At 68.4% G+C, this 55398-nt stretch carries 56 protein-coding genes (2 of these 56 only partly in view); 24 read left to right on the top strand and 32 right to left on the bottom strand.

Annotation, left to right across the window (positions count from 1 at the left end):
• From MAA8898_RS07790 to ribA, 4 genes are all read right to left on the bottom strand, one after another.
• On the bottom strand, positions 1–412 hold the beginning of the coding sequence (locus MAA8898_RS07790) for an ABC transporter ATP-binding protein (protein WP_094020416.1). Its footprint begins 692 nt before the window's first position; 412 of the gene's 1104 nt are visible here — the first part of the coding sequence; its start codon is at positions 410–412; its stop codon lies beyond the left edge, outside the window.
• Between the two features lie 278 nt (positions 413–690).
• Entirely contained in the window at positions 691–1203 is a 513-nt protein-coding gene (locus MAA8898_RS07785; RefSeq protein WP_094020415.1) for a L,D-transpeptidase family protein, read from the bottom strand.
• The gene (locus tag MAA8898_RS07780) at positions 1200–2216 is read right to left on the bottom strand and encodes an LLM class flavin-dependent oxidoreductase (protein WP_094020414.1); all 1017 of its coding nucleotides are present in this window, start codon (positions 2214–2216) and stop codon (positions 1200–1202) included. Before MAA8898_RS07780 ends, MAA8898_RS07785 begins: the two co-directional genes overlap by 4 nt.
• A gap of 150 nt (positions 2217–2366) precedes the next feature.
• Positions 2367–3449: a GTP cyclohydrolase II gene (gene ribA / locus MAA8898_RS07775; RefSeq protein WP_094020413.1), complete on the bottom strand. Its 1083-nt coding sequence runs from the start codon at positions 3447–3449 to the stop codon at positions 2367–2369.
• Positions 3450–3596: 147 nt separating this feature from the next.
• On the opposite strand from ribA, the gene MAA8898_RS07770 reads away from it, so the two are divergent.
• On the top strand, positions 3597–4283 hold the full coding sequence (locus MAA8898_RS07770; protein WP_094020412.1) for a response regulator transcription factor: 687 nt from the start codon (positions 3597–3599) through the stop codon (positions 4281–4283).
• Positions 4284–4605: 322 nt separating this feature from the next.
• Here the strand turns inward: MAA8898_RS07770 and MAA8898_RS07765 are convergent, their stop codons facing one another.
• Positions 4606–5073, bottom strand: a complete 468-nt coding sequence (locus MAA8898_RS07765) for a MarR family winged helix-turn-helix transcriptional regulator (protein ID WP_245853282.1) — start codon at positions 5071–5073, stop codon at positions 4606–4608.
• Between the two features lie 103 nt (positions 5074–5176).
• Between MAA8898_RS07765 and MAA8898_RS07760 the strand changes: the two genes are divergently transcribed.
• A complete protein-coding gene (locus MAA8898_RS07760; RefSeq protein ID WP_094020410.1) occupies positions 5177–5605 on the top strand; it encodes an organic hydroperoxide resistance protein in 429 nt (142 codons plus the stop codon).
• Between the two features lie 156 nt (positions 5606–5761).
• Here MAA8898_RS07760 and MAA8898_RS07755 read toward each other — a convergent pair whose 3' ends face one another.
• The 3 genes from MAA8898_RS07755 to pnp all read right to left on the bottom strand — a co-directional run bounded on the left by MAA8898_RS07755 (position 5762) and on the right by pnp (position 8782).
• On the bottom strand, positions 5762–6115 hold the full coding sequence (locus tag MAA8898_RS07755) for a YigZ family protein (protein ID WP_094020409.1): 354 nt from the start codon (positions 6113–6115) through the stop codon (positions 5762–5764).
• 49 nt (positions 6116–6164) lie between these two features.
• A complete protein-coding gene (locus MAA8898_RS07750) occupies positions 6165–6524 on the bottom strand; it encodes a YybH family protein (protein WP_094020408.1) in 360 nt (119 codons plus the stop codon).
• A 119-nt stretch (positions 6525–6643) separates the two neighbouring features.
• The gene (gene pnp / locus MAA8898_RS07745; RefSeq protein ID WP_094020407.1) at positions 6644–8782 is read right to left on the bottom strand and encodes a polyribonucleotide nucleotidyltransferase; all 2139 of its coding nucleotides are present in this window, start codon (positions 8780–8782) and stop codon (positions 6644–6646) included.
• 367 nt (positions 8783–9149) lie between these two features.
• On the opposite strand from pnp, the gene MAA8898_RS07740 reads away from it, so the two are divergent.
• The gene (locus MAA8898_RS07740) at positions 9150–9773 is read left to right on the top strand and encodes a TetR/AcrR family transcriptional regulator (protein ID WP_094020406.1); all 624 of its coding nucleotides are present in this window, start codon (positions 9150–9152) and stop codon (positions 9771–9773) included.
• Positions 9774–9985: 212 nt separating this feature from the next.
• Positions 9986–10657 (top strand): VPLPA-CTERM sorting domain-containing protein, encoded by a 672-nt coding sequence (locus MAA8898_RS07735; protein WP_176445093.1) that lies wholly within the window; start codon positions 9986–9988, stop codon positions 10655–10657.
• A gap of 140 nt (positions 10658–10797) precedes the next feature.
• Here MAA8898_RS07735 and rpsO read toward each other — a convergent pair whose 3' ends face one another.
• The 4 genes from rpsO to MAA8898_RS07715 form a co-directional block, all read right to left on the bottom strand.
• Positions 10798–11067 (bottom strand): 30S ribosomal protein S15, encoded by a 270-nt coding sequence (rpsO, locus tag MAA8898_RS07730; protein WP_094020404.1) that lies wholly within the window; start codon positions 11065–11067, stop codon positions 10798–10800.
• A 94-nt stretch (positions 11068–11161) separates the two neighbouring features.
• Positions 11162–11659 (bottom strand): hypothetical protein, encoded by a 498-nt coding sequence (locus MAA8898_RS07725; RefSeq protein ID WP_094020403.1) that lies wholly within the window; start codon positions 11657–11659, stop codon positions 11162–11164.
• A gap of 101 nt (positions 11660–11760) precedes the next feature.
• The gene (locus MAA8898_RS07720; protein ID WP_094020402.1) at positions 11761–12033 is read right to left on the bottom strand and encodes a DUF5665 domain-containing protein; all 273 of its coding nucleotides are present in this window, start codon (positions 12031–12033) and stop codon (positions 11761–11763) included.
• On the bottom strand, positions 12023–12541 hold the full coding sequence (locus tag MAA8898_RS07715) for a DUF1643 domain-containing protein (RefSeq protein WP_094020401.1): 519 nt from the start codon (positions 12539–12541) through the stop codon (positions 12023–12025). The genes MAA8898_RS07720 and MAA8898_RS07715 overlap by 11 nt, the downstream gene beginning before the upstream one ends.
• A 94-nt stretch (positions 12542–12635) precedes the next feature.
• On the opposite strand from MAA8898_RS07715, the gene MAA8898_RS07710 reads away from it, so the two are divergent.
• The 3 genes from MAA8898_RS07710 (at position 12636) to MAA8898_RS07700 (ending at position 17814) form a co-directional block, all read left to right on the top strand.
• On the top strand, positions 12636–13601 hold the full coding sequence (locus MAA8898_RS07710; protein ID WP_094020400.1) for a threonine ammonia-lyase: 966 nt from the start codon (positions 12636–12638) through the stop codon (positions 13599–13601).
• A gap of 173 nt (positions 13602–13774) precedes the next feature.
• Positions 13775–16114 carry a trypsin-like peptidase domain-containing protein gene (locus MAA8898_RS07705; protein WP_094020399.1) on the top strand — a complete coding sequence of 780 codons (2340 nt, stop codon included), beginning with the start codon at positions 13775–13777 and terminating at the stop codon, positions 16112–16114.
• Between the two features lie 89 nt (positions 16115–16203).
• Entirely contained in the window at positions 16204–17814 is a 1611-nt protein-coding gene (locus MAA8898_RS07700) for a trypsin-like serine peptidase (RefSeq protein WP_094020398.1), read from the top strand.
• Between the two features lie 9 nt (positions 17815–17823).
• On the opposite strand, the gene MAA8898_RS07695 is transcribed toward MAA8898_RS07700, so the two are convergent.
• Genes MAA8898_RS07695 through trxA form a run of 3 tightly spaced genes read right to left on the bottom strand, consistent with a single transcriptional unit; the run spans position 17824 to position 19577 of the window.
• A complete protein-coding gene (locus MAA8898_RS07695; RefSeq protein ID WP_094020397.1) occupies positions 17824–18000 on the bottom strand; it encodes a Trm112 family protein in 177 nt (58 codons plus the stop codon).
• Positions 17997–18638 carry an LON peptidase substrate-binding domain-containing protein gene (locus tag MAA8898_RS07690; protein WP_094020396.1) on the bottom strand — a complete coding sequence of 214 codons (642 nt, stop codon included), beginning with the start codon at positions 18636–18638 and terminating at the stop codon, positions 17997–17999. The genes MAA8898_RS07695 and MAA8898_RS07690 overlap by 4 nt, the downstream gene beginning before the upstream one ends.
• Positions 18639–18665: 27 nt before the next feature.
• Entirely contained in the window at positions 18666–19577 is a 912-nt protein-coding gene (gene trxA / locus MAA8898_RS07685) for a thioredoxin (protein ID WP_094020395.1), read from the bottom strand.
• A gap of 248 nt (positions 19578–19825) precedes the next feature.
• Here trxA and MAA8898_RS07680 point away from each other — a divergent pair, with 248 nt between their 5' ends.
• On the top strand, positions 19826–20428 hold the full coding sequence (locus tag MAA8898_RS07680) for an MT-A70 family methyltransferase (RefSeq protein ID WP_245853280.1): 603 nt from the start codon (positions 19826–19828) through the stop codon (positions 20426–20428).
• Between the two features lie 66 nt (positions 20429–20494).
• Positions 20495–21166, top strand: a complete 672-nt coding sequence (locus MAA8898_RS07675) for a BglII/BstYI family type II restriction endonuclease (protein WP_094020393.1) — start codon at positions 20495–20497, stop codon at positions 21164–21166.
• Between the two features lie 110 nt (positions 21167–21276).
• Here MAA8898_RS07675 and MAA8898_RS07670 read toward each other — a convergent pair whose 3' ends face one another.
• From MAA8898_RS07670 to MAA8898_RS07660, 3 genes are all read right to left on the bottom strand, one after another.
• Positions 21277–22065 carry an exodeoxyribonuclease III gene (locus tag MAA8898_RS07670; RefSeq protein WP_094020392.1) on the bottom strand — a complete coding sequence of 263 codons (789 nt, stop codon included), beginning with the start codon at positions 22063–22065 and terminating at the stop codon, positions 21277–21279.
• Between the two features lie 84 nt (positions 22066–22149).
• Positions 22150–23187 carry a succinylglutamate desuccinylase/aspartoacylase family protein gene (locus MAA8898_RS07665; protein WP_094020391.1) on the bottom strand — a complete coding sequence of 346 codons (1038 nt, stop codon included), beginning with the start codon at positions 23185–23187 and terminating at the stop codon, positions 22150–22152.
• A gap of 145 nt (positions 23188–23332) precedes the next feature.
• Positions 23333–23986: a peroxiredoxin gene (locus MAA8898_RS07660; protein WP_094020390.1), complete on the bottom strand. Its 654-nt coding sequence runs from the start codon at positions 23984–23986 to the stop codon at positions 23333–23335.
• Between the two features lie 192 nt (positions 23987–24178).
• Here MAA8898_RS07660 and MAA8898_RS07655 point away from each other — a divergent pair, with 192 nt between their 5' ends.
• Positions 24179–25618, top strand: coding sequence for an aldehyde dehydrogenase family protein (locus MAA8898_RS07655; protein ID WP_094020389.1), 1440 nt, complete (start codon positions 24179–24181; stop codon positions 25616–25618).
• Positions 25619–25701: 83 nt separating this feature from the next.
• On the opposite strand, the gene MAA8898_RS07650 is transcribed toward MAA8898_RS07655, so the two are convergent.
• The 8 genes from MAA8898_RS07650 to MAA8898_RS07615 all read right to left on the bottom strand — a co-directional run bounded on the left by MAA8898_RS07650 (position 25702) and on the right by MAA8898_RS07615 (position 35489).
• Positions 25702–26346, bottom strand: a complete 645-nt coding sequence (locus MAA8898_RS07650; protein WP_094020388.1) for an RluA family pseudouridine synthase — start codon at positions 26344–26346, stop codon at positions 25702–25704.
• Positions 26347–26592: 246 nt separating this feature from the next.
• Positions 26593–29037, bottom strand: coding sequence for a GcvT family protein (locus MAA8898_RS07645; protein ID WP_094020387.1), 2445 nt, complete (start codon positions 29035–29037; stop codon positions 26593–26595).
• Between the two features lie 90 nt (positions 29038–29127).
• Entirely contained in the window at positions 29128–30054 is a 927-nt protein-coding gene (locus tag MAA8898_RS07640) for a homocysteine S-methyltransferase family protein (protein WP_094020386.1), read from the bottom strand.
• Positions 30051–30686 (bottom strand): LysE family translocator, encoded by a 636-nt coding sequence (locus tag MAA8898_RS07635; RefSeq protein ID WP_094020385.1) that lies wholly within the window; start codon positions 30684–30686, stop codon positions 30051–30053. Before MAA8898_RS07635 ends, MAA8898_RS07640 begins: the two co-directional genes overlap by 4 nt.
• Positions 30683–33139 carry a GcvT family protein gene (locus MAA8898_RS07630; protein ID WP_094020384.1) on the bottom strand — a complete coding sequence of 819 codons (2457 nt, stop codon included), beginning with the start codon at positions 33137–33139 and terminating at the stop codon, positions 30683–30685. Before MAA8898_RS07630 ends, MAA8898_RS07635 begins: the two co-directional genes overlap by 4 nt.
• 14 nt (positions 33140–33153) lie before the next feature.
• Positions 33154–33525 (bottom strand): GFA family protein, encoded by a 372-nt coding sequence (locus tag MAA8898_RS07625; protein ID WP_094020383.1) that lies wholly within the window; start codon positions 33523–33525, stop codon positions 33154–33156.
• 100 nt (positions 33526–33625) lie between these two features.
• The gene (locus MAA8898_RS07620; protein WP_094020382.1) at positions 33626–34192 is read right to left on the bottom strand and encodes a helix-turn-helix domain-containing protein; all 567 of its coding nucleotides are present in this window, start codon (positions 34190–34192) and stop codon (positions 33626–33628) included.
• Positions 34193–34316: 124 nt separating this feature from the next.
• Positions 34317–35489 carry an acetyl-CoA C-acyltransferase gene (locus MAA8898_RS07615; protein ID WP_094020381.1) on the bottom strand — a complete coding sequence of 391 codons (1173 nt, stop codon included), beginning with the start codon at positions 35487–35489 and terminating at the stop codon, positions 34317–34319.
• An 89-nt stretch (positions 35490–35578) separates the two neighbouring features.
• Here MAA8898_RS07615 and MAA8898_RS07610 point away from each other — a divergent pair, with 89 nt between their 5' ends.
• The 3 genes from MAA8898_RS07610 to MAA8898_RS07600 all read left to right on the top strand — a co-directional run bounded on the left by MAA8898_RS07610 (position 35579) and on the right by MAA8898_RS07600 (position 38862).
• A complete protein-coding gene (locus MAA8898_RS07610) occupies positions 35579–35914 on the top strand; it encodes an STAS domain-containing protein (RefSeq protein WP_094020380.1) in 336 nt (111 codons plus the stop codon).
• 20 nt (positions 35915–35934) lie between these two features.
• Positions 35935–36399, top strand: a complete 465-nt coding sequence (locus tag MAA8898_RS07605) for an ATP-binding protein (protein ID WP_094020379.1) — start codon at positions 35935–35937, stop codon at positions 36397–36399.
• 882 nt (positions 36400–37281) lie between these two features.
• Positions 37282–38862, top strand: a complete 1581-nt coding sequence (locus MAA8898_RS07600) for a gamma-glutamyltransferase family protein (RefSeq protein ID WP_094020378.1) — start codon at positions 37282–37284, stop codon at positions 38860–38862.
• 108 nt (positions 38863–38970) lie between these two features.
• On the opposite strand, the gene MAA8898_RS07595 is transcribed toward MAA8898_RS07600, so the two are convergent.
• The 3 genes from MAA8898_RS07595 to MAA8898_RS07585 all read right to left on the bottom strand — a co-directional run bounded on the left by MAA8898_RS07595 (position 38971) and on the right by MAA8898_RS07585 (position 41643).
• Positions 38971–40341, bottom strand: a complete 1371-nt coding sequence (locus MAA8898_RS07595) for a glutamate--cysteine ligase (RefSeq protein ID WP_094020377.1) — start codon at positions 40339–40341, stop codon at positions 38971–38973.
• Positions 40342–40402: 61 nt separating this feature from the next.
• Positions 40403–40927: a hypothetical protein gene (locus tag MAA8898_RS07590; protein ID WP_094020376.1), complete on the bottom strand. Its 525-nt coding sequence runs from the start codon at positions 40925–40927 to the stop codon at positions 40403–40405.
• A complete protein-coding gene (locus MAA8898_RS07585) occupies positions 40924–41643 on the bottom strand; it encodes a 16S rRNA (uracil(1498)-N(3))-methyltransferase (RefSeq protein WP_094020459.1) in 720 nt (239 codons plus the stop codon). The genes MAA8898_RS07590 and MAA8898_RS07585 overlap by 4 nt, the downstream gene beginning before the upstream one ends.
• Before the next feature lie 12 nt (positions 41644–41655).
• Between MAA8898_RS07585 and ubiA the strand changes: the two genes are divergently transcribed.
• From ubiA to MAA8898_RS07560, 5 genes are all read left to right on the top strand, one after another.
• Positions 41656–42621 (top strand): 4-hydroxybenzoate octaprenyltransferase, encoded by a 966-nt coding sequence (ubiA, locus tag MAA8898_RS07580; RefSeq protein ID WP_094020375.1) that lies wholly within the window; start codon positions 41656–41658, stop codon positions 42619–42621.
• A 59-nt stretch (positions 42622–42680) separates the two neighbouring features.
• Entirely contained in the window at positions 42681–44720 is a 2040-nt protein-coding gene (locus MAA8898_RS07575; RefSeq protein ID WP_094020374.1) for an OmpA family protein, read from the top strand.
• A complete protein-coding gene (locus MAA8898_RS07570; RefSeq protein WP_094020373.1) occupies positions 44717–45043 on the top strand; it encodes a hypothetical protein in 327 nt (108 codons plus the stop codon). Before MAA8898_RS07575 ends, MAA8898_RS07570 begins: the two co-directional genes overlap by 4 nt.
• An 82-nt stretch (positions 45044–45125) precedes the next feature.
• Entirely contained in the window at positions 45126–45998 is an 873-nt protein-coding gene (locus MAA8898_RS07565; RefSeq protein ID WP_094020372.1) for a TIGR01459 family HAD-type hydrolase, read from the top strand.
• A 103-nt stretch (positions 45999–46101) separates the two neighbouring features.
• Positions 46102–46545, top strand: a complete 444-nt coding sequence (locus MAA8898_RS07560) for a MaoC family dehydratase (RefSeq protein WP_094020458.1) — start codon at positions 46102–46104, stop codon at positions 46543–46545.
• 220 nt (positions 46546–46765) lie between these two features.
• Here MAA8898_RS07560 and MAA8898_RS07555 read toward each other — a convergent pair whose 3' ends face one another.
• Positions 46766–47656, bottom strand: coding sequence for a dihydrodipicolinate synthase family protein (locus MAA8898_RS07555; RefSeq protein ID WP_094020371.1), 891 nt, complete (start codon positions 47654–47656; stop codon positions 46766–46768).
• Between the two features lie 118 nt (positions 47657–47774).
• Positions 47775–48824: an NAD(P)/FAD-dependent oxidoreductase gene (locus MAA8898_RS07550; protein ID WP_094020370.1), complete on the bottom strand. Its 1050-nt coding sequence runs from the start codon at positions 48822–48824 to the stop codon at positions 47775–47777.
• A 49-nt stretch (positions 48825–48873) separates the two neighbouring features.
• Here MAA8898_RS07550 and mnmC2 point away from each other — a divergent pair, with 49 nt between their 5' ends.
• Positions 48874–49545 carry a tRNA (5-methylaminomethyl-2-thiouridine)(34)-methyltransferase MnmC2 gene (gene mnmC2 / locus MAA8898_RS07545; RefSeq protein WP_094020369.1) on the top strand — a complete coding sequence of 224 codons (672 nt, stop codon included), beginning with the start codon at positions 48874–48876 and terminating at the stop codon, positions 49543–49545.
• Positions 49546–49598: 53 nt separating this feature from the next.
• Positions 49599–50468, top strand: a complete 870-nt coding sequence (locus MAA8898_RS07540; protein ID WP_094020368.1) for a DMT family transporter — start codon at positions 49599–49601, stop codon at positions 50466–50468.
• Between the two features lie 177 nt (positions 50469–50645).
• Here the strand turns inward: MAA8898_RS07540 and MAA8898_RS07535 are convergent, their stop codons facing one another.
• Positions 50646–52607, bottom strand: a complete 1962-nt coding sequence (locus tag MAA8898_RS07535) for a lytic transglycosylase domain-containing protein (RefSeq protein WP_094020367.1) — start codon at positions 52605–52607, stop codon at positions 50646–50648.
• Positions 52608–52754: 147 nt separating this feature from the next.
• On the opposite strand from MAA8898_RS07535, the gene dapA reads away from it, so the two are divergent.
• The 4 genes from dapA to MAA8898_RS07515 form a co-directional block, all read left to right on the top strand.
• Entirely contained in the window at positions 52755–53630 is an 876-nt protein-coding gene (dapA, locus tag MAA8898_RS07530) for a 4-hydroxy-tetrahydrodipicolinate synthase (RefSeq protein ID WP_094020366.1), read from the top strand.
• Positions 53631–53850: 220 nt separating this feature from the next.
• A complete protein-coding gene (lspA, locus tag MAA8898_RS07525) occupies positions 53851–54321 on the top strand; it encodes a signal peptidase II (protein WP_094020365.1) in 471 nt (156 codons plus the stop codon).
• Between the two features lie 51 nt (positions 54322–54372).
• Positions 54373–54894 (top strand): DUF3035 domain-containing protein, encoded by a 522-nt coding sequence (locus MAA8898_RS07520; protein WP_094020457.1) that lies wholly within the window; start codon positions 54373–54375, stop codon positions 54892–54894.
• Between the two features lie 97 nt (positions 54895–54991).
• A protein-coding gene (locus tag MAA8898_RS07515; RefSeq protein ID WP_094020364.1) for a M16 family metallopeptidase crosses the window boundary here: on the top strand, positions 54992–55398 show its beginning. The gene runs 946 nt beyond the window's last position; the window shows 407 of its 1353 coding nt (coding positions 1–407); its start codon is at positions 54992–54994; its stop codon lies off the right edge, out of view.

Here is a 55398-nt window from a genome sequence, read left to right as displayed (position 1 = left end):
GGCGGCCGCCAAAGGCGCCCATCTGCACCATGTCCAGCGCCCGCTTGACCTTGGTCTCGCGGTCGGACTTGCCCATCTTGCGCACTTCCAGCGGGAACGACAGGTTCTCCGCCACCGTCATGTGCGGGAACAGCGCGTAGTTCTGGAACACCATGCCGATGCCGCGCTTGTGCGGCGGGATGTTGTTGATGCTGACCCCGTCCAGCTTGATCTCGCCATAGGTGGCGGTCTCGAAGCCCGCCAGCATCATCAGGCAGGTCGTCTTGCCCGACCCGGACGGCCCGAGCATGGTCAGGAACTCACCCTTGGGCATGCTCAGGTTCAGATCCTTGACGACGAGAGTCTCGCCGTCATAGCTCTTCTGCACGCGCTCGAAGGCGACAAAAGCGTCGCCACTTGATCCATCAGCCACGTCAGGCTCCCCGTCTTGTTCGGCGCGGATGTATCTCCGCTTGTTGACCCCAGACTAAAGCCTGAGAGGCCGTGCGTTGCAAGCATCACACGGGGGTCTATGCAAAAGATGCACGAATCCGGCACATCTGGCCACTATTTCGGCGCCTTGCAGGCCAGACGTCTGGCAGACCGGCGGAATTCGGGCGGTTGGACCACCGCCCCTCGCGGCGAATGCGCCCATGCCATGCAATTTACACGGGAAATCCGGCCTGGGAGCCAACCGTGACCACCGACTCCCTACCGGCCCGCCAGCGGCTCCGGGACGATCAGCCGGGTCGCGTAGGTGATCCGCCGGGCGATCGCGGCCAGGTGATCCGGCCGGAACGCCAGGCACCCCTCGGTCGCAAACCCCGGCCACCGCCAGCGGTGCAGAAAGATCGCCGAACCGCGTCCCCGCTCCGCCCGCGGCCAGTTCCAGTCGGTCAGGATCACGAGGTCGTACAGCCGGTCGCCGCGCCGCAGCCGCTCGTGGCTGCCGGCGTAGGGCGCCCGGACCATCAGGTTGTAGTCCTCGCAGGCCGGGTCGTCCGACCACAGGTCCGACGGCCGGATCGGCAGCGCCCAGTCCACCGGCCGCGCCATCCGGTCCGGCCGGTAGAGCAGCCCGACGATCCGGTGCACCCCCGCCGGTGTCGCGCCGTCGCCCTCGCGCTTGTCCAGCCGCACCCCGCCGCGCCCGACCGAACAGGGCCACATCCGCCCGGCAAAGCGCAGCCCCGTCGGCGTCAGCACCATGTCCTCGGGCGTCATCCGGTCTGCGTCTCCAGCGCCGCACCCTGCCCCAGGCCCGCCATCGCCCCGGCGGCAATCTCGAAGGACCGCAGCCGCGCGCCGTGGTCCCAGATCTGCCCGGTCAGGATCACCTCGTCCGGCTGGTATCGCGCGATCAGGTCGCGCAACTGCGCCGCCACCTGCGCCGGGTCGCCCACCGCGCTCACCTGCAAGGCCGCGTCCAGCGCCGGCATCGCCCCCGCCGGCACCACGGCGGACAGGTCATCGACCGGCGCCGGCAGCTTGCCCGGCATGCCCGTCCGCAGCCGGTAGAACGCCTGCTGCATGGTGGTCCGCAGACGCCGCGCCTCTGCCTCCGTCTCGGCGGCAAAGACGTTGATGGCCATCATCGCATGCGGCCGCTCCAGCGCCTCCGAAGGCCGGAAATAGCGCCGGTAGACCTCAAAGGCCTGCTCCAGCATCTGCGGCGCGAAATGCGAGGCAAAGGCATAGGGCAGCCCCAGCATGGCCGCCACCTGCGCCCCGTGCAATGACGACCCGAGGATCCACAGCGGCACCGCCGTCCCCTCGCCCGGCAAGGCCCGCACCGCCCGCCCCGCGACCTGCGGGCCCAGCAGTTCGCGCAGCTCCGCCACCTCGACGTGAAACTGCTCGCCCCGCTCCGGCAGCACGCCCAGCGCCCGCATTACCGCCCCGTCGCCGCCCGGCGCGCGCCCCAGGCCAAGGTCGATCCGCCCGGGGTACAGCGTCGCCAGCGTGCCAAAGGCCTCCGCCACCGCCAGCGGCGCATGGTTGGGCAGCATGATGCCCCCCGCGCCCACCCGCATCCGCTGCGTCAGCCCCGCGACATGCCCCACCAGCACCGCCGTCGCCGCCGAGGCGATGCCCGGCATGTTGTGATGCTCCGCCAGCCAGTAGCGGTGATAGCCCCAGGCTTCGGCATGGCGCGCCAGGTCGCCGGTGTTGCGCAGGGCGTCCGCCGCCGTGAAACCCTCGGGCACCGGCGCAAGGTCGAGCAGGGAATACCGCATGGTCCGTCTCCTTTACCTGCAAGGGTATGCACGCCCGCCCCCCGTTCAAGGCCCGGCGCCCGCGTTTCTTCTGGCCGGAAATATCCCGGGGGAGTCGCCCGCAGGGCGGCGGGGGCAGAGCCCCCTTTTCTCAGCCCTCCGCCCGCCGACCTACAACAGATGCCCCGACTTCGCCGCCTTCACCGCCAGGTAACGGGCGTTGAACTCGGTCTCGCCCACCTTCAGCGGAACCCGCTCGGCCACCTGCACGCCGCTGGTCTCCATCATCCGCACCTTGGCCGGGTTGTTGGTCATCAGCCGCACCGCCGCAAAGCCCATCTTGCGCAGGATCTGCGCCCCCAGCCGGAAATCGCGCTCGTCGTCCTCGAACCCCAGCCGGTGATTGGCCTCGACCGTGTCGAATCCCTGATCCTGCAAGGCATAGGCGCGCATCTTGTTGGCGAGACCAATGCCGCGCCCCTCCTGTTGCAGGTACAAAAGCACCCCCGCGCCCTCCTGCCCCATCTGCATCAGGGCCGCGTTCAGCTGCGGGCCGCAGTCGCATTTCAGCGACCCCAACAGATCGCCGGTGAAACAGGCCGAATGCAGCCGCGCCAGCACCGGTGCGGCGCGGTCCGGCCGGCCGACCTCGATCGCGTAATGCTCGTCCGACCCGTCCGCCGGCCGCCAGACGTGCAGCCGCGCAGTCTCGGTCGCGCGCAGCGGCACCCGCGCCGACACCACGTGGCCCAGCTCCGGCAGCGCCGCCAGCAGCGGCGCCGCGGCATCGGCGTCGATCACGCCCAGCCCCGCGGCCTCGGCAAATCCCTCCGCCACCGGCACCACCAGCGCCGCCGGCAACAGCCGCGCGCCCTTGCACAGGTCCAGCGCCAGCCGGTGCAGCGCGGCGGACCCCTCGCGCCGGGTCTTCAGCGGCCCCTTCATCGGGTTGGCCAGGTCGTCCGCCGGATCGGCCAGCTCCTGCACCCAGGACAGCCGTGCATCCTCCGGCACCACCACCCGCGCCACGTCGCCGTCGTAGGGCCGCGCCTTCAGCGTCGCCGCGCGCCGCCCGGTCAGCGCCAGGTCCAGCGGCCCCAGCGCCATCAAGGCGCGCAGCCGCGCCGCGCCCACCGTCTCGGCCGAGGCGACCAGCACGTTGCCCGCCGCGCCGCGCAAGCCCACCGGCACGCCCATGCGCAGGTCCGCCCGCGCCCGCGCAAGCCGCTCGTTCAGGTCCGGCCCAAGTCCCAAGAGACACCCTTTCGGCAGACAACACCCCGACATTCTGTAACATTTGCGCCCCCGGCACACGAGGGCGTGAATGCGTTGCAGCAAAACTTGCCGGCGGCGCACATTGTCCACATCTGCCTAGGAACGCAACACAAAGGGGCGACGACCATGGCGCAACTGAAAAACATCCTGCTGGTCGACGACGACGAGGACCTGCGCGAAGCGCTGGCCGAGCAGCTGATCATGACCGAGGACTTCGAGGTCTTCGAAGCCGATGCCGGGGCCACCGCCATGGCGCGGATCAAGGAACAGATCTACGACCTGGTGATCCTCGACGTCGGCCTGCCCGACACCGACGGCCGCGAGTTGTGCCGCCTGATGCGCAAGCAGGGGGTCAAGTCGCCGATCATCATGCTGACCGGGCATGATTCGGACGCCGACACGATCCTCGGGCTGGACGCCGGCGCCAACGACTACGTGACCAAGCCGTTCAAGTTCCCCGTCCTGCTGGCCCGCATCCGCGCCCAGCTGCGCCAACACGAACAGTCCGAGGACGCGGTGTTCACCGTCGGCCCCTACACCTTCAAGCCGGCGATGAAGATGCTGGTCACCGAGGACGAGAAAAAGATCCGCCTGACGGAAAAGGAAACCAACATCCTGAAATTTCTCTACCGCTCGGCCGAAGGTGTCGTCCCGCGCGACACCCTGCTGCACGAGGTCTGGGGCTACAACGCCGGGGTCACCACCCACACGCTGGAAACCCACATCTACCGCCTGCGGCAAAAGATCGAGCCGGATCCCTCGAACGCCCGCCTTCTGGTCACCGAATCCGGGGGCTACCGGCTGGTCAGCTGATCCCCGGACACCCCCTGCTTATGTCGCATTGTTCGGAAATCCCGCCCGATGCTACACAACAAGGGTAAGAAATCTTGACGCAGATCAAAGTCGCATGGCGCGAACACCTTTAGCGTCGGTTCCATGAGTTCCCGTCGCATGTGCGGGTCATCGCATGCACCTCCCTGTTGGACCTGACCGGGCCTCGTGCCCGGTCTTTTTTTGCCTGCGCCTCAGCACATGGGGTGTGACCCGCGCGCCCGGCGCCCCCTTGGTGGGCAACGGGCGTTGAGCCGTCCGGCCCGCTGCCGTTCGCGGGGCCAACACCCGGCGGGATCCGCAATCAGCAGGCCTGTCCTTCGGGGTCGTCAGGATCGTCAGGATCGTCGCGCAGCCGGTCGCGCAAGGCCAGCACCTCGTCACGCAGGCGCACGGCCTCGGGCATATCCAGGCCGGTCATGTCCAGAAAACAGCGCGCGACCTCGGCGCTTTTGTCCTGCAAGGCGCGGCCCGCGTCGGTCAGCCGGATGCGCAGCTGGCGTTCGTCCTGCGGGTCGCGCTGGCGCGTGACCAGCCGCTTGGCCTCCAGCCGCTTGACCAGCGGCGTCAGCGTGTTGGAGGCCAGCTGCATCTGGATCGCCAGCGCCCCCAGCGTGCGACCGTCCTCGGCCCAGAGCGCCGACAGCACCAAGTACTGCGGATAGGTCAGGCCAAGCGGGTCCAGCAGCGGCTTGTAGGCCTGCTGCATGGCGTGCCCGGCCGAGTAGAGGGCAAAGCACAGCATGTCCTGCGGGGTAAGCGAGCGTGTCATGCCGCCCTGATTATGTCGCGCACGAACAGATCGCAAGCCTTGACAATCCTGGCGCGAAATGATCACTTCGTACGCGATCTTATCGTACAGGAAAGGAAATGCCATGTCCGTGGACACGAAATACTGGACCGAGGCCTGGGCCACCGGCGGCGGCCGCAACGGCAGCGCCGGGCTGGCGTCCGGGATGCTGACCATCACCATGACCAGCCCCACCGAACTGGGCGGCTCGGGCAAGGGCCACAACCCCGAAGAGCTGTTCGCCACCGGCTACGCGGCCTGCTACCTGGGCGCGATGCGCTTTGCCGCGCAGAGCGAAAAGCTGGGCACGGTGCCTGAGGATGCCCGCGTCACCGCCCATGTCGGCATCGGCCCGCGCAGCGACGGCGGCTTTGGCCTGAAGGTCAAGCTGGCGGTCTCCATGCCGGGGGTCGAACGTGCCGTGGCCGAAAAGATCGCCGAGCGCGGCCATTTCATCTGCCCCTACTCGCACGCGACCAAGGGCAACATCGAGGTCGAGACCGAAGTGGTCTGACCCCTCCGGCCCGCACGACGCAAGGCGTTTCGAAACGCCTTGCCCCCGCCCTGTCCAAGCGACCGCCACACCCCGCCACCTGCGCGCGTGGCCGGGCCAGCGGCGCCCGGCCACCACCGGCGCCCCCCAAGCGCGTTCGAACGCGCTTGGCCCAGCTCAACCGTCGCGCGCCTCGAGAAACCGGCGCACCGCCTCCTGCACGTGGCGGAACCGGTCGCCACCCAGATGCTTGCCGCCGTACCAGCGCGTCACCACGACGATGGTGTCGTGCACCGCCGCGCGCTCCAGCATCCGCAGGATCACCATCCCCGCCCCGCTCTCGCCGTCGTCGTTCTTCAACGGCCCGTCCGCCGTCAGGCAGGCCCAGGTGTTGTGCGTGGCCCTGGCGAACTTCTTGTGGCGTTTCAGCTCTTTCAGGAAGGCGGCCGCATCTTCGGCGCTGCCGCACGGCCCGCCCGACACAGCGTAGCGCGATCCGCGGTCGGAAAGGATGTTCTCGAGGATCAACATGCGCCCGACCTAGCCCTGCACCGCCCCGGCAACAACCGCAGCCGAGCCGTCAGCCCGGCGTCTCGTTCAGGCTGCACATCCGGATGCGCCACCCGTCGCCCTGCCGGTGCAACACGTTCAGCGACACGCCGCCCCCCGCCGCCCCTTCGGCAAAGCCCACCAGGCACCACGCCATGTCCCCGGACCGCCCCGCCGAAAGCACCGTCATCGTCTTGGCCCCCGTCCCCGCCCCTTCCGATGTCCACTCGGCATGGGTTTCGGCAATCGCCTGCCGCCCCCGCGCAGGGGGGCCGAAGGGCGAATACAGCTCCGCGTCCGCGGTGAACAGCGCGGCGCATCCCTCGGCATCCCCGACCCGATAGGCCGCGACGTAAAGGTCGATCAGCGCCTGTGCCTCTGCCTCGATCATCTCCGGGGCTCTCCTGTCGCCTGTCTTCGCCCAGCCTGACCGCCGCGCCCGTCCCGCACAACGAAAAAGGGCGCGCCAACCGGCGCGCCCTTTCCTGTCTCGGGTCGAAACCGCCGGTATCAGTCGGCGCTCTCTTCTTCCTTCTTGGTGATCTCCGCACCAGTCTCCTGGTCGACCATCTTCATGGCCAGACGCACCTTGCCGCGGTCGTCAAAGCCCAGCAGCTTGACGTAGACCTCCTGGCCTTCCTTCAGCACGTCCGACGGATGGTTCAGGCGCTTGTTCTCGATCTGGGACACGTGCACCAGGCCGTCGCGCTTGCCAAAGAAGTTCACGAAGGCGCCGAAATCGACGATCTTCACGACCTTGCCCTTGTAGACCTTGCCCTCTTCCGGCTCGGCCACGATCGAATAGATCATGTCGTAGGCCCGCTGGATGGCTTCCCCGTTCGGCGAGGCGATCTTGATGATGCCGTCGTCGTTGATGTCCACCTTGGCGCCCGAGGTCTCGACGATCTCGCGGATCACCTTGCCGCCCGAACCGATCACTTCGCGGATCTTGTCGGTCGGGATCTGCATGGTCTCGATGCGCGGCGCGTGCACGCTGAACTCGCCCGGGGCGGTGATCGCCTTGGACATCTCGCTCAGGATGTGCAGGCGGCCGTCCCGCGCCTGGGCCAGCGCGGCCTTCATGATCTCCGGCGTGATGCCGGCGACCTTGATGTCCATCTGCAACGAGGTGATGCCCTTCTCGGTCCCGGCGACCTTGAAGTCCATGTCGCCAAGGTGATCCTCGTCGCCCAGGATGTCGGACAGGATGCCGTAAGAGCCGTCCTCTTCCAGCACCAGGCCCATGGCCACACCCGCCACCGGCGCCTTCAGCGGCACACCGGCGTCCATCATCGACAGCGATCCGCCGCAGACCGAAGCCATCGAGCTCGAGCCGTTGGATTCGGTGATCTCGGACACCACGCGGATGGTGTAGGGGAAATCCGTCCCCGCCGGCAGCACCGCCTGCAACGCGCGCCAGGCCAGCTTGCCATGGCCGATCTCACGACGGCCCGGCCCGCTGACGCGGCCCACCTCGCCCACCGAGTAGGGCGGGAAGTTGTAGTGCAGCAGGAAGTTGGAGCGGAAGTTGCCGTGCAGCGCGTCGATGATCTGCTCGTCGTCGCCGGTGCCCAGCGTGGTCACGACCAGCGCCTGGGTTTCCCCGCGGGTGAACAGCGCCGACCCGTGGGTCCGCGGCAGCAGGCCGGTTTCCGACACGATGGGGCGGATCTGGTCCAGCGCGCGGCCGTCGATGCGGCGGCCGTTCTTGACCACGTCACCGCGCAGCACCATCGATTCCAGCTTCTTCATCGCCGCGCCAAGGTTGGCGTCGGCCAGCTGCTCTTCGCTGAGGCCGGCCTTGATCTCTTCCTTCAGGGCGGCGACCGCGGTCACGCGCTGCTGCTTGTCCGAGATCGCGTAGGCGGCGCGCATCTTGTCTTCGCCGATCGCCTTGACCGCCTCGAACAGCGCCGAGTAGTCGGGCGCCTGGAAGTCGAAGGGCTCCTTGGCGGCGTCCTCGGCCAGGTCGATGATCAGGTCGATCACCGGCTGGATCGATTCATGCGCGAACAGCACCGCGCCCAGCATCTCGTCCTCGGTCAGCTCGTAGGCCTCGGACTCCACCATCATGACGGCGTCCTTGGTGCCGGCCACCACCAGGTCCAGGCGCTGGTCGGGGTTGTTGCGCAGCTGGTCCATGTCCTCGACCGTCGGGTTCAGGACGTATTCGCCATCCTCGAAACCGACGCGGCAGCCGGCGATCGGGCCGCGGAACGGCACGCCGGAGATGGTCAGCGCGGCCGAGGCGGCGATCATCGCCACGATGTCGGGGTCGTTGACCAGGTCGTGCGACAGCACGGTGCACATCACCAGCACTTCATGCTTGAAGCCGGGGACGAACAGCGGGCGGATCGGACGGTCGATCAGGCGCGCGGTCAGCGTTTCCTTTTCGGTCGGCCGGGCCTCGCGCTTGAAGAAGCCGCCCGGCACCTTGCCCGCGGCGTAATACTTTTCCTGGTAGTGCACGGTCAGGGGAAAGAAATCCTGATCCGGCTTCGCTTCCTTGGCAAAGGTCACGTTCGCCATGACGCTGGTCTCTCCCAGCGTGGCGACGACGGTGCCATCGGCCTGACGGGCAATCTTGCCCGTTTCCAGTGTGAGCGTTTCCTCGCCCCACTGCATCGACTTCTTCACTTCTTTGAACATCCGTAATCCTCTTGGAGGCACTCCCGGGCGCTCCCGGGTCCTCCGTTGTCATAGCGGCCCCATTGCCGCCGACCCCTTCATCATCCCATGCGCCGGGGTCAGTGCGTCACGTCTCAGATAGCGCGCCTGTACAGCAGATCGGGCGAAAAGAAAAGCGGTTCGGGTGCCGCGACACGCCGTGTCGTCCGCGATTGCGGGCCGGACGGGCCACCCCGAACAGGGGCGCCGCGCCCCGTCCGGACGGGCGGCGGATGGTCGATACGCCACGGAGCACCCGCGCCCGATGCGAGAACGTTTGATTTTCGATTTGCACTGTGTGTCAGTGTGTCGGCAACGGTCATCGCAGCGGTATGGGTGAGGAGCGGTCATGGAGCCTCGCAAGGGTCAGGAACGACAGATCGTCCAGGGCGTCGCCGATTTCCTGATGTCCAACGGACCGCCGCCGCCCTCCTATGGCCAGATCGCGGACAGCAGCGGGGTCTCGCGCCAGCTGATCCGGTATTACTTCGACGACCCGGATACGCTGATGTGCCAGGTCTGCGACCTGCTGGCCGAGGCCTACCGCATGTCGCTCGTGCAGGGCGTGGAGACGCTCAAGGGGCCGAAACGGCTTCAGTTCATCTTCGATTTCTATTTCGATCTCGCGCAGGACATCCGCAAGCCACGCGATGACCAGTCCTACGACGCGATGATGGCCTTTGCCGCCGGGTCGGATCGCATCCGCACCAATCTGCGCGGCCAGTACACGCTGCTCGGTCAGGTGCTGCAACTCGAGATCAAGATGCAGTACCCGCACCTGAGCCTCGAAGACTGCGCCGAGATCGGCTACCTCTTTGTCTGCGTGATGTATGGCCACTGGAAGATGGTCGCCTCGCTTGGCGTCGCCGAAGGGCACAACGTCATCGCGCGCCGGGCAATCGACCGAATCATCGCCTCCTACGAAGCCGGCCAGGCGCCGACGGCACCCAGGATGCGCGTCTGGGAGACCTGAGCCGCCCTTTCGCCCCGAAAAACTGCAAGCTCCCGATGCCCTGTTTCCATGGGACCCGCCGCCGTGGCCCCCACCCTTGGCATTTTCGCTTTGAAAAGCGCCGTTAATCTTCGTTGACAGCCTCCAGAGACCGGTTCTTTCCTTAACAAGAACAAGTCCTTGTAGTTATCCATGTTAGGGAGCACCCAATGAAAAGCGCTTTTTCTGCCGCCTTGTGCGCGGCCTGTCTTGCCCTTTCCGCGCCGGCCGCATCGGCCGCAACGGTGGTGCTGCAAACGACGGCGGACGGCGCTGTGGCCAACGGCGGCGGACCGGTGGTCGCGGTCACGAACTCGAACACAATCACCGCCCTCAGGTATTCGTCGACCGTTCAGAGTTTTGCGATCTTCGAATTCGACCTGTCCGGGATCGCTGACACCAGCACGATCGACTCGGCGGTCTTCGGCTATGTCAATGGCAGCATCGGCGCGGCATTCGGCGGCCTTGCCAGCTACCAGGTCGACGCCTTCCTCGGCGATGGTACGGTCGACGTAGCCGATTTCTCGACGCCCGGGGTAAGCGTCGGCACCGGCCAGGTTGCGGTCGGCCCGGGCGTCCTCGGCACCTCCGACACCATGACGCTCACCGCGGGTCCGATCTTTCAGAGCGCGCTTGCCGGCAACCTTCTGACGCTGCGGATCGGGACGACGGTTCCGTTCCAGCAGATCCAGTTCGCCGCGCTGGAGTCCACGATCTATGCCAACGCGACGCTGACCCTGGGGACAACGCCTTTTGTCCCGCCGCCCCAGCCCGGTCTGGTCCCTCTGCCTGCGGGGCTTCCGCTGCTGCTGTCGGGTCTGGGGGTGATCGGCCTGCTGCGCCGCCGCCGCGGGACGCGCGCCTGACCGTCGGCCTGACCATCAGTCGGACCGGATCGCCGGGTCAGCCCGGCGCAATCATCCGGCAGCGACCCGAAAACAAGGTGACCCGAAAACAAAAGGGGCCGCGCAATGCGGCCCCTTCGACGTCTTGCGACAGCGGATCCTCAGCGGCGAATGCCGAGCCGGGCGATCAGCGACTTGTACCGCTCTTCGTCCTTGGCCTTGAGGTAATCCAGAAGCTTGCGGCGCTGCGCGACCATCATCAGAAGGCCACGGCGCGAGTGGTTGTCCTTCTTGTGGGTCTTGAAGTGCTCGGTCAGCGTCGAGATGCGCGAGGTCAGGATGGCCACCTGCACTTCGGGCGAACCGGTGTCGCCCGGCTTGGTGGCGTATTCCGTCATCAGACGGTTCTTTTCTTCGACAGTGATCGACATCGGGGTCTCCTTTTCAGGTCATAGGGTCATGGCACAAGCCGGGATGTCGTCCAGCAGGGCCCGTGGAGAGCTCCGCGAGCGCGGATGCGTGCGCTTACGCGATAAACCCCGGGGAGGCAAGAGCCGCCGCCGCGCTTTCCCCCAGCAGAAAGATCGCCGACAGCGGCGGCGCGCCGGCGGTCGGCAGGCTGGCCAGCACGCGGCCGCCCACGACGATCTCGGTGATGGCGGGATCATCGGCGCGCGGCACCAGCGCCAGCTGCGGATCCTCGCCCTGTCCGGTGTCGTCGTAGATCACGACCAGGTGCTCCTCATCGGCGTCGTAGTCCAGCCAGGGGGAGGGGTCCGCCGCACCCCCCGGCGCGCAGGACACCGCGCCCTGCGGCACCGCCGGGGCGGCCAGAGGCTCGGGCCAGGGCATGTCGACCAGGCCCATGCGGGCAAACAGCGTGTCGCCTTCGCCGCGCATCGGAAACGGACCGGGATCGTCGTCTTCGTCATCCGGCGGCGCGTCCTCCGGCAAGACCGAAAACCCGGCCAGCGTCACCGACGCCAGCGCCATCAGCCCGAAGAAACCGGCAAGCAGGTACATGGGGTCAACCCTGTTTCAGCCCCAGTCCCGCACCCGCGCACAGGATGCGGCCAAGGCCCCGTTCAGGGCAACGGCTTTCGCCAATCAGGGTAAAGCGGCGGTTACTGCCCGGTATCGAGGGTGTCGATTTCCTGGATGATCGAGGTCGCCAGCTCGCCCAGGATCGGGATGAACTCGATCTGGCTCAGCAGCAGCACCGCGACCGACACCAGCGCCGTCGCCCCCAGCGCCGTGCCCAGGCCCAGCATCAGCCCGCGCACCAGGTTGACCCCGGCCAGCCGCCAGAACCGGTTGCGCCGGTTCCAGATCTTCATCTGTTCGCTCAGCCGGTCGACGGCCTGCGCCAGCGAGTCGCTGTCTTCATCACGCGGCATAACGCGCCTCCTTCGGCCAGGGCTGCGGCTGCACCGCATAACTCACGTAGAGCGGATGGCGCGGATGGCCCTCCCGGGTCAACCCCAGGTGGCGCACATCGCCCTCCAGCAGCCCGGCCACCCGCGGCCCGGCATCGCGCAACGCGCCATGCACCCCCCAGGCCGCCAGCGTCACAGCGGCCGCGCCGGACCAGGCCCGCAAGAGATCCGCGTTCTCCGGCCCCTCCGGGTCCTCGGCAGACTTCAGATCCGCCGGCCGGGTGGCGCGCCAGGCAAACAGGTTGGCGATGCGGATCCCGCCAAACCCCAGCGCCGCCGCGCGCCGCTGGCAGCGCTCGATGGTGGCATCGTTCTGCGCCTCGGTCGCGGTCGAGGGGTTCAGCATGACGTACATCATCTCCCCCGCCCCCGCGTCCCAGACCCGCCGCAGCCCGTAGCGATAGCCGCCGCAGGGCGAATACCAGGCGGTGCTGCGCACCCCGTCCCGTTCTGCGTGTTTCTCGATCATCCCCGCAAGCTGCCCGCCAAGCCCCGGAGGTTCAAGACCAATTGACAAATCCCCGGCGCTGCGGCCCCCTGCCCCCGCAGACAGGAGAGGCGCCATGGACATCCAGATGATCGAAGCCGCGGCCCGGCGGGCCCAGGGCGTCACCCGCCGCACCCCGCTCTTGTGGTCCCCCCTGCTCGACGACCTCGCCGGGCGCCGCGTCCTGGTCAAGCCGGAGTGCCTGCAACTCACCGGCAGCTTCAAGTTCCGCGGCGCCTGGTCCGCCCTGACCGCCCTGCCCGAGGACCAGCGCGCCCGCGGCGTGCTGGCCTATTCCTCCGGCAACCATGCGCAGGGCGTGGCCTACGCCGCGCGGCGCCTCGGCGTGCCGGCGGTGATCCTGATGCCCGCCGACGCCCCCGCCGCCAAGATCGACGGCACCCGCGCCTACGGCGCCGAGGTGGTGCTCTACGACCGCGCCGGCGAAAGCCGCGAAGAGATCGGCACCCGCCTCGCCACCCAGCGCGGCCTGACCCTGGTCAAACCCTACGACGAGCCGCAGGTCATCGCCGGACAGGGCACCTGCGGGCTGGAGATCGCCGAACAGGCCGCCGAGCTGGGCGTGACGCAGGCCGATGTCCTCATCTGCTGCGGCGGCGGCGGGCTGACCGCCGGCATCGCCCTGGCGCTCGAGGCCCGCGCCCCCGGCCTGCGCCCCCGCCCGGCCGAGCCCCGGGACTACGACGACACCGCCCGTTCGCTGCGCTCCGGCAGCCGCGAACGCAACGCGAGCGAGGCAGGCGGGCTCTGCGACGCGATCCTGACGCCGATGCCGGGCGAGATCACCTTCCCGATCAACGCCCGCCTCTGCGGCCCCGGCCTGACCGTCAGCGACGGTGAGGTGCTGCGCGCCATGGCGCTCGCCGTGCGACACCTGAAGCTGGTGGCCGAACCGGGCGGTGCCGTGGCGCTGGCCGCCGCCCTGTTCCGCGGCGACCAGATCGCCAGCGACACGGTGATCTGCACCATCTCCGGCGGCAACCTCGACCCGGCGACGCTCGCCCGCGCCCTGACCGCCTGACCGCCCCCAGGGCTTCTTCTTGGTCCAAATACCTCCGGGGGAGTCGCGCATCGCGCGACGGGGGCAGCGCCCCCCTGCCCCGCTCCAGGGTCAGGAATACCGCCCGACCCTTCCGTCGCGGTCTGTGCTAGGCTGGGCCATCGCAACCCCTCCAGCCCCCCCCGTGAGGCCCCATGCGCCCGCTTTTCGCCCTGTCCGCCCTCCTGCTTGCCGCCGGCCCCGCGCTGGCGCAGGACACCGTCGGTTTCGACCTGTCGTCCTTTGGCAAGGTGGTGCTGTCGCGCAACCAGGTGGCGGCCGGCGACATCGTTAACGAGGTCGCCTTCGAAGCCTACAACAACGAATTCATCTCGGCCTATTCGCCCAATTCCTTCTTTGCCCGCATCGGCCGCTCGGTCGGGCGGCTGGATGTCGCCACCGACACGGGCGTGTTTCCCTGCACCGCCTTCCTCGTCGATGACGACCTGATCATGACCAACAACCACTGCGTGCCCGGCATCCTCGACAACCCCAAGGCCAAGGCCACCACCATCGTCGGGGTGCAGTTCGTGCTGGGCTACACCCACGAAGGCGTGACCGAAGGCACCCGCCGCTACACCGTCGACCCGACCCCGGTGGAGACGTCCAAAGACCTCGATTACACCCTCCTGCGGGTGCTGGGCGACAAGCCGGGGCAGGACTTCGGCACCCTGGCGCTCGCCGCACTGACGCCCAACGACAATGATCCCTACCTCATCATCGGCCACCCGATGGGCGAATCGCAGCGCATCAGCCGCGAGAAATGCCGCGCCAATTCCCCCGCGCTGTCGGACGGCCAGCTGCTGCACACCTGCGACACGCTGCCGGGCAACTCCGGCTCGCCGGTGATCGACGCCGACACCCGCCGGGTGATCGGGCTGCACCACGCCGGCTCGGCCAACAACAGCGTCAACTACGCCATCCCGATGACCCGCATCCTGGCCAACAGCGCCCTGCTCGCAGCCCTCGTGCCGCCCGCCGACACCGGCCCGGCGACCACCGCGCCCGATCCAGAGGCGCAGGCCATCACCCGGCTGTCGCAGGCGCTTGCGATCCTCGACACCGACGAACGCCTGATCGCGCTCGAAACGCTTGTGCTGGAGGTTCCCGGCACCTCGGCCGCGCGCACCGCCGGGCAGCTGATCGCCGCCCTGCAAAAGCCGAACCCCGAACCGGAACAGCCGCGCGGCCCCGCCGCACTGGCCGATCGCATGGCCGAAAACGCCGAGGTGCAGGCCTGCGACCGGATCGCCGGCGACATGTACCACCCCGACCGCGCCGCCGGGCTGATGCTGCAACCGGGCGTGCGGTTCGACGACATCGACGCCGAGCCCGGGATTGCCGCCTGCCTCGCGGCGCTCGACGCCTTCCCGAACCACCCGCGCCTGACCGCCTTTCTCGCCGAGGCGCTGACCGCCGCCAAACGCTACGACGAGGCGCTGCCGATCTACCGCGCCGCCGCCGAGGCGGGCGACCCGATCGGCCAGGCCGGGCTGGGCGTCGCCTACCTCCAGGGCAACGGGGTCGACATCGACTATGCCGCCGCGCATGACTGGCTGAGCCGCGCCACCGATCTGGGCTACCCCATCGCCGAATCCGGCCTGGGCGAGATCTACCGCCACGGCCTGGGCGTGCCCGCCTCCGAAACGCTGGCGCTGGCGCATATCATGGCCGCCGCCGAACGCGACTACTACTATGCGCAGAAACAGCTGGGCGACATGTACGCCCGCGGCGAGATCGTCGAGAAATCGCCGGAAACCGCCGCCTACTGGTACGCCAAGTCCGCCGCGCAGAACTTTGCCGAGGCGCAGTATGCCCTCGGCACGCTCTACGCCGAAGGACTGGGCGTCACCCGCTCGGACGCCGCCGCGGCCGAACTGTTTCGCCTCGCCGCCGAACAGGGCCATGCCCCGGCGCAGCTGATGCTGGCCAACATCCACGTCTCGGGGCGCGGCGTGGTCAAATCCTACGAGACCGCCGCGAAATGGTTCACCGCCGCCGCCGACCAGGGCGACCCCGCCGCGCAGTACAACCTGGCCAACCTGCACGCCGCCGGGCTGGGCGTCGACAAGTCGCTGGAAACCGCCGTCGCGCTCTACACCCAGTCCGCCGAGCAGGGCTATGCCTTTGCGCAGGAGGCGCTGGGCACGCATTACCTCCAGGGCCTGGGCGTCGCCCAGTCCGACAGCGACGCCGCGCTGTGGTATGGCCGCGCCGCCGCACAGGGGCTCAAAAACTCGCTGGTCACCCTGGGCTGGATGCATGAGACCGGGCGCGGCATGGACAAGGACGCCGACAAGGCGGCGGACTTCTACCTGCGCAGCCTCGCCGCCGGCAGCCCCTGGGCCGCCGAACGCCGCGCCGGGGACTGGCCGCGCGACACCGTCTTTGCGCTGCAACGCGCCCTGTCGGCCAAGGGGGTCTACAGCGGCGGGATCACCGGCCAGGTCGGCCCGCAGACCCAGGAGGCGATGCGCGCCCTGCTGCCAAGGTGAGGCGGGCCCGGTGCCGCCCCCTTCTTCGTGCAATGAAACCGCCCCCATGCTAGGCTCACCCGACATTTCGAACAGGGATCGGGAGTGACATGCATTTCAGGGCCACGCTCATTTCCGCCGTCCTCGCCGCCACCCCCGCCCTGTCGCAGGACCTGATCGGCTTTGACCTGTCGTCCTTCGGCAAGACCGTGCTGTCGACCACCCAGTCGGCCGGGGACATCACGCTCGAGGCCGCCTTCGGCGCCTACAACAACGAATTCATCGCCACCTATTCGCCCAACTCGGTGTTTGCCCGGATGGGCCGTGCCGTCGGGCGGCTGGACGTGGCCACCGATGCCGGCGTTTTTCCCTGCACCGCCTTCCTGGTCGACGACGACCTGTTGATGACCAATCACCACTGCGTGCCCGGCATCCTCGAAAACCCGCGCGCAAAGGCCACCGCCATCGTCGGGGTGCAGTTCGTGGCCGGCTACCTGAACGAGGGCATCGAGGAAGGCAGCGAGAGGTTCATCGTCAACCCGGTCCCGGTCGAAACCAGCAAGCCGCTGGACTACACGCTGTTGCGCATCGTCGGCGCGAAACCGGGGCAGACCTACGGCACCCTCGCACTGGTCGCGGACGCGCCCGACGACAACGCGCCGTTCTGGATCATCGGCCACCCGATGGGCGAGGCGCAGCGCATCAGCCGCGAGAAGTGCCGCGCCAATGCCCCCGCCCTGTCCGACGACCGCGTGCTGCACACCTGCGACACCCTGCCGGGCAACTCCGGCTCGCCGGTGATCGACGCCAGCAGTCAAAAGGTGGTTGCCCTGCACCACGCCGGGTCGGCCCGCAACAGCGTCAACTACGCGGTGCCCATGGCCGACATCCTGCGCAACAGCGGCGTGCTCAAGGCGGCCGCGCCCGCCGCCGAACCGGACCGCGAAACCCGGGCCGACCGCGCACTGGCGCGGCTGTTCGGCCTGCCGGACGACGCGGCACTGGAAACCGGGCTGGACCGGCTGATCGCCGAATTCCCCGGCACCTCCGCCGCGCGCAGCGCCCAGGCCCGGCTGGACCGGATGCGCGAGGCCCGGCAACAGGCCGACGGGCTGGCCCGCGAGGCCCGCGCCAACCAGGCGCTCATGGCCGCGCTGGTCGTCACGGAACCGGACGCGCAAAAGGCCGCGCTGGACCGCCTGATCGCAAATTTCCCCGACACCGCCGCCGCATCCGCCGCCCGCGCCACGCTCAGGTCCCGCGTCCAGCCCGTGCCAACGGAGGACAAACCCGACCCGGACCCCGACGCCTACCCCGCCGGAACACGGGTGCTGGTGAAATCGGTCGAGATCCGCGCGCGCCCGTCCCAGGAGGCGCCGGTGATCTCCCTGTCGCGCGGCATCGTGGAGCTTGGCGCGCATGTCTCGGGCCGCTGGTATCGCACCGGCTACAACGAAAACCGCTATCTCCTGCTGCCACCGGACGCCCGCCTGGTCCGAACGACACCCGCCCCGGCCGCCGGCACCTACGCCCCCGGCACGGTCCTGCGGATCGGCCTGCTACCGATCTACCCACAACCGCTGAACTACGTGCAACCCGTCAGCCGGATGACCGGCGAAATCCGGGTCGGCAAACACATCGGCGGCGAATGGTACACGCCGCACGGCCACGACGACCAGTTCGTCAAGCTGCCGCCCGGCCTGAAAACCCTGTCGCCCTAGCGCCCCGGCTCAGTCCAGCCGCCGCGCCTCGTCCTGCAACATCACCGGGATGCCGTCGCGGATCGGGTAGGCCAGCCCGGCCGCCCGGCTGATCAGCTCCTGCTTGTCGGCGTCATAGCGCAGCCCGGTCTGGGTGACCGGGCAGACCAGCGCCTCCAGCATCCGGCGGTCGAATTGGGGGGTCATTGGATCAGGTCCTCCTCGCCGCCGCGCAGCGCGTATTCGATCAGCGTCACCAGCGTCTCGCGCCGGGTGCTGAGCGACGGCGCCTCCAGCAGCGCCTGCTTGTCCTCGGGGGTGAACTCCAGCAGCATCGACAGCGAATTCAGCAGCAATTCGTCGTCCGCCTCCTGCAAGGTCGGCCAGTCCGCCGACAGGTCCTTGGACGAGAAATAGCGGTCCAGCAGGTTCATGAACCGGCCCCGGTCAAAGCTGTCGTCGGTCTCGGCGCCTTGCAGGTCGCGCTCAAAGCCCTCCCAGCTCACCTCGCAGCGCCGGTAGGGGGTGAACCCGTCGACCTCCCTCAGCACGCGAAAGCGCGAGATGCCGGTCAGCGTGACCATGTAGCGCCCGTCCTCCGTCTCGGAGAACTGCGTGATGCGGCCCGCGCAGCCGATCCGGTGCAGGCCCTTGGCCTCGCGCCCGGGCACGGCATTGGGTTGCAGCATCCCGATCAGCCGCGTCTCCGTCTTCAGGCTGTCGTCGAGCATCGCCAGATAGCGCGGCTCGAAGATGTGCAGAGGCAGGCGGGCTCTCGGCAGGAGAAGCGCGCCCGGCAGGGGGAAGACCGGGATCGTGCCCGGCAGATCTTTGAGCCTTGTCATGCCGGTGAACCTAGGCTGACCCGGGGCTCAGGCAAATATCATCGAGCTCAGTTTCCGCCGCCCGTGCAGCGCCACCGGGTCGTTCGGCTTCAGCGCCTCGAAGATGGTGAACAGCTGGGTTTTCGCCGCCCCGTCGTTCCACTCGCGATCGCGCCGGAAGATGTCCAGCAGCTGGTCCACCGCCGCGCCGGCGTCGCCCTTGGCATAGAGCGCCTGCGCCAGGTCGAACCGCGCCTGATGATCGTCCGGGTTGGCCTCGACCGCGGCGGTCAACTCGGCGATCGGGCCGGCCTTGGTCGCCTGCCGCGCCAGCAGCAGTTGCGCATGCGCCGCCTCCAGTTCCGCCGCCTTGGAAATCTCGGCCGGCGCGCCGTTCAGGATCGCCTCGGCCTGGTCCAGCTCGCCCATGGCGATATAGGACCGCACCAGGCCGCCATAGGCGCCCGCATGGGCCGGCTCTTCCTCCAGGATGGCGGCAAAGGTCTGCGCCGCGTCCACCGCCTCGCCCTGGTCCAGCATCTCTTCGGCCGCGGCCACCGCGTCGTCCAGCCCGCCCGAGGCATCGCCGCCCGCCGCCTTGATCACCCGCTCGACAAAGGCCTTGATCTCGGACGCCGGCAACGCGCCCTGAAAGCCGTCCACCGGCTGGCCCTTGAAGAAGGCATAGACCGTCGGGATCGACTGGATGCGCAATTGCCCGGCGATGGCCTGCGCCTCGTCGACGTTGACCTTGACCATGCGCACCGCGCCCTTGGCCGCCTTCACCGCGTCCTCCAGCAACGGGCCCAGCGTCTTGCACGGGCCGCACCAGGGCGCCCAGAAATCGACGATGACCGGCACCTCCTTGGACCCGTCCACGACCTCTGCCATGAACTCCGCTTCCGAGATATCCTTGACCAAATTCATGGCCGCTTTCTGGCCGCCGCCCAGTTCCAGCATCTCGTCCCCTCAAGGTTGTCTTTCCACCATGGCGTAGATGGCGCAGCGGCGGCGAGGATGCAAGGGGCGGGCGGCGCGGCCTCGCCTCCTGCGGTCTGCCGGAACGATTTATAGGGGTGACACGCCGAAACCATATCTGGTAAACGATTTCTTGACCTCACCCAGATGTATGCTGGTCCAGTGCAACCTGACAGCGGGAACGCGCCACAATGTTCAAAGACCTCACGGGCCGCAAGTTTGGGACGATCATGGCCGATCCTCCATGGCAGTTCCAGAACAAGACCGGCAAGGTCGCGCCGGAACACAGGCGCCTGAACCGCTATGCCACCATGACGCTCGACGACATCTGCGCGATGCCGGTCGCCGACCTGGCCGATGACCCTGCGCACCTGTACCTCTGGGTGCCGAACGCGCTCCTGCCGGAGGGGTTGCAGGTGATGGCCGCCTGGGGGTTTCAGTACAAATCGAACATCGTCTGGGAAAAGATCCGCAAGGATCGCGGTCCCGACGGGCGCGGCGTCGGTTTCTATTTCCGCAACGTGACGGAACTGCTGCTGTTCGGCGTTCGTGGCAAGAACGCCCGCACCCTGGCCCCCGGACGCTCGCAGGTGAACTTCATCGAAGGCACCGAACCAGACGGTGATCTGATCAAGACCCGCAAGCGGGAACACTCCCGCAAACCGGACGAGCAATACGAGATCATCGAAAGCTGCTCCTGGGGCCCGTATCTGGAATTGTTCGCGCGTGGCGCCCGCGAGAACTGGACAGTCTGGGGCAACCAGGCCGACGCCTCCTACGAGCCGGACTGGAAGACCTACAAATACAATTCCTCGGTGACCGCCGCCGAATGACAGGGTCCGGGGACATCCGGGATGACGATGTCTCCACCGGGCTCATAGCCGACCCCCGCGCCGGTTGTGTCGAATGCCATTCCTGCCGACATCCTGTCCCGGTTCGAAGTCTTCAGCTACCGAAACGCCGCTTCCATCCTCAAGCTGAGCCACCACCGGCAATTCGACGAAATCTGCTCCGCGTTGCGACGGTTCGCCATCACGACAGACCAGATCCGCACCCCTGGCGGCAGCAAGGGCCCGATCGCCCGATATGTCGATACGTTGTTTCCCGACACCTGGGCCGAGACACGGATCAGCGCAGACCTGAACGTGCGGCTGGTGGCCGCCACAGGTGGCGAAGTGATCACCGAATACACCCGGCACGGCTATCTGGACGGCCACCGGATTGATTTCGTCAATGGCCGTGTTGCGCTGGACCTGGAATGGAACAGCAAGGACCAGACCTACGACCGGGACCTTTATGCCTTCTCTGCGTTTTACGAGGCCGGCGCAATCGACGTCGGCGTGATCATCACGCGAGGTACGTCGCTGGACACCGCGTTCTTCCGTTCGCTCGGCAAAGTGCTGGAAAAGGACGGCAGCCCGGGGCGCGGTGACGTCTACAAGAAGTTCGGAGCATCGACCACCTGGATGGGAAAGCTCTTGTATCGGCTGGATGCCGGCCGGAACGGCGGCTGTCCGGTGCTGGCCATCGGCATCACCCCGGGTTGTGTGTCGGACTGGGCGCCGACCTGAGGCGTCACGCCGGGGGCGGCGGTCGGATCACGTGCGATGCCAAAGGGGCGCCCCCCCAGTTTGTACAAAACGACATTTTTCGCGTACAAGACGTACCTTTTGTACAAATCTCACAGGTCGAAGGTCGCAAAGACCGGGACGTGGTCGGACGGTTTTTCCCAGCCCCGCGCGTCCCTCAGGATGCGGCTGGAATGCGCCGCGCCAGAGATGTCCGGCGTCGCCCAGACGTGGTCCAGCCGGCGGCCCCGGTCGGCCTCGTCCCAGTCGCGCGCGCGGTAGGACCACCAGCTGTAGAGCTTGCCCACCGGCAGATCCTGGCGCGTCACGTCCACCCATTTCCCGGCGTCCTGCGCCGCGCCATAGGCCTCGATCTCGACCGGCGTGTGCGACACGATCTTGAGCATTTTCTTGTGGTCCCAGACGTCGTCCTCACGCGGGGCGATGTTCAGATCGCCCACCAGGATCGCCTTCCCGGGCCGCTCACCGTGGAACCAGTCGCGCATTTCCGTCACGAAATCAAGCTTTTGGCCAAACTTCACGTTGACATCGCGGTCCGGCACATCGCCGCCCGCCGGGACGTAGAAATTGTGGATGGTGACGCCGTTCTCCAGCCGCGCCGCGACGTGGCGCGCCTGCCCGAGGTCGGCAAAGTCACGGTCGCCGGCGTCCTCCAGCGGCAGCTTCGACAGGATGGCGACGCCGTTGTAACCCTTCTCGCCGCGCGCCACCATGTGGCCATAGCCCAGCGCGGCGAACTGTTCGTGCGGGATCTTGTCGACGGGGGACTTGCACTCCTGCAGGCACAGGATGTCCGGCCCCTCGTCACGCAGCAGCCTCTCGACCAGCCCCGCCCGCAAGCGAACCGAATTGATGTTCCAGGTGGCAAGGGTGAAAGGCATGTCTCATCTCCGCTGCGTTGCGCCGGCGACACTGCCAAGCACAGCCGCCCGGTGCAACCGGGTTTCCCCGCCGGGGCCGCCAGGTCAGATGATCTCGTCCTCGTCGAACAGCGGCAGCGCTTCCATTTCCGCCTCGAATCGCCCCACCGCGGCGGCCGCCTTCATCGGCTCCACCGGCTCGGCGATGTGGAACAGGGCGTCGCCCTCGTTGACGATGGGCAGGTCGGACCGGCCGATCAGGATGCCCGTGGCCTCGGCCACCACCTCGGCCTCGCGCACGCCGAAGGGGTCCGACACCACCCCCAGAACCTGCCCCTTCTGGACAAAATCTCCGCGTCTTTTCAATGTCCTGAGCAGTCCGCCCGAGGGCGCGCGCACCCAGGACGACTGCTTGCAGATCACCGACTGACCGCGCGCGCGCGGCACGCCGCGCCCCGAGATCATGCCCAGCTGCGCCATCACCCGCAGGATCCCCGAGACCCCCGCCCGCGCCGCGTGTTCGTCAAAGCGCAGCCCCTCGCCGGCCTCGTAGAGCAGCACGTCGACCCCGGCGCCCTCGGCCACCAGCCGGAGCGACCCGTCGCGCGTCTTGGACATCAGCGTGACCGGCGCGGCAAAGGCATCGCCCAGCGCGCGCAGCCGCGGGTTGCCCGGCGTCAGGCGGATCTGCGGCAGGTTGGTGCGGCCCACGGCCGCGGAATGCAGGTCGATCCCCACCTCGCAGCGCGACACGACCTCGGTCAGGAACAGGTCCGCCAGCCGTGCCGCCAACGATCCCTGGGCCGATCCCGGAAAGCTGCGGTTCAGGTCGCGGCGGTCCGGCAGGTAGCGCGATTTGTTGATGAATCCGAATGAGTTGACGATCGGCACCGCCAGCAGCGTGCCCGACAGCCGCGCCAGCGGGGCGGTGCGCAGCAGGCGGCGCACGATCTCGACGCCGATCACCTCGTCGCCGTGAACCGCAGCCGAGACGAACATCACCGGCCCCGGCCGCCTGCCGTGCACCACGTGGGCCGACAGCGTGACCGGCGTGTGGTCCGATAGCACCGACACCGGCAGGTCGACCGTGCGGCGCGTGCCCGGGTCGATGATTTCCGTGCCGATCTGAAAGGGTTCCCGCATGTTCCCGACTCCTTTGCGCCAAGGAGTAGACCGCCGCGCCGCCGCTGGAAACGGTCATGTCACGCGCGCGACACGTTTTTTTCGGGGCCGCGTGCAAAACGGGCGCCCGCGCGGGGCGCCCATTCTTCGGAACACCGCCGGTGTGTCAGGCCGGCATCGCGGTCGTGCGCAGGTAGGGCAGCACCACGTCCACCTTGCCGAACTTTTCGCGCGCCTGATCGTCGGTCAGCGACAGCGCGACGATCACGTCCTGCCCCACCGTCCAGTTGGCCGGGGTGGCGATCGGCGTCTGCCAGGTGGCCTGCAACGCGTCGAGCGCGCGCAGCACCTCGGCAAAGTTGCGGCCCACCGACATCGGGTAGGTCATCATTAGCTGCACCTTCTTGTCCGGCGAGATGATGAAGACCGACCGGACCGAGGCGCTGTCTGCCGCCGTGCGACCGTCCGGCAGGTAGGCGTCGGCCGGCAGCATGTCGAGCGCCTTGGACACCGCCAGGTCTTCGTCCGCGATGATCGGGAACCGCGCCGGGCAACCCGAGGTTTTTTCGATGTCGCCTTTCCACTGCTTGTGCTCTTCGACGCCGTCGACAGAGATGCCCATCACCTTGGTGCCGCGCTTGTCCCACTCGGCGGCCAGCTGCGCGACCGCGCCGAATTCCGTGGTGCAGACGGGGGTGAAATCCTTGGGGTGCGAAAACAGGATCGCCCAGCTGTCGCCGATCCAGTCGTGCAGCTTGTATTCACCCAGGTCGGTGGTGACGGTGAGGTTTGGAAGCTCGTCGTTGATGCGCAGTGACACTGGTATATTCCTTTTCTGAGTCAGGTATGGATCACCCGTTACAGGGCTTCAGTTATATTCCGAAATCATGATGTAAAGGCCCGCCTTGCGCCTTTCCGGCCGGGGTGACAGAGTGCCGCGAAATACCCGACCGACCAATCGGGAAACTCCTTCGCCGGGGCGGTGCGGGAGCCTTTAACGCGGGAGGACGCGATGATCGACAGACGCGAATTCTACATCAACGGCGCCTGGGTGCAGCCGCTCGAAGGCAGTTCCTACGAGGTGATCGACCCTTCGACCGAAGAGCCCTGCGCGGTGATTTCGCTGGGTGGCCAGGCCGATACCGATGCCGCCGTCGCCGCCGCCAAGGCCGCCTTGCCCGGCTGGATGGCAACCCCGGTAAGCGAACGTATCGCCGCGCTGGAGCGCGTGCTGGAGGCCTACAACGATCGCGCCGAGGACCTGGCCCAGGCCATGTCCATGACCATGGGCGCGCCCATCGACATGGCCCGCCGCGACCAGGTCGGCGCGGGCGGCTGGCACCTGAAGAACTTCATCACCGCGGCCAAGGCCTTTCCCTGGGAAGCACCGCTGGGCGACCATGCCCCGAACGACCGCATCATCCACGAGGCGGTGGGCGTCTGCGCCCTGATCACGCCGTGGAACTGGCCGATGAACCAGATCACGCTGAAGGTCGGCGCGGCGCTGGTGGCGGGCAACACCATGGTGCTGAAGCCCTCCGAGGAAAGCCCGCTGGACGCGATGATCTTTGCCGAGATCATGCACGCCGCCGGCACCCCGGCGGGGGTGTTCAACCTGGTCAACGGCGATGGCGCGGGCGTCGGTTCGCAGCTGTCCCGGCACGTCGACGTGGACATGGTCAGCTTTACCGGCTCGACCCGCGCCGGGCGGCTGATCTCGATCGCCGCCGCCGACACGCTGAAGCGCGTGCACCTGGAACTGGGCGGCAAGGGCGCCAACCTGATCTTTGCCGACGCCGATGAAAAGGCGGTCAAGCGCGGCGTGCTGCACATGATGGAGAACACCGGCCAGTCCTGCAACGCGCCGTCGCGCATGATGGTCGAGGCCTCGGTCTATGACCGCGTGGTCGATGAGGCCGCCGCCATCGCGCAGAAGATCGAGGTGGGTCCGGCCAGCAAGGAAGGCCGCCACATCGGCCCCGTGGTGAACGCCAGCCAGTGGGACAAGATCCAGGGCCTGATCCAGAAGGGCATCGACGAGGGCGCGCGGCTGGTCGCCGGCGGCACCGGGCGGCCGGAGGGCTTCAACAAGGGGTTCTTCGTGCGGCCCACGGTCTTTGCCGACGTGACCAGCGACATGACCATCGCCCGCGAGGAGATCTTTGGCCCCGTCCTGTCGATCATGAAGTTCGAGTCCGAGGACGAGGCGGTGCGCATCGCCAACGACACGCCGTACGGCCTGACCAACTACGTCCAGAGCGCCGACGGCGCGCGGCGCAACCGGCTGGCGCGGCAATTGCGCTCGGGCATGGTGCAGATGAACGGCCAGAGCCGCGGCGCCGGATCGCCCTTTGGCGGCATGAAGATGTCCGGCAATGGCCGCGAGGGCGGGTCCTGGGGCATCCACGACTTTGTCGAGGTCAAGGCGGTGTCCGGCTGGTCGAACGACTGACCGAAGCTGGCTGGGGGGGCTGCCCCCGGCTCTGCGAGCCTCCGCCCGGGAAATTTCCCGACCAAAGATGCGGCGGGCCGGGTCTAGAACGGCGCAGGGGCGCGAAACTTCATGCCCTTGCCGCTTTCGGGGTGGCTGAGGCGCAGTTCCTCGGCGTGCAGCATCATGCGCGGGTACTGCGCAGCGGTGTCCGGCGCGTAGAGCATGTCGCCCAGGATCGGGTGGCCGAGGGCCAGCGTGTGCACGCGCAGCTGGTGGCTGCGGCCGGTGTGCGGGAAGAGGCGGACGCGTGTCTCTGACTCGTCGGCGCTCAGCACCTTCCAGCCGGTCAGCGCGGGTTTGCCCGTCTCGTGGCAGACCATCTGGCGCGGTCGGTTGGGCCAATCGACGATCAGCGGCAGGTCGATCTCGCCTGTCGCCGGTTCGAGGCGGCCGTGCAGCCGGGCGAGGTAGGTCTTTTTCGTCTTGCGGGTCTCGAACTGGTTGCCCAGGTGGCGCTGCGCGTGCGGCGTCAGGGCAAAAACCATCACGCCCGAGGTGTCGCGATCCAGCCGGTGCACCAGCCGGACGGTGGGAAAGGCGCGCTCCAGCCTGCTCAGCAGGCAGTCCTGAAGGTCTTCGCCCTTGCCCGGGACGGACAGCAGACCCTCGGGCTTGTCGACGACCAGCAGGTCGTTGTCTTCGTGCAGGATCGGGATGTCGCCGGTGGGGGGGCTGTAGCTGGACATGCCGTCTGGTGCCAGAGGCCGCGACCGGCCGCAAGCAGAACGCGCCCGGCGCCCGGTTACTTCCCCGGCGCCCCGCCGACCGTGCGGAATGGCCGGTGCGAGGCGCAGTCCTTCAGCACCGCCGAGAAATGCCCCGTGTCCGCCTTGAAGGTGATGGTCACGAGGCCCCAGCCGGGGGGTGCCGGTCCCCGCGACGCCGGCGGCGACTCCGGGGGCCTGCCCGTCACCGTGCCCCAAAGGGCCGCGTCATGCACGGACCCTCTCGGATTTCGGATCGTACAAGGGCTTCAGCGACGCGGTTGCCTGGACCCGCGTGCCGGCGACGTCGATCTCGAAGCTGGAGGCAAGCAGTTGCTCGGCGCTCTCGCCCTTGCACGGCACGTAGCCCAGGCCGATGGCCCCGCCGAGGTGGTGGCCGTAGGCGCCGGAGGACAGGTGGCCGACGATCTGCCCGTCGCGCAGGATCGGCTCGTTGTGGTAGAGCAGCGGGCCGGGGTCCGTCAGCAGGAACTGGACCAGGCGCCGGTCGAGACCGGCCTCGCGCTTGCGCAGCACCGCGTCGCGGCCGATGAAGTCCGGTTTCGACGTCTTGACGGCGAACCCCAGGCCCGCCTCCAGAACGTGATCCTCGCAGGTGATGTCGTGGCCGAAGTGGCGAAACGCCTTTTCGGCGCGGCAGCTGTCCATGGTGTGCATCCCGCACAGCGTCAGCCCGTGGTCCTGACCCGCCTGCCAGAGCGTGTCAAAGACGTGATGCGCCATGTCGGCGCTCACGTAGACCTCCCACCCCAGTTCGCCGACGTAGGACACGCGGTGCACGCGCGCCTCGCCCATGCCGATCTCGATCCGCTGGGCGGTGCCGAAGGGGTTGGCGTCGTTCGAGAAATCATCCGGTGAGACCGCCGTCATCAGCTCGCGGGCGCGCGGCCCCATGACGGCCAGCACGCCCTCACCCGCGGTCACATCGGTAATCACCACGTTCCGCTCGCCCACATGGCGGCGCAGCCAGGTCTCATCGGCGCGGCGGGTCGCGGCGGGGGTGACGACAAGGTAGGCGGTGTCGGACAGGCGGGTGACGGTGACGTCGGCCTCGATCCCGCCCCTGGCGTTCAGGAACTGCGTGTAGGCGATGCGGCCGACCGGCACCGAGAGGTCCGCGCCGCAGACGTGGTTGAGAAACGCCTCGGCATCGCGCCCCTCGACCCGCAGCTTGCCGAAGGAGGACATGTCGTACATGCCGACGCCGGTGCGCAGCGCCATGTGCTCGGCGCGCTGGTTGTCGAACCAGTTCTGCCGACCCCAGCTGTAGCGATATTCGCGCTCTTGCCCCTCGCGGGCGTACCAGTTGGCGCGCTCCCAGCCGGAAAGCTCGCCAAAGACCGCGCCGCGTTCGGCCAGCCGGTCATGGAAGGGCGAGCGGCGGACGCCGCGCGCGGTGGCCTTTTGCCGGTAGGGGTAGTGGTCGGCATAGAGCAGGCCCAGGGTTTCCGAGACGCGCGAGGCCAGGTAGCTGCGGTTGGTCTGGAAGCCCTGCGCGCGGGCGATGTCCACGTCGCCCAGATCAAACGGCTTGTCGCCGTCGTGCATCCACTGCGCCAGCGCCATGCCCGCGCCGCCCGCCGACTGGATGCCGATGGAGTTGAAGCCGGCCGCGACCCAGACATTCTCGCGCCCCGGGCAGAGGCCCATGTAATAGGCGTTGTCGGGGGTAAAGCTTTCCGGTCCGTTGAAGAAGGTGTGGATGCCGGCCTGCCCCAGCATCGGCATCCGGTTGACCGCCTTTTCCAGGATCGGCTCGAAGTGGTCGAAATCCTCGGGCAGCTGGTCGAACTCGAAGTCCTTCGGGATGCCGTTCAGCGCCCAGGGCTTGGCCCCCGGCTCGAAGGCGCCCAGCATCAGCTTGCCCGCATCCTCCTTGTAGTAGGCGCATTCATCCGGCACGCGCAGCACCGGAAGCGCGGTCAGCCCGGCGATCGGCTCGGACACGATGTAGAAGTGTTCGCAGGCTTGCAGGGGCACATCGGTGCCCAACATCTGCCCCACCTCGCGGCCCCACATGCCGCCGCAGTTGACCACGTGGTCGGCCTCGATGCTGCCCGATGTGCCGTCCTCGGCCTGCCAGTGGACGTGGCTGATGCGGTTGCCCTGCGTGGTGACATGGGTGGCCCTGGTGCGCTCGGCAACGGTGGCGCCGCGCATCCGGGCGCCCTTGGCCATGGCCAGCGCGATGTTGGCCGGATCGCCCTGCCCGTCCTTGGGCAGGTAGACGCCGCCGACCACGTCCTCGGTGTTCAGGTGGGGGTACTTGGCCTTGATCTCGGCCACGTCGATCTCGTCGATCTCGACCCCGAAGGCGCGGGCCATGGCGGCGGAGCGGCGCAGCTCCTCGTGCCGTTCGGCGTGGAGCGCCACGGTGATTGAGCCGACCCGTTTGAAGCCGGTGGCCACCCCGGTCTCACCCTCGAGGCTGCCGTAGAGCTCCTGGCTGTATTTCGCGAGGCGGGTCATGTTGGCGGTGGCGCGCAGCTGGGCGATCAGGCCGGCGGCGTGCCAGGTGGTGCCCGAGGTCAGCTGCTTGCGCTCCAGCAGGACGACATCGGTCCAGCCGAGTTTCGTGAGGTGGTAGGCGACGGAACAGCCGACGACGCCGCCGCCGATGATGACGACGCGGGCCTTAGCGGGAAGGGGCATGGACGGATCTCCGATGGGTTTCGGACGCTGCCGCGTCCGATCCGCGCGCCCTGCGGGCGCGGTTTGGGGTATTTGGACAGAGAAGAAGCATCAGGCGGGTTCCTGCCGCGGCGCGCCGAGGTCGGCGGTGATCTCGTGGCCGGTTTCGCGCAGGCGGCGGGCAATCTCGGCGATGTGGGCCGGGCCCGTCTCGCAGCAGCCACCGACGATGGTGGCGCCCCTGGCGACCCAGTCCATGACGTGACCGGCGTAGATGTCCGGCCCCATGTCACGGCGCGCGCTGAGGGCGTCGACCGTGGGGCTGTCGGCGAGGAATTCCTTGGTGATCCGGGTGAAACCGTTGGCATAGGCCCCATATGGCAGTCCGCCTGTGGCAAAGATGTCCAGCGCGGCAGGCATCGCCTCGGGGGCGGAGCAATTGGCCAGCAGGGCGGCGGCGCCGTCGCGGGCGATCGGCAGCGCGTCGGCCACGGATTCGCCGGAGCGCAATTTCGTGCCGTCCTCGTCGTCGAGAGTCAGCGCCAGCCAGACCGGGAGGCCGGCGGTCAGCACGCCGTCCAGCGCGGCGCGGGCATGGGCCAGCGACGCTACGGTTTCGCAGATCAGCAGGTCTGTGCCGGGGGCAAGCAGGCGCGCGACCTCGGCGTAGAGCGGCATGGCCTCGGCATGGGGCGGGTGGATGTCGGGGCGGTAGGAGGCGGCCAGCGGGCCGATGCTGCCGGCGATCTTGCCGCTGCCATGGGCGGCGCGGGCGGCGGCGGCCTCGGCCAGGGCTGCGGCGTGCAGCGCCTCGAAGCGGTCTGCGATCCCGGCCCGAACCAGGCGGTCGCGGTGGATCGCGTAGGTGTTCGTCGTGGCGATGGTGGCGCCCGCGGCGAAATAGTCGGCGTGGACCTTTTGCACCAGGCCCGGGTGGTCGATCATGACCTGAGTGGACCAGAGCGGCGTGGGCCGGTCGCCGGCGCGGCGGACCAGTTCCTGGCCCATGCCGCCGTCGAGAAGGGTGATGCGTGTCACAGGGTGACCTCCTTTGCCAGATCGCGGCTGCCCAGCAGGATCGCGGCGCCGATCATCAGACCGCCCGACACCTGGTACAGCCGTCGCCCCGTGAGGCGCAGCGGCCCCGCCAGGAGGCGGGTTGCGGCATAGCCCCAAAGGACAAGGATTGCCCCGTCCACCACCAGGTAGGTCCCGCCCAGCAGCACGAGCTGCGGAACCACGGCGCTGGACGGGTCGATGAATTGCGGGAAAAGCGCGCCGAAAAAGACCACCGCGTAGGGGTTGGAGGCCGAGGTGACCAGCCCCTGCCGGAACAGCACCTGACGGCGCGCCAGGGGCGCCGGGCCGGGGCTGTCGGCGGTGGGGGCCCGCAGGATCAGGCCAAGCCCGATCCAGGCCAGGTAGGCCACGCCCAGCCATTTCACCCAGACCAGCGCGCTGGCCGACGCGGCGACAACCGCGACCAGGCCAAAGGCCGCCGCCGTCATCTGCACCACGTTGGCGCTCAGGTCGCCGGCCACGGTCCACAGGCTGCGCCGCAGGCCGTGACGCAGGCTGTTGGACATGACCAGTAGCTGGCTGGTGTCCGGCGGCGTAGCGAAAAACGCCGCCAGCGCCACCAGGTAGACCAGGTAGCTTTCGGGCGTCACGCCTTCAGTCTTTCGTTCCGCGGGTCCCACAGCGGCGCGTCCGGCTGCACCGTGGCGCGGCGGCGCTCACCGAAGATGTCGACGCTCAGCTCGGTTCCCGGTTCGGCCAGGTCGGCGCGGACCATGCCCAGCGCGACAGAGGCGTTCACCCGGTGGCCCCAGGCGCCCGAGGTGGTCTCACCCACGATGCTGTCACCATGCCAGAGGGTGGACATGTAGGGCGCATCGGCGGTGCCCGCGTCGACGACCAGGGTGACAAAGCGCTTCTTCGGGCCCTGCTGCGCTTCGGCGGCCAGCGCCGCCTTGCCGGGGAAGTCCTGCGGCTTGTCCAGCTTGACAAAGCGGTCGAGACCCGCCTCCAGCATCGTGTAATCGGTCGACAAGTCGCCCTTCCACGCGCGATAGCCCTTTTCGATGCGCAGGCTGTTGAGGGCGAACATGCCGAAGGGTTTCAGCCCGTGCGGCACGCCCGCCTGCATCACCAGGTCGAACACCTGCGCGGTATCGGCCACCTTGGAATGGATCTCCCAGCCCAATTCGCCGGCAAAGGAGACCCGCACCAGCTGTACCCAGATGCCGCCCAGCTGCGCCGACTGGTGGGTCAGCCAGGGCTGGGTGAGGTCGGCATTGGTGAGGCTGGCGAGGATCTCGCGCGATTTCGGGCCGGACAGGATTTGGCAGGAGAACTCTTTGGTGACATCCGTCAGGCTGAACGTCGCGCCCTCGGGCATGTGCCCGGTCAGCCAGTCGCGGTCATGCCACTGCGCCACGGCCGCCGTGATGAGAAAGAAATCGTCCTCACCCAGTCGCATGGCCGACATCTCGGTGACGATGCGGCCACGATCATCGGCGAAATACAGCAGGCCGATGCGCCCCACCTTGGGGATGCCGCCGGTGCAGAGGCCGCGCAGGAACTCCGCCGCGCCATCGCCCTTCAGGCGGAACCGCGAGAACCCCGGCAGGTCGAGGATGCCGGCGGCGTCGCGCAGCGCCTGACATTCCTCGCGCACGCGCGCCTCCCAGGGGCCGTTGCGCTCCCAGGTCTGGGTCGCCTCCTCGGAGGTGTCGTCGCCGGGCTGCGCGTACCAGTTGGCGCGCTCCCAGCCGTTGTAGGCCCCCATGACGCCGCCCAGCGCCAGCACCCTGTCATGCACCGGCGACAGTTTGCGGTCGCGCCCGGCGGGCCAGGAATGATGCGGGAAATGCATGGCGTATTCGTGGCCGTAGGTCTCGATCGCCTTGTCGACGCAGTACTGCGGGTCGGTGTAGTCGGTGTAGCGGCGCGGATCGACCGCCCACATGTCCCATTCGGTCTGTCCCTCGGTCACCCATTCGGCCAGCACCTTGCCCGCGCCGCCCGCCTGGGTGATGCCGAAGGTAAAGACGCAGGCCTCATAGGCATTCGGCACACCGGGCATCGGGCCGATCAGCGGCAGGCCGTCCGGGGCATAGGGGATCGGGCCGTTGATGTTGCGGCCCACGCCGCCCTCGCCCAGCAGCGGCACGCGGGCCATGGCGTCCTCGATGTACCACTCCAGCCGGTCCAGGTCGTCCGGGTACAGCTGAAAGCTGAAGTCCTCCGGCATCGGATCGTCGGGCGTGACCCAATGCGCCTTGCAGTTGCGCTCGTAGGGGCCAAGGTTGAGGCCGAATTTCTCCTGCCGCAGGTAATAGCTGCTGTCGACGTCGCGCAAGAGCGGCAGCTTGCCGTTGTCCTGCGACCATTCCTTCAGCGCGGGGATCTCCTCGGTCAGGAAATACTGGTGCGACATGACCGCCATCGGCACGGTGCGGCCGCCGTAGGGCTTGAACCACTCGCCGACGCGCTGGGCATAGTAGCCGGCGGCGTTGACCACCTTTTCGCAGCGGATGTCGCCCTTGGCGGTGTGGACGATCCATTCGCCCTTGTCCCGGCTGACGCCGGTAACGGCGCAGAACCGTTCGATCCGCGCCCCGGCCATGCGCGCGCCCTTGGCCAGCGCCTGGGTCAGCTGCGCCGGGTCGATGTCGCCGTCGTCCGGGTCGTAGAGTGCGCCGGCCAGGTCATGCGTCTCGAGAAAGGGATAGCGCGATTTGAGGTCCGAGACCTGCATCATCTCCAGGTCCATGCCCTGATAACGGCCCATCGACCGCGCGCGCTCGAACTCCATCACCCGCTCGCGCGTGTGGCCCAGCCGGATCGACCCGGTGACATGGTAGTTCATCGGGTAGTCGACCTCGTCCGCCAGCTTGCGGTACAGCAACAGCGAATAGCGCTGCAGGTTCATCACCGCCCAGGAGGTCGAGAACGAAGGGCAGTTGCCCGCGGCGTGCCAGGTCGACCCGGCCGTCAGCTCGTTCTTTTCCAGGACAACGACGTCCCAGCCCGCCCTGGCGATGTGGTAGGCGCAGGAGACGCCCACCGCGCCCCCGCCGATGATGACCACGCGGGCCTGTGTCGGAAATTCGGACATGGCTGCCCTCCCCTTCAGTCGAATTGCGCAATGCCGTCGGCGATGACGTAGTAGTCACCCCGCTCGGCCGTGAAGATGTGTTTTTCCAGCGTCAGCCCGGTCGGCGCGTCCAGCGCCCCCAGGGCAAAGCTGATCGTGTCCCCGGCTTGCGCGCGCCAGAACAGGACGCTACCGCAGACCGGGCAGAAGCCGCGCTGCGCCTTGTCCGAACTGTCGAACCAGCGCACCGGCCCGACGATCTCCAGCGCCCGCCGCGGCACCGTGGCCGAGGCCCAAAGGTGCCCCGACTGGCGGCGGCATTGCGAACAATGGCAGACACTCGCCCCCTTCGGCGCAGCCCCGGTGGCAAAGCTGATGGCGCCGCACAGACACTGGCCCCGGATCATGGGTCGCTCCCGACGTGGCAGGACTCGCCTGCGGTTTCTTCTTGGCTCAAATACTCCCGCCGGAGGCGTCCGACGGCGCGGCACAGGTGACGGCCGGGCATCAGTAGACCGGCGGCGCGATCACCCAGATCGCAACCGCCGCCTCGTCGTGCGGGTTGGCCCAGCGGAACGGCTCGCCGCGGATGCGAAAGCTGTCGCCGGGGGTGATGGCAAAGCGTGCCTCGGCGATGGTGATCTCCAGCCGCCCGGACACGAGGTATCCCAGTTCCTGCGTCGGCCGGCTGACCGTCTCACCGATCTCGGAATGCGGCTCGAAGGTGCAATGCACCATCTCGAAATCGTCGGTCAGGTCGGGTGAGAGCAGTTCCTCGACCAGTCCGGGGATGCGGCGGCCGATCGGGCGGCGGGTGGCGTGCCGGACGATGCGCCCGGCCTCGGGCCCCTCACCCGCGTGACGCGCCAGCATCGAGACCGAGACATCCAGCGCCGAGGCCAGGTGGCGCAGGTCGGTGATCGAGGGGGCAGACAGGTCACGCTCGGCCTGGCTCAGCCAGCCGACGGAGCGGCCCAGCCGGTCGGCCAGCTGCTGCAAGGTCAGCCCACGCGCACGGCGCAGCGCACGAAGATCAGCGCCGAGCGTCTTGGGCAAGGGTCCTGGGTGCGACATGGCCGAATCGTGAAATTTCCTGACTGAATTTCACGCTGACACGAGGAAATGAAAATTCCAAGGGAATTTTCACCGCCCATGAGTCAAGCCGCGCACATCGGCACGGGCCGCGCCGAGACCGCCGTCACATCCGCTGGATGGCGATGGCAGTCCCCTCGCCACCGCCGATGCAGATTGCCGCCACGCCGCGCTTCAATCCGCGCTTTTCCAACGCGTTCAGCAGGGTGACGATGATCCGCGCGCCCGAGGCGCCGATCGGATGGCCAAGCGCGCAGGCGCCCCCGTTGACGTTCACGATGTCGCGCGGCAGGCCCATCTCCTTCATGAAGGCCATGGGCACCACGGCAAAGGCCTCGTTGACCTCCCACAGGTCGACGTCGTTCTTGCGCCAGCCGATCCGTTCCAGCAGCTTGCGCGCGGCCGGGACCGGCGCGGTGGGAAAATCCTTGGGCGCCTGCGCGTGGCTGGCGTGGCCCAGCACCCGCGCCCGCGGCACCGCACCCAAGGTGATGGCGGCATCGAAAGTGGACAGGACCAGCGCCGCCGCCCCGTCCGAGATCGACGAGGAATTGGCCGCCGTCACCGTGCCGTCCTTGCGGAATGCCGGCTTCAGCATCGGGATCTTTTCCGGGCGCGCCTTGCCGGGCTGTTCGTCGCGGGTGATCAGCTCCTCGCCGGTGCGGGCGTGCAGCCGGACCGGCGTGATCTCGTTGTCAAAGGCGCCGTTGCGCTCCGCCTCCAGCGCGTTGTCCAGTGAGGCCAGCGCGTATTGGTCCTGCGCCTCGCGGGTGAACTGGAACGCCGCGGCGCAATCCTCGGCGAAGGTGCCCATCAGGCGGCTCTTGTCATAGGCGTCTTCCAGCCCGTCGAGGAACATGTGGTCGACCACCTGCTGGTGGCCGATTCGCGCCCCGCCGCGCATCTTGGGCAGCATGTAGGGCGCCTGGGTCATCGACTCCATGCCGCCGGCGACGATGGTCGTGGCCTCGCCCAGCGCCAGCCGGTCCCAGGCCATCATCGCCGCCTTCATCCCCGATCCGCACATCTTGTTGATGGTGGTGGCCGGCACGTCCTGGCCCAGCCCGGCGGCAAAGCCCGCCTGCCGCGCCGGCGCCTGGCCCTGCCCCGCTGGCAGCACACAGCCCATCAGCAGCTCATCGACCTGCGGGCGCCCCGCCTGCGACAGCGCTGTGCGGATCGCCTCGCCGCCCAGCACGCTGGCCGGGCAATCGGCAAAGACGCCCTGGAACCCGCCCATGGGCGTGCGCGCCGCCCCCGTGATCACGACCTTTTCCATGGCTGCTCCTTCCCCTGTGTCGGGACATGCATACCGAATGGTAAGGATTGGCGTCTAGGGTCCATCCCATTCGAGAGCAAGAGGCCCGCATGCAACTGACCACCCATATGCAGAGCAACGTCGAGATCATCACCGTCGATGCCAGCCGGATCGACGCCGCGGTCGCCATCCAGTTCAAGGACCGCATGCGCGAGGTCCTGGGCGGGGAGCGGCCGCGCTACGTGCTGGACCTGCACAAGGTCGACTTCATCGATTCCAGCGGGCTGGGCGCCATCGTCGCCGCGATGAAGCTGATGCCCAAGGGGGGCAAGCTGGAGCTTGCCGGCCTGACGCCCGCGGTGGACAAGGTGTTCCGGATGACCCGGATGGATTCGATCTTTGCGATTCACCAATCCGCCGAGTCCGCGGCCGCCACCAGCGCCTGACCAGCGAGGGAGCAGACCCGATGCGAGCCGAGCGGCTGGACGACGGCACCTTCCTGGTGGCCTGCGAAATTGACAGCACGCAGGAAGACGTGAGCGCCACGCTGGTCGGAATCCGCGACCTGCTGGCCGACGAGGCCGTTCTGCCACCGCCGGAATGCAGCTGGGAACTGGTCGTCGCCGAAGTCCTCAACAACATCGTCGAACACGCCTACCAGGACCGTGCGGGCGGCGAAATCCGCCTGCGGCTGAAGTTCCAGCCGGACCGGTTGACGGTCAGCTTCACCGATTTCGGCCTGCCGATGCCGGATGGGACGCTGCCGGACGGTGAGCGCGCCTCGCTGGACGTCGCGCAGGAAGACCTGCCCGAAGGCGGCTTTGGCTGGTTCCTGATCCGGTCGCTGTCGGAACGGCTGGAGTACCGCCACGACGGGGCGAGCAACCAACTCACCCTGACGCTCCCGCTGCACGGCGCCTGCGGGGGCTGACCTCCGCCAGTCGGCGCAGGAGGCGATACCGCCTTCGCCCGGCCCCCTGGCCCGCCGCCCTGGCGCGCCGATGCGCGCCACCCGCCAGCCCTCCAGAAATTGCCCCGCCACAGTTTTGGCCGCCCGCCTGCCTTGTCGGCCGCACATCCGCCGTCTCCAAAGGCCCGGCCTCGTGCCGCGCCCGGGTCCTCTGCGCGACGCCGATCTTCGCGCCGTCAGCGCCGCCAAGACCGTGGCCGGACCTCAAATCGCCCCGGCAGGAACAAATTGCTGCCCGGATTCGCGGGCATCCTTGAACCTGTAGCTGCATATGGCTTCCCTCGGCGCCGCGCGATTTCAGCCCCCACCCAGCGCGCGGCGTCGAGGACCTTACCCCCCAAAATATCGCCAACCGACCCCGCGCGCCCCCGCGCCCGGCCCGAGTCGGCATGCGCCGGTCCGGCGCGGGGGCACATGCCACGAGATCACCGCCTCAGCTTCACATTTCCGCCCGGATTCGCGGGCATCCTTGGACCTGTAGCTGCATATGGCTTCCCTCGGCGCCGCGTGAATTCAGCCCCCACCCAGAGCGCGGCGTCGAGGACTTATCCCCCCAAACATCGCCAACTGATCCTGTGCCGCGTCTGCGGCGGCTTGTGCCGTCCAGCACGGCGGCGCGTGCCACGAGATCTCCGCCTCGGCTTCACATTTCCGCCCGCAGTCGCGGGCATCCTTGGACCTGTAGCTGCATATGGCTTCCCTCGGCGCCGCGCGACTTCAGCCCCCACCCAGAGCGCGGCGTCGAGGACTTGTCCCCCCACATTCCCGCCCGATTCGGGCCGATTGACCTCGGCCCGCCGCGGTTTATGCTCCGGCGCACGCAAAGAGGGAGCAGCGGAACCGATGCGCGATTTTCACAAACCCGGTCGGTCGGCCGTGCTGACGCTGAACGGCATGTGCGCCACGTCGCATCCGCTGGCCGCGCAGGCCGCCGTCGACATCCTGCGGCACGGCGGCAACGCGATGGACGCCGCGATCGCGGGTGCGGTGATCTTGGGCCTGGCCGAACCGGCGATGACCGGGCTGGGCGGTGACCTCTTTGCGCTGGTCTCCCCCGCCGGCGGCGACGAGGTGATCGCCGTCAACGGCTCGGGCCGCGCACCCAGCGCCGCCAGTGCCGCCGCGCTGCGGGCCGAGGGCCATGACACCATCCCCCGCAAGAGCGCCCACGCGGTGACCGTGCCCGGCGCGGTCGATGCCTTCTGCACGATGTCGGAACGTTGGGGCCGGCTGGGCCTTGCCGACAGCCTGGACCCGGCGATCCGCTACATGGACGAAGGAATTCCCGTCGCCCCACGCGTGGCCTTCGACTGGGCCGGACACGCGGACGAATTGCAAGGCGACGCAGCGCGGCGGCACTTCCTGGTCGATGGCGCCATCCCGAGGACCGGTGACATATTTCGCCAGCCCGGCCAGGCCGAGGTTCTGCGGCGCATCGCACAGCAGGGCCGCGATGCGTTTTACACCGGCGAGGTCGCCGAGGACATCTGCGCCGCCCTCACCGCGATGGGCGGCCTGCACACCCCCGACGATTTCGCCGCCACCGCCACGACGATCGGCACGCCGATCGCTGGCAGTTACAAGGGGCGCGATCTGCTGGAGCATCCGCCGAACGGCCAGGGGGTGACGGCGCACCTCCTGCTCAACATCCTGTCGCATTTCGACCTGGCCGCCATGGAGCCCTTCGGCGCCGACCGCGCGCATGTCGAGGCCGAGGCCGCCAAGCTGGCCTACGACGCGCGCAACCGTTTTCTTGCCGATGTCGATCACATGACGCGGCTGGACCACCTGCAAAGCCCCGAGACCGCCGCGCGTCTCGCCGCGCTGATCGATCCGAAACGGGCGATGGCCGCGCCTGCGAAGCTGTCCGAGGAGGTCCACCGCGAAACGATCTACATCACCGTGGTCGACCGCGACCGCATGGTTGTGTCGCTGATCTACTCGATCTTCAACGACTTCGGCTCGGGTATCGCCTCGGACAGGTTCGGCATCCTGCTGCAGAACCGCGGCGCCGGCTTCAACCTCATCGAGGGTCACCCCAACGAACTGGCGGGCGGCAAGCGCCCGATGCACACGATCATCCCGGCGATCCTGACCGAGCGCGGCCGCGTGACCATGCCCTTCGGCGTGATGGGCGGGCAGTACCAGCCCAACGGCCACGCGCGGGTGCTGACCAACATGGTGGATTTCGGGATGGATCCGCAGGCCGCGCTGGACGCGCCGCGCAGCTTTGCAGAGGCCGGCAAGCTGAAGCTGGAACGCGGCTATGCCGAGCAGGTCTTTGCCGACCTCGCCGAACGCGGGCATGACATTGTCGTGCCGGAAACGCCGATCGGCGGCGCACAGGCGATCCTGATCCACGAGAACGGCGTGCTGGAAGGCGCGTCCGATCCGCGCAAGGACGGCTGCGCGATCGGCTACTGACGGGGCGCGACCTCAGGCGCCGCGCGGGGAAGGCGCTTCGAAGCGCCTTCAAGCGCTTTCGAAAGCGCTTGAAAGCCCTTTGCATAGGGCTTTCTCCCAGTCCGAACGTCAGTAGGAATACTGCGCGTAGATCCTTGTCAGGTCGCCGTTCCAGTCGCCGTGGTAGTGTTCCAGCAGTTCGTCCGCGGGCGTCTTGCCCGACTCGACGCTTTCCTTGAGCGCGTTCAGGAAATGCGTCTCGTCCGGCACCAGCCCCCCCGCACCCGGGCGCGCGCGCGCCCGCAGCCCGGCATCGGCGATCTCGACCACCTGCCGCGCGAGGTCATGCATGTCGATGCCGTTGACCCGGGCCTGAAGACCCTCGCGCGTGGCCGCCAGGCGCAGCGCCTCGCGGGTCTCGGCGTCCCAATCCTTGGCCAGGTCCCAGGCCGCGTCCAGCGCGCCCTGGTCGTACATCAGCCCGACCCAGAGCCCCGGCAGGGCGCAGAGCCGCCGCCACGGCCCGCCGTCCGCGCCGCGCATCTCGATGTATTTCTTCACCCGGGCATCGGGAAAGGCGGTGGTCAGGTGATCCGCCCAGTCCGACAGCGTCGGGATCTCGCCCGGCAGCGCGGGCAGCTTGCCCGCCATGAAATCGCGGAACGACATGCCCAGCGCGTCTATGTAGCGGCCGTCGCGGTAGACAAAGTACATCGGCACATCCAGCGCGTACTGCACCCAGCGCTCGAACCCGAACCCTTCTTCAAAGACGAAGGGCAGCATCCCGGTGCGCGAGGCGTCCAGCGTTTCCCAGATCTGCATCCGCTTGGATTTCACGCCCGCCGGCTTGCCCTCGAAGAACGGCGAATTGGCGAACAGCGCGGTGGCCACGGGCGACAGCGCCAGCGCCACGCGCAGCTTCTGCACCATGTCCGCCTCGGAGGCATAATCCAGGTTCACCTGCACGGTGCAGGTCCGCCGCATCATCTGCTTGCCCGTGGTGCCCACCTTGTCCATGTAGGCGTCCATCAGCTTGTACCGGCCCTTGGGCATCAGCGGCATCTGGTCGTGCGTCCAGATCGGCGCGGCCCCCAGCCCGATAAAGCCGACACCGATCTCGTCGGCGATGTCCTTCACCTCGCGCAGGTGTTCGTTCACCTCGTCGCAGGTCTGGTGGATGGTCTCCAGCGGCGCGCCCGACAGTTCCAGCGCCCCGCCCGGTTCCAGCGACACGTTGGCGCCGTCCTTGGTCAGGCCGATGATGTGCCCGCGCTCGGACACCTCCTGCCAGCCGTGGCGGTCGCGCAGCCCCTCCAGCACCGCGCGGATCGAACGCGGTCCGTCGTAGGGCAGCGGGTTGAGCGTATCCTTGCAGTAACCGAACTTCTCGTGCTCGGTGCCGATGCGCCAGTCGTCCTTGGGCTTGCAGCCCGAGGCGATGTATTCGGCCAGTTGCTCGTGGGATTCAATCGGCCCGCCGCCGGATTGGGGAATGGACATGTGGTTCTCCGGGTCTGGTCGCCGCCTTGGCCTACCCTGTTGTCGCCATTCGCGCAGACTGTCAATGCAACCGAAGGATGGCCTTGCGCACAGCCTCGGCGCGCCAGATGACAACCGGCCCGCGCGTCCGCTCTTCCATCCGGCGCAGCATGTGCTCGGTGCGCAGCCCGGGCAGCGTGGCAAAGGCGTCGAACAGATGGTCCGCTCCGGCCGCCGTCAGGGGAATCGCCAGCACCTTGCGCTCGGGGGACAGCAGCAGCCAGCAGGGCGGATCGGAGGCGGTATCGAGGCTGAGCGCCTGAAGCGTGTCCAGGTCGACGACCCCGCCCGACAGCGGGCCGAAATAGCTGATGCGCCGTTCGACCACCTGCACCACGCCGGGGCCGTCCTCGGCGCTGCGAAAGCGGCCGCGCTGGAGGCCCGTCACGGTAAGGGCAACCCCCAGCGCCAACACGCCGTAACCGATCCAGTGCAACAGCCCGCCGCCGGTGAAGAAGGCCCAGTAGAGACCCAGCAGGACAACCGCCAGACCGGCCAGCGCCTCCTGCCAGCGTTTCAGGATGGCGATGACCTCGGGGCGGATCATCGCCAGTCCCCCAGCATGGATTGCCACAGCGTCAGCGCCGCCACGGCGGCGGTGTCGGCGCGCAGGATGCGCGGACCCAGCGCGACCGGATGGGCAAAGGGCAGCGCGTGCAGGCGGCTGCGCTCCGCCTCGGAAAACCCGCCCTCGGGGCCGATCAGGATGGCCCAGGGGCCGGGGATATCCGGCAGGGGGACGGGCTGACCGGCGCGGCCTTCGTCGCAGAACATCAAGTGGCGGCCGTCGGGCCAGTCCGCCAGCAGCCGGTCCAGCCGGGCCAGTTCCGCCACCTCGGGGACATAGGTCGCGCCGCATTGCTCGGCCGCCTCCACCGCGTGGGCCTGCAAGCGGTCCTGGCGGATGCGCTCGGAGTTGGTGAACTCGGTCGATACCGGCAGGATGCGCCGCGCGCCCATCTCGACCGCCTTCTCGACGATGAAATCGGTGCGCGCCTTCTTGATCGGTGCAAACAGCAGCCAGAGGTCCGGCGGCAGGACCAGAGGCGCGGTTTGCTCCACACAAGCCAGCATGCCGCCGCGCTTGCCCGCCTCATCGACACGCGCGCGCCATTCGCCGTCGCGCCCGTTGAACAGCGCCACCTCGGCCCCCTCGGTCAGCCGCATCACGCCGAACAGGTAATGCGCCTGCTCCCGCGACAGGGTCACCTGTTGTTCAGGTCCCAGCGGCTGCTCTACAAGGAGACGGATCTTCGGTGTCATGAGGGGGACCATATGACCGGCACGCATCAGAGACCAGAGGCCGCGGGACAGGTCTCGGACGCCGTGCGCGGCAACTGGGTGGACCGCTGGGCGCCGGCCCGGTCGCGGCCCTACCTCCGGCTCAGCCGGGCGGACCGGCCGATCGGCACCTGGCTTTTGCTGCTGCCCTGCTGGTGGGGCCTGCTGCTGTCGATGCTGAACGACGGGCAGGCGCGCTGGTCCGACCTGTGGATCTTTGCAGGCTGCGGCATCGGCGCGGTGCTGATGCGCGGCGCGGGTTGTACCTGGAACGACATCACCGACCGCGACATTGACGGTTCGGTCGCGCGCACGGCCTCGCGGCCGATCCCCTCGGGGCAGGTCACGGCGAAACAGGCGCTGGCCTGGGCGGTGGTGCAGTGCCTGGTGGCCTTCTGCATCCTCGTCACCTTTCCGCCCGCCGCCATCGCGCTCGGCGTGCTGGCGCTGCTGCCCGTCGCCGTCTACCCCTTTGCCAAACGGTTCACCTGGTGGCCGCAGGTCTTCCTGGGGATCGCCTTCAACTGGGGCGCGCTGCTGGCCTGGACGGCGCATTCCGGGCGGCTCGAATGGCCGGCGGTGGTGCTGTACCTGTCGGGCATGGCCTGGACGCTGTTCTACGACACGATCTATGCCCACCAGGACAAGGAGGACGACGCGCTGATCGGCGTGAAATCCACCGCCCGCCTGTTCGGCTTGGACACGCCGAAATGGCTGTCGCGGTTCCTGGTGGCCTCGGTCGCGCTGATGGGCCTCGCCATCGTGCTTGCCGCGCCCGAAGGCGCCCCGCTGGCGCTGATCCTGATGATCGCCGGTCCCTGGGCGATGGGCTGGCACATGGTCTGGCAGATGCGGCGGCTGAAACTGGACGACAACACCCGACTGCTCGAACTGTTCCGCTCCAACCGCGACGCCGGCCTGCTGCCCGTGCTGTTTTTCGCCGTCGCCCTGATCGTCTGATTGCGCAGCCTGCCCCGCTTGCGTATCAGGTCTGGAAGTTAACAGGAAACCCCGGCGCCATGCGTATCTCCTCGCTTATCGTCACCGGCGGCACCTTTGCGGCGGCAGGCGCACTGTGTCTCGTGACCGCCTATTTCTCCGCCCAGGTCGTCGAGAGCGCCTCCAAGACCGCCGTGCTGGCCGAACTGGACGCCGACAGCCTGACCTGGGCCGAGGTCGACACCAACGGATTGCAGGTCTTCCTGTTCGGCACCGCCCCGGACGAAGCCGCCCGGTTCAAGGCGCTCAGCGCCGCCGGCCGCGTCGTCGATGCCAGCCGGGTGCTCGACCAGATGCTGGTCGAGGAACCCGACGCCATCGCCCCGCCGCATTTCTCGGTCGAGATCCTGCGCAACGACGCGGGGATCTCGGTGATCGGGCTGGTGCCCGCCGCGACCGACCGCGCCGCCCTGATCGAAGGGTTCCGCGGCATCGCCGGCGCGGACGAGGTGTCCGACCTGCTGGAGGCGGCGGATTTCCCGCCGCCCGAAGGCTGGGACTCGGCCCTGCGCTACGCCGGCACCGCGCTGCGCGACCTGCCCCGCTCCAAGGTCTCGGTCGAGGCCGGGCTGGTCACCATCAAGGCGATGACCGACAGCGCCGAGGCGCGCGCGCGGCTGGAAACCGCGCTGATCCGGCGCAAGCCCGAGGACCTGCGCCTCGCGCTCGACATCTCGGCGCCGCGGCCGGTGATCACGCCTTTCACGCTGCGCTTCATCCTCGACCAGGACGGCGCGCGCCTGGACACCTGTTCGGCCGATACCGAGGCGTCGCGCGACCGCATCCTGCGCGCCGCGACCAACGCCGGGCTTCAGGGCAAGGCGGTGTGCCGCCTGGGCCTGGGGGTGCCGTCGCGGCGCTGGGCCGACGCGGTCGAGATCGCCATCGCCAAGCTGGCCGAGCTGGGCGGCGGCACGCTGACCTTTTCCAACGCGGACATCCTGCTGGTTGCGCCCGAAGGCACCAACCCGGCCAAGTTCGACCGCATCGTCGGCGAGCTGGACGTCGCCCTGCCCGAGGTCTTTTCGCTGACCGCCGAACTGCCCAAGCCGCCCGAGGCCAAGCCCGAAGGCACCCCCGAATTCATCGCCACGCTCAGCCCCGAAGGCGGCGTGCAGCTGCGCGGCCAGCTGGCGTCCGAACTGGCGCGGACCACTGCCGACAGCTATGCCAAGGCGCGCTTTGGCTCGGACGCGGTCTATACCGCGGCGCGGATCGTCGAAGGGCTGCCGCAGGACTGGAGCGTGCGCACGCTGGCCGGGCTGGAGGCGCTGTCGATGCTGGCGCATGGCGCCGTCACCGTGACGCCGGACACCATCACCGTCACCGGCAAGACCGGCAATATTGAAGCCTCGTCGCTGATCGCCACGCTGCTGCTGGAAAAGCTGGGCGAACGCGCGAGTTTCGACGTGGACGTCACCTATGTCGAGGCGCTGGACCCGATCGCCGGCCTGCCCACGCCCGAGGAATGCGAGGCCAAGATCGTCGAGATCATCGGCACCCGCAAGATCCTGTTCGAACCCGGCTCGGCCCGGCTCGACCGTTCGGCCGAAAAGATCCTCGACGACCTGGCCGACATGCTGAAGCAATGCGGCGAGATTCCCATGGAAATCGGCGGCCACACCGACAGCCAGGGCCGCGAGGCCATGAACGAGGAACTCAGCCGCGACCGCGCCCAGGCGGTGCTGGACGCGCTGCGGGTGCGGCGGGTGCCGACCGGATCCTATACCGCCAAGGGCTATGGCGAGGCGCAGCCGATCGCCGACAACGGCACCGAGGACGGCCGCGAGGCGAATCGGCGGATCGAATTCAAGCTCTTGCGCCCGGTGCCGGAAGAAGGCCAAGAAGGCACGGGGCCGGTCGATGCGGTCCCGGGGACAGGTCCCGCGGCAACGGCAGACCCGGATGCGGCCCAGCCGGGGGTGACCCTGCCCGAGGGCGCCGATCGGATCCGGCCCAAGGCGCGGCCGGGCTCGATCGGACCAGATCAGGACGGGGCGGACCCGGCAACAAATGATCCGGCGGGCGATGCGTCCCCGGACGAAGGGGACAGGGGATGAACAGAACGGAATTCGTCGTCACGACCGCGATCATCCTGTTCGTGGCCTTCGGGCTGGGCTGGTTCGCGCACTGGCTGGTGCACCGATTTCGCCGGGTCAGCCAGGCCGACGTCGACCAGCTGGAAAAGATGAGCCAGGAGCTGCACGAGGCCGAGGAAACCCGCGACCAGGCGATCACCTACCTGCAGCAGCGCGAGGCCGAGCTGACCAACCAGCTGGCCCAGACCGAGGCCGAGCTGGCCGCCGCCATGGACGGGCTGCGCGAGGCCCGCGCCGAGGCCGAGGAATACCGCAGCTACGCCGAGCGCGCCGGCGGTCACTGACGGCTGGGTTGGGGCGCAGGGCTTTCCAGCCGCCCCGCGATGTGGGATGAGCGGGGCAGTGACCGCTGACAGGACCTGCCCCATGACCCAGATCATCAACAGCCTTTCCGAGATCTCCGACCGCTACGAGGCGCTTTTCGTCGATCTCTGGGGCTGCGTGCACAACGGCGTTGCCGCCATCCCTTCGGCGGTGGAGGCCTTGCAGAGCTACCGGCAGCGCGGCGGGGCGGTGATCCTGGTGACCAACGCGCCCCGCTCGCGCCACGAGGTGGCCAAGCAGCTGGACCGTTTCGGCGTGCCGCAGGACGCCTGGGACGACATCGCCACTTCGGGCGACAGCGCGCGCGCGGCGATGTTCCGCGGCGCGGTGGGCAGCAAGGTCTGGTTCATGGGCCAGGACTACGATCTGACCTTCTTCGACCCGCTGAAGCTGATCGAGAACCCGGTCGCCATTCAGCGGGTGCCTCTGGAAGAGGCCGAGGGCATCGTCTGCTGCGGCCCCTTCGACCCGCACGCCGACCCTTCGGTGAACCGCCCGCAGTTCCTGCTGGCCAAGACGAAGGGGCTGAAGCTGCTCTGCGCCAACCCCGACATCGTGGTGGACCGCGGCGAGCGGCGCGAATGGTGCGCCGGCGCGCTGGCGCAGCTCTACACCGAGATGGGCGGCGAAAGCCTGTATTTCGGCAAGCCGCACCCGCCGATCTACGACCTTGCCCGCGCGCGCCTGTCCAAGCTGCGCAAGGGGGTGCCGGACGCCGGCATCCTGGCGATCGGCGACGGCGCGCATACCGACATCGACGGCGCCATGGGCGAGGACATCGATTCCCTGTTCATCAGCGGCGGACTGGCCCGCGCCGAGACCAAAACGACGCACCAGCCCGAGCCGGCGGCGCTGGAGGCCTATATCCAAAGGGAAATGATCAACCCCAGCTTTACCATCGGCACCCTGCGCTAGACAGATTCTCCTTGATTTTGCTGCGGCCGCAAAGTAATAAAATTACCGAAAGCGCGGGCTGGCTGCGCGTTTATTACCGGACGGTTTGCCAATGGAGGACCGGATGTTGGACAATCTGCCGCGCGGCACGATCTGCATCGAGGACATCGAGATGGGCATGGTGCGTTCCCTGCGCAAACAGGTGACCGACCAGGACATCGAGATGTTCGCCCAGGTCTCGACCGACCGGAACCCGGTGCACCTGGACGACGATTACGCGCAGGACACCATCTTCGAGGGGCGGATCGCCCACGGGATGCTCACGGCAGGGCTGATCTCTGCGGTGATCGGCGAGCAGCTGCCGGGCCATGGCACGGTCTACCTGGGCCAGACGCTGAAATTCCTCGCCCCGGTGCGGCCGGGGGACGTTGTCTATGCCGAGGTCAAGGTGGTCGACATCGACTTTGCCAAGCGCCGCGTCACATTGGAGACTCATTGCGCGGTGGACGGCAAGAAGGTGTTGATCGGCGAAGCCAAGGTCCTCGCACCGTCCCGGAAGTTCGATTAAGGCATTCTGCGCGAAGGCGCACGAATGCCAGTGCGCAGGGTCATGGTTGCGCAGCAACCGTGACCGCGGCACTCGGTTGAGGTCAATAAAACTCCTCAATTCTGCGCGAAGGCGCACGAATGCCGGTGCGCAAGGTCATGGTTGCGCAGCAAGCCTGACCGCGGCACTCGGTTGAGGTCGAAAACACTCTCAATTCTGCGCGAAGGCGCACGAATGCCGCCTAAAGCGCCCCCACCTTCTCCAGCGCCCGCCGCACCGCCTCCACCTGCTCCTCCGTCAGCCGCGCCTGCGGTGGCGCCGGATCGCCGCAATCGAACCCCTGCAGCCGCAACCCCGCCTTGACCGCGCCCGCCAGGTTGTAACGGGCAAAGACCTGGTTCACCGCCCAGAGGTCCCTTTGCAGCGCCATCGCCTGCTCCCAATGCCCCGTCCTGCACAGGTCGAACAGCCGCACGCTCTGCCGCGGCACCAGGCAGGACGGCCCCGCCAGCCAGCCGCGCCCGCCGATCATCATCACCGCCACGGTGATGTGCGACGAGGCGGCAAACACGCCGATCCGCCCCTCGGTCCGGTTCAGGATCGACAGCAGCCGGCCGGTGTTGGTAGAGGCGTCCTTGAGAAACAGGATGTTGGGATGATGCGACAGCGCGTCGATCGCCTCCATCGTCAGGTCCGAGCGCTGGAAATTGGGGTTGGTATACAGCGTCACCGGCGCGTCGGTCGCATCGGCGATGGCGGTGAAATAGTCGATGACCCCCTGATCCGAGATCGGGAAATAGGCCTCCAGCACCGCCAGGATCCCGTCCGCCCCCAGTGCCGCCCAGCGCTTGGCCTGCGCCACCGCATCGCGCGTCGTGGTGGCGGCAACCCCGGCGATGACCGGCACATGCCCGTCCGCCGCCTCGACCGTGGTGGCGACGACGCGCTCCTTGGCGGCAAAGTCCAGATAGGCGAATTCGCCGGTCGATCCCAGCGGGGTCAGCCCGTGCACCCCTTCGGTCACCAGGTGACGGCAGAGCCGCTTCAGCGCGGCCTCGTCTACCTGCCCCGCCGCCGTCAGCGGCGTCGGCAGGTAGGGCACCACGCCCCGCAAGTCGCGAATGTCGATCATGGCGCTCTCCTCTTTCCGCGTCAGCCTGACCAAACCAGCGCCGCAGGGGCGCGGTCAAGGCCGGGGACGGCGGGCGGGGCGCATTTCGGCGCAGCCGGAACAGCGCCGTTCCGGCGTCCTAGAGGCAATCCTCCACCCGGAACCCCTCGGGGATGCCATCACGCCCCTCCAGCACCAGGTCGGCCATGACCTCGGCCACCTTGGGCGCCATGCCAAAGCCGATCTTGAACCCGCCGTTGGCCACGAAATGCCCCGGTCGGCCCGGCCAGCCCCCCAGCATCGGCGCCCGCGTCCGCGCCTGCGGCCGCACTCCGGCCCAGCGCTCCACCACCGCCGCGCCATGCAGCGCGGGCACCGCCGCAAAGGCCCGCTCGACCAGCGCCTCGCACTGCGCGTCCACCGAGGCGGGATCGTCGAACACCCGCTCCGAGGTCGACCCCACCGCCACCGTCCCGTCGACATGGGGCACGAGGTGCAGCCCATCGACGAACAACTGCGGCGCATTCGGCGCCGGATGGCGCAACAGCACCGACTGGCCCTTGACCCCGTCGCCCACCTGCCGGCCCAGCGCCTCGGACAGCGCGCGCAACCCCTGCCAGCCGGTTGCCCAGACCACCGCGCCTGCGTCCTCCGCCTCGGTCACGACCTCCACGCCGGAGACCTCCAGCGCCGCGACCAGCGCAGCGCAGGCCCGGCGCGGGCACATCCGCGCGCTCAACGTGTCGCGAATCACCAGCCCCGTGGGCGTCACCGGCACGAATCCATCGACCGCCGCCGCCTCGGCCACCGGGATCACCTCCCAGATCGCCCTGCCCTGCCACAGCGCCGCCGCCGTCCCGCCCCGCGCCTGCGCCAGGGCCAGCGCGGCCGCGTCCGTCACCGGCTGCAACCGCCCGGTGCGCCCGTAGCCCGCCGAAACGCCCCCCGTGGCCGCCACCCCGGCCCAGAACCCCTCGGCCATCAAGAGGCTCTCCAGCTGGAAGGCCTTCTTGGCGTTCCAGTTCTCCGGCACATGCGGCGCCAGCGCGCCGACGATCCCGCCCGAGGATCCGGCCCCCGGGCCAAACGGATCGACCACCCGCACCCGCGCCCCGCGGCGCACGCAGGCCCAGGCCACCGACAGGCCGAATATCCCCGCCCCGCGCACCGTCACGTCCACGCTTGCCATCGCCCGCATCCCCCGCCAGAACCACCGGTGTTTCATATGGACAAAACCCATGCCCGACCAGAGCGCGCTGGACTGGCGCGGCGAGACTCCGGTCTCGACCCGCTTCGAAGACCCCTACTACTCGCTGGAGAACGGCCTGGCCGAAACCGCCTATGTTTTTCTCTCCGGCAATCGCCTGCCGGAGCGGTTCAGGGACGGCTTTCGCATCGCCGAGCTGGGCTTTGGCACCGGGCTGAACCTGCTCGCCGCCCTGCACGCCTGGCGTCAGAGCGGCACGCCGGGCACGCTGCATTTCACCAGTTTCGAGGCCTTTCCACTGTCCCCGCAGGACATGACCCGCGCCCACGCCGCCTTTCCCGAGATCGCTGATCTGGCCGCCGAACTCGCCCCGCACTGGGGCAAGCACGCCTTCACGCTGCCCGGCCTGCGCTTCGCGCTGTTCGAGGGTGACGCGCGCGACACCCTGCCCAGCTGGCCGGGACAGGCCGACGCCTGGTTTCTCGACGGCTTTTCCCCCGCCCGCAACCCGGAGCTCTGGTCGCCCGAGCTGATGGGTGAGGTCGCCCGCCACACGGCGCCCGGCGGCACGGCGGCCAGCTACACCGCCGCGGGGCATGTGCGGCGGGCGTTGCAGGCGGCGGGGCTTGAGGTCACGCGCGCCAAGGGCTATGGCCGAAAGCGTCACATGACGACCGCCTGCAAGCCGGACCTGTCCACCTGACGCCCCGGCGGCGCCGGCCGCCGAACCCGCCCCCTCTTCGGAAAGCGCGCACCATGGCACAGCAGAACACCCGGCTCGGCATCTCGCTGATGGTCGCCACCACCTTTGTCTTTGCCCTGCAGGACGGGATCTCGCGCCACCTGGCGGGGGAATACAATGTCATGATGGTGGTGATGATCCGCTACTGGTTCTTTGCCGCCTTTGTGCTGACCGTGGCCGGGCGCAAGGCCGGCGGGCTGAAGGCCGCGGCGAAAAGCGCCTTTCCCTGGTTGCAGGTCTTTCGCGGTGCGCTGCTGGTGGTCGAGATCAACGTCATGGTGCTGGCCTTCGTCTACCTGGGGCTGGTCGAAAGCCACGCGGTCTTTGCCTGCTACCCGCTGCTGGTGGCGGCCTTCTCCGGCCCGGTGCTGGGCGAATACGTCGGTTGGCGGCGCTGGACGGCGATCGGTGTCGGCTTTGTCGGCGTCATCATCATCCTGCAACCCTCGGGCGGGGTGTTCTCGCCCTACGCGGCGATCCCGCTGGTCGCGGCGCTGATGTTCGCGCTCTACACGCTGCTGACGCGCTACGTCGCGCGGGCCGACAGCTCGGCGACCTCGTTCTTCTACACCGGGGTCTCCGGCGTGGTGGTGGCCACCGCCATCGGCATGTGGTTCTGGGAACCGATGATCCCCCCCGACTGGGGCTGGATGGCGCTGCTCTGCCTGACCGGCGCGAGCGGACATTACCTGATGATCCGCAGCTACGAGGTGGCCGAGGCCAGCGCCCTGCAACCCTTCGCCTACCTGCAACTGGTCTTTGCCAGCGCACTGGGTCTGGTGGTTTTCGGCGAGGCGCTGCGCTCGAACGTGGTTCTGGGAGCCGGGCTGATCGTGGCGGCCGGGCTGTTCACGCTCTGGCGGCAGCGGCAGGCCCGGGCCTGAGGATATCTTGGGGGCGCTGCCCCCGTCGCCTGCGGCGACTCCCCCGGAGGTATTTTTGCAAAGAAGAAGCGCTAATCGCGCCCTAGTTTCTTCTCTGGTCAAATACCCCGGGGTGAATGGTCCGAAGGACCAGAGGGGCAGCGCCCCTTCCTGAACGGTCCGCATCACTCGCAAGGCTCATTCGCCGGGAACGGCACCGGCCCTGAGGGTGCTGCCCACCAGCTCCTGGCTGAACGGCACCGGGTGCGGCGGCTTGCCCAGCCGGGCGCGGTAGACCGGCAGGCTTTCGGTCACCCGCATGACGTAGTTGCGGGTCTCGTCGAAGGGGATCAGCTCGATCCAGTCGATGATGTCCACGGCACCGGTCCGGGGATCGCCGTTGCGCTCCATCCAGTTGATCGGGCGGCCCGGCCCGGCGTTGTAGCCCGCCGCCATCATCACCGCGTTGCCGTTGAACCGCTCCGCCAACCCGGCCAGGTAGTTCGACCCGAGCCGCGCGTTGTAGGCCGGATCGGTCAGCAGGCGGTCGAGGTCGTACGCGATGCCCAGCTTTTCGGACACCTGCTTGGCGGTGCCGGGCATCAGCTGCATGTAGCCGCGCGCCCCCGCGCCCGAGATAACCCCCGGGTCGAACTCCGATTCGCGGCGCGCGATGGCCAGCACCAGTTCCTTGGGCACCGGGTATTCACCCTCCAGCACCTTGGGGTCGAGCGCATAGTAGGGGCCCGGAAGCTCGATGCCGAACTGTGCGGCGCGCTTGCCCAGCATGACCTGCACATGTGGACGCTGCATTTCCATCAGCATGACGCCCAGCCGGCCCATGCCCTCGCGGTCGAGCGATTCGGCCAGGTGGGTCAGGAACCGCTCGCCCAGGTCGATTTCGCCCGCGGCCAGCAGCAGGAGACCGGCCTCGAACACGCTGGTTTTCGTGAACGGCGCCTCGCGCCAGTCGGCAAAGGCCTCCTTGCCGGTCAGCCTGGGATCGGACGGCACCCCGGCGCGTTCGGCGGCGAGCAGGCCGTAAAACGAGGTCTGGAACCCCGCGCCCATTGTGTAGGCCTCTTTCGCCTTGGCGGCATTGCCCTGCGCCTCGTAGGCGCGGCCCAGCCAGTAGCCCGCCCGGCCGGCCGAGATCGGTGTCCAGACCGCCTCGCGGAAGTTCTCGAAATGCGCCACCGCCAGGTCGGCGCGGTCGAGAAAGCGCAGCGCGATGAAGCCGGCGAGCCACTCCAGCTCGGCGTAGTCGCTGCCCTCGACCAGCCAGTGCCGCGCGGCGATCTCGTAGGCCTCGGCATGGGCGCCGTCGATCATCCGTTCGCGCGCGAGGTCCACGCGCTGCGGCGCCCAGGCCCAGGGTTCGCCCAGCCCGGCCCGCGTGGCCGAGCGTTCGCGCAGCAGCTCGATGGCGTCGGCGGTGCGCCGCTTGCGCACCCGCCACAGGAATCGTTCATAGGCCAGGCCCGCGTTGTCGGCCAGTTCGGCCGGCACCTTGGTGATCAGCGTATCGACGCCGGGGGCGGAGGCGCGCAGCGCCAGCCGCGCCTCGGCCAGCGCCTTCCAGCCGTCGTCCACCAGGTTCACCATGGCGCCCGCGTCGCGGCTCCAGCCGTTCCACAGCGCCATGTCCAGCCGCGCGACGTGGTGCTCCTTGAGGATCTCGCCCCAGTTCTGGGTAAAGGCGCGGCGCTCGTCGCTGGTCATCTGCAAGGTGCGCCAGGCCAGCACGATGTCGGCCTGCGCGAGCCCCTCGTCGCCCGAGGCCATGTGCGCCCGCGCCAGCGCCAGCGCGCCCGACCCGGTGCGCGGCTGGTGGTCGGCGAAAAAGGCGCGGATGCCGTCCAGCGTGGCCTCGGACATCGTCGGTTCGGATTTCTCGCGCAGGTAGTCCATGCCGGGCCAGTCGGCGTTGCGGGCGATGAAATCCTGCACTTCGCGCACATCGCCGCGCCCGGCGCGCAGCGCGTGCCACAGGATCACGTCGACTGCGGCCTGCCCGTCGCCGCGCGCGGCGATGCGGGCGGCGGCCCAGTTGCCTTCGCGCATGGACTTCATCGCCTGCGCCAGCGCGGCACCGCGGTCCTGCGCGGCGACCGGCACGGCCCAGAGCAGCAGCACTATGAGGGGTAGGAGACGCGACATCGTCTTGCTTTTTCCGTCCTGAAAAGGAATAGACGCTACGCGAAAAGCATATGTCCGGGGTCCTTCCGTTCAACTCACAATACCGATGGGTCGGCGGAATTCCACCCTCGTGGCGATCACGGGAAACGCAAGAGAGAGGAGCGTGTCATGTTCAAGGGGTCGATGCCTGCACTGGTCACGCCGTTCAAGGACGGCGCGGTGGATTTCGACACGCTCAAGCAGCTGGTCGAATGGCACATCGCCGAAGGCTCGCACGGGCTGGTGCCGGTGGGCACGACCGGCGAGAGCCCGACGCTGAGCCATGCCGAGCACGAGGCGGTGATCGAATGCGTCGTCGCGGCGGCGGCGGGCCGGGTGCCGGTGATCGCCGGGGCCGGGTCGAACAACACCGAGGAGGCGATCCGATTCACCCGGCATGCCCATCGGGTCGGCGCGACCGGGGCGCTGGTGGTGACGCCATACTACAACAAGCCGACGCAGGCCGGGCTGATCGCGCATTTCACCGCCATCCACGACAGCGCCGAGATCCCGATCGTGATCTACAACATTCCCGGACGCTCGGCGGTGGACATGTCGCCCGCCACCATGGGCGAGCTGGCGAAACTGCCGCGCATCGTCGGCGTCAAGGACGCCACCGGCGACCTGGCGCGGGTCTGCCAGCAGCGCATCACCTGCGGGCCCGACTTCGTCCAGATCTCGGGCGAGGATGCCACCGCGCATGGCTTCAACGCGCAGGGCGGCGTGGGCTGCATCTCGGTCACCGCCAACGTGGCGCCGCGGTTGTGTTCGGAGCTGCAATCGGCCTGCCTGTCCGGCGACTACGGCAAGGCACTGACGATCCAGGACCGGCTGATGCCGCTGCACCAGGCGATCTTTGCCGAGCCGGGGCTGTGCGGCGCGAAATACGCCATGTCGCGGCTGGGGCTGTGTTCCGAAGAGGTGCGGCTGCCGCTGGTGCCGGTGACCGAACCGACGCGGGCCAGGCTGGACGCGGCGCTGCGCCACGCGGGTCTCTTGAACTGAGGCCCGGCCGCGGCCGGACAGGGCGACGGGGGCTCTGCCCCCGGACCCCCGGGATATTTCGCGCCAGAAGAAGCCCGGGGTCGGCGCCTATCTGATCGGCTTGGCGCTTGCGCCCGGGCGCGGGCGCTTCTAGGACAGGCGCGGAACGGGGGCGCACCCCGGCGGACGAGGCGAGGCGGTTCTGGCACAGTCACGGGCAAAGACGCGAGGCAACGGCGGGCTGCGGCTGGTGGGCTGGGTCACGCTGGGCATTTTCGTGCTGGACCAGGTGACGAAATACCTGGTCGTGCATGTCATGGGGCTGGGCAACAAGCTGGCCATCGACGTGCTGCCGCCGCTGCTGAACCTGCGCATGGCCTGGAACTACGGCGTGAACTTTGGCCTGTTTGCCGGCGACGCGGCGGCGACGCGGTGGATCCTGATCTCGGTCGCGCTGGGCATCGTGCTGTTCGTGCTGGTCTGGATGCGGCGCGATCCGCCGGGGCGGCTGGGGCTGATTTCGGCCGGGTTCCTGATCGGCGGGGCGCTGGGCAACGTGGTGGACCGGCTGGTCTATGGCGCGGTGGCGGATTTTCTCAACATGTCGTGCTGCGGGATCGACAACCCCTATGCCTTCAACGTCGCGGACATCGCGATCTTTGTCGGCGCGGTCGGGCTGGTGCTGTTTCCCTCGGGCAAAAAGGCCCCGTGACGGGGCGGACCAGATGCGGTAGGACTGACGAAAATGCGACGGAGGATGGCGATGCGGCGGGCGCATCTGGTAGCGATACTGGCACTGGCGGGCGTGGCGTCCTGCGCGCTTGTCGACCGTGACAAGCCGTTGCGCGACATGCGCACCGGCACCGGGCGGCCGCAGGAATTCTCCATCGTGCCGAACAAGCCGCTGGTGCAGCCCGAGAGCTATGCCCAGTTGCCGACGCCGACCCCGGGCGGCGCCAACCGCACGGATCAGACGCCCAAGGCGGATGCCGTGGCGGCGCTGGGCGGCAACCCGGCGCGGCTGATCGCCGGCCAGGGCGTGCCGGCGGGCGATACGGCGCTGATCAACCGCGCCAGCCGCTTTGGCCGTGATTCGGGTGTGCGCCAGGAACTGGCCGCCAAGGACGCGGATTTCCGCCGGTCCAAGTCGATCTTCAACTGGTCGATCGTGCCGCGCGACGAATACAACCAGGCCTACAAGCGCATGACGCTGGACCCCTACGAATGGCTCCGCCTGTACCGCCGCGCCGGCGCCCAGACCCCGGCCGCCCCGCCGGAGGGCTGACGGCCCACCGGCCCCGGTCACGACCGCGTCACAGCGGGTTGAACTTGGCAAGGCCGGGCGTAGGTTAGCAGACATCCGGATAACTCGAGGATGTCTCATGCGTTTTCTGACACTGATCCTCGCCGTGACCGTCTCGACGGTCCTGGCGATCGCCGCCTCCGCGCAGGAGGCCGGCAAAGTCAGCACCTTCTCGCTGGACAACGGCATGGACGTGGTGGTGATCGAGGATCACCGCGCGCCGGTCGTCGTGCACATGGTCTGGTACAGGGCGGGTTCTGCCGACGAAGAGCCGGGCGTTTCCGGCGTGGCGCATTTCCTGGAACACCTGCTGTTCAAGGGCACCGACACGCTGGCCCCGGGCGAATTCAGCGCCACGGTGGCGGCCAACGGCGGCACCGACAACGCCTTTACCAGCTACGACACAACCGCCTATTTCCAGCGCGTCGCCGCTGACCGGCTGGGCCTGATGATGCAGATGGAGGCCGACCGCATGGTCAACCTGCG

Origin of the sequence: Antarctobacter aquimaris, assembly GCF_900184945.1 — a bacterium.
Taxonomy (GTDB): domain Bacteria; phylum Pseudomonadota; class Alphaproteobacteria; order Rhodobacterales; family Rhodobacteraceae; genus Maliponia; species Maliponia aquimaris.
Note: the sequence above shows the minus strand (reverse complement) of the source record. Positions and strands in the feature narration are given on the sequence as shown.

Bases quoted from the DNA above. Each gene is read 5' to 3' on its own strand.
- MAA8898_RS07785 (WP_094020415.1), bottom strand. From the start codon at position 1,203: ATGACGCCCGAGGACATGGTGCTGACGCCGACGGGGCTGCGCTTTGCC.
- MAA8898_RS07780 (WP_094020414.1), bottom strand. From the start codon at position 2,216: ATGCGGTATTCCCTGCTCGACCTTGCGCCGGTGCCCGAGGGTTTCACG.
- MAA8898_RS07770 (WP_094020412.1), top strand. From the start codon at position 3,597: ATGGCGCAACTGAAAAACATCCTGCTGGTCGACGACGACGAGGACCTG.
- MAA8898_RS07765 (WP_245853282.1), bottom strand. From the start codon at position 5,073: ATGACACGCTCGCTTACCCCGCAGGACATGCTGTGCTTTGCCCTCTAC.
- MAA8898_RS07760 (WP_094020410.1), top strand. From the start codon at position 5,177: ATGTCCGTGGACACGAAATACTGGACCGAGGCCTGGGCCACCGGCGGC.
- MAA8898_RS07755 (WP_094020409.1), bottom strand. From the start codon at position 6,115: ATGTTGATCCTCGAGAACATCCTTTCCGACCGCGGATCGCGCTACGCT.
- MAA8898_RS07750 (WP_094020408.1), bottom strand. From the start codon at position 6,524: ATGATCGAGGCAGAGGCACAGGCGCTGATCGACCTTTACGTCGCGGCC.
- pnp (WP_094020407.1), bottom strand. From the start codon at position 8,782: ATGTTCAAAGAAGTGAAGAAGTCGATGCAGTGGGGCGAGGAAACGCTC.
- MAA8898_RS07740 (WP_094020406.1), top strand. From the start codon at position 9,150: ATGGAGCCTCGCAAGGGTCAGGAACGACAGATCGTCCAGGGCGTCGCC.
- rpsO (WP_094020404.1), bottom strand. From the start codon at position 11,067: ATGTCGATCACTGTCGAAGAAAAGAACCGTCTGATGACGGAATACGCC.
- MAA8898_RS07725 (WP_094020403.1), bottom strand. From the start codon at position 11,659: ATGTACCTGCTTGCCGGTTTCTTCGGGCTGATGGCGCTGGCGTCGGTG.
- MAA8898_RS07720 (WP_094020402.1), bottom strand. From the start codon at position 12,033: ATGCCGCGTGATGAAGACAGCGACTCGCTGGCGCAGGCCGTCGACCGG.
- MAA8898_RS07715 (WP_094020401.1), bottom strand. From the start codon at position 12,541: ATGATCGAGAAACACGCAGAACGGGACGGGGTGCGCAGCACCGCCTGG.
- MAA8898_RS07710 (WP_094020400.1), top strand. From the start codon at position 12,636: ATGGACATCCAGATGATCGAAGCCGCGGCCCGGCGGGCCCAGGGCGTC.
- MAA8898_RS07705 (WP_094020399.1), top strand. From the start codon at position 13,775: ATGCGCCCGCTTTTCGCCCTGTCCGCCCTCCTGCTTGCCGCCGGCCCC.
- MAA8898_RS07700 (WP_094020398.1), top strand. From the start codon at position 16,204: ATGCATTTCAGGGCCACGCTCATTTCCGCCGTCCTCGCCGCCACCCCC.
- MAA8898_RS07695 (WP_094020397.1), bottom strand. From the start codon at position 18,000: ATGACCCCCCAATTCGACCGCCGGATGCTGGAGGCGCTGGTCTGCCCG.
- MAA8898_RS07690 (WP_094020396.1), bottom strand. From the start codon at position 18,638: ATGACAAGGCTCAAAGATCTGCCGGGCACGATCCCGGTCTTCCCCCTG.
- trxA (WP_094020395.1), bottom strand. From the start codon at position 19,577: ATGCTGGAACTGGGCGGCGGCCAGAAAGCGGCCATGAATTTGGTCAAG.
- MAA8898_RS07680 (WP_245853280.1), top strand. From the start codon at position 19,826: ATGGCCGATCCTCCATGGCAGTTCCAGAACAAGACCGGCAAGGTCGCG.
- MAA8898_RS07670 (WP_094020392.1), bottom strand. From the start codon at position 22,065: ATGCCTTTCACCCTTGCCACCTGGAACATCAATTCGGTTCGCTTGCGG.
- MAA8898_RS07665 (WP_094020391.1), bottom strand. From the start codon at position 23,187: ATGCGGGAACCCTTTCAGATCGGCACGGAAATCATCGACCCGGGCACG.
- MAA8898_RS07655 (WP_094020389.1), top strand. From the start codon at position 24,179: ATGATCGACAGACGCGAATTCTACATCAACGGCGCCTGGGTGCAGCCG.
- MAA8898_RS07650 (WP_094020388.1), bottom strand. From the start codon at position 26,346: ATGTCCAGCTACAGCCCCCCCACCGGCGACATCCCGATCCTGCACGAA.
- MAA8898_RS07645 (WP_094020387.1), bottom strand. From the start codon at position 29,037: ATGCCCCTTCCCGCTAAGGCCCGCGTCGTCATCATCGGCGGCGGCGTC.
- MAA8898_RS07630 (WP_094020384.1), bottom strand. From the start codon at position 33,139: ATGTCCGAATTTCCGACACAGGCCCGCGTGGTCATCATCGGCGGGGGC.
- MAA8898_RS07625 (WP_094020383.1), bottom strand. From the start codon at position 33,525: ATGATCCGGGGCCAGTGTCTGTGCGGCGCCATCAGCTTTGCCACCGGG.
- MAA8898_RS07620 (WP_094020382.1), bottom strand. From the start codon at position 34,192: ATGTCGCACCCAGGACCCTTGCCCAAGACGCTCGGCGCTGATCTTCGT.
- MAA8898_RS07615 (WP_094020381.1), bottom strand. From the start codon at position 35,489: ATGGAAAAGGTCGTGATCACGGGGGCGGCGCGCACGCCCATGGGCGGG.
- MAA8898_RS07610 (WP_094020380.1), top strand. From the start codon at position 35,579: ATGCAACTGACCACCCATATGCAGAGCAACGTCGAGATCATCACCGTC.
- MAA8898_RS07605 (WP_094020379.1), top strand. From the start codon at position 35,935: ATGCGAGCCGAGCGGCTGGACGACGGCACCTTCCTGGTGGCCTGCGAA.
- MAA8898_RS07600 (WP_094020378.1), top strand. From the start codon at position 37,282: ATGCGCGATTTTCACAAACCCGGTCGGTCGGCCGTGCTGACGCTGAAC.
- MAA8898_RS07595 (WP_094020377.1), bottom strand. From the start codon at position 40,341: ATGTCCATTCCCCAATCCGGCGGCGGGCCGATTGAATCCCACGAGCAA.
- MAA8898_RS07590 (WP_094020376.1), bottom strand. From the start codon at position 40,927: ATGATCCGCCCCGAGGTCATCGCCATCCTGAAACGCTGGCAGGAGGCG.
- MAA8898_RS07585 (WP_094020459.1), bottom strand. From the start codon at position 41,643: ATGACACCGAAGATCCGTCTCCTTGTAGAGCAGCCGCTGGGACCTGAA.
- ubiA (WP_094020375.1), top strand. From the start codon at position 41,656: ATGACCGGCACGCATCAGAGACCAGAGGCCGCGGGACAGGTCTCGGAC.
- MAA8898_RS07575 (WP_094020374.1), top strand. From the start codon at position 42,681: ATGCGTATCTCCTCGCTTATCGTCACCGGCGGCACCTTTGCGGCGGCA.
- MAA8898_RS07570 (WP_094020373.1), top strand. From the start codon at position 44,717: ATGAACAGAACGGAATTCGTCGTCACGACCGCGATCATCCTGTTCGTG.
- MAA8898_RS07565 (WP_094020372.1), top strand. From the start codon at position 45,126: ATGACCCAGATCATCAACAGCCTTTCCGAGATCTCCGACCGCTACGAG.
- MAA8898_RS07560 (WP_094020458.1), top strand. From the start codon at position 46,102: ATGTTGGACAATCTGCCGCGCGGCACGATCTGCATCGAGGACATCGAG.
- MAA8898_RS07555 (WP_094020371.1), bottom strand. From the start codon at position 47,656: ATGATCGACATTCGCGACTTGCGGGGCGTGGTGCCCTACCTGCCGACG.
- MAA8898_RS07550 (WP_094020370.1), bottom strand. From the start codon at position 48,824: ATGGCAAGCGTGGACGTGACGGTGCGCGGGGCGGGGATATTCGGCCTG.
- mnmC2 (WP_094020369.1), top strand. From the start codon at position 48,874: ATGCCCGACCAGAGCGCGCTGGACTGGCGCGGCGAGACTCCGGTCTCG.
- MAA8898_RS07540 (WP_094020368.1), top strand. From the start codon at position 49,599: ATGGCACAGCAGAACACCCGGCTCGGCATCTCGCTGATGGTCGCCACC.
- MAA8898_RS07535 (WP_094020367.1), bottom strand. From the start codon at position 52,607: ATGTCGCGTCTCCTACCCCTCATAGTGCTGCTGCTCTGGGCCGTGCCG.
- dapA (WP_094020366.1), top strand. From the start codon at position 52,755: ATGTTCAAGGGGTCGATGCCTGCACTGGTCACGCCGTTCAAGGACGGC.
- MAA8898_RS07520 (WP_094020457.1), top strand. From the start codon at position 54,373: ATGCGGCGGGCGCATCTGGTAGCGATACTGGCACTGGCGGGCGTGGCG.